Annotated in this window: 54 protein-coding genes and 3 tRNA genes (1 of these 57 running past the window's edge); 23 read left to right on the top strand and 34 right to left on the bottom strand. The window is 28.3% G+C overall.

The features are described 5' to 3' along the window. Both AC5SLO_RS00285 and AC5SLO_RS00280 read left to right on the top strand, forming a co-directional pair. Positions 1-79, top strand: the 3' portion of a protein-coding gene (locus AC5SLO_RS00285; RefSeq protein ID WP_494573230.1) for a histone deacetylase family protein. The gene continues 851 nt to the left of window position 1, outside the view; only the last 79 of its 930 coding nucleotides appear in the window; its start codon lies off the left edge, out of view; the stop codon is at positions 77-79. 31 nt (positions 80-110) lie between these two features. After that, positions 111-590 carry an SET domain-containing protein gene (locus AC5SLO_RS00280; protein WP_494573229.1) on the top strand — a complete coding sequence of 160 codons (480 nt, stop codon included), beginning with the start codon at positions 111-113 and terminating at the stop codon, positions 588-590. Here AC5SLO_RS00280 and truA read toward each other — a convergent pair. Genes truA through AC5SLO_RS00255 form a run of 5 tightly spaced genes read right to left on the bottom strand, consistent with a single transcriptional unit; the run spans position 580 to position 4,728 of the window. Beyond that, positions 580-1,320 carry a tRNA pseudouridine(38-40) synthase TruA gene (gene truA, locus AC5SLO_RS00275; RefSeq protein ID WP_494573228.1) on the bottom strand — a complete coding sequence of 247 codons (741 nt, stop codon included), beginning with the start codon at positions 1,318-1,320 and terminating at the stop codon, positions 580-582. The genes AC5SLO_RS00280 and truA overlap by 11 nt on opposite strands. Beyond that, a complete protein-coding gene (gene fmt, locus AC5SLO_RS00270; protein ID WP_494573227.1) occupies positions 1,313-2,245 on the bottom strand; it encodes a methionyl-tRNA formyltransferase in 933 nt (310 codons plus the stop codon). The genes truA and fmt overlap by 8 nt, the downstream gene beginning before the upstream one ends. 2 nt (positions 2,246-2,247) lie before the next feature. Next, a complete protein-coding gene (gene def / locus AC5SLO_RS00265; RefSeq protein ID WP_494573226.1) occupies positions 2,248-2,766 on the bottom strand; it encodes a peptide deformylase in 519 nt (172 codons plus the stop codon). Positions 2,767-2,792: 26 nt separating this feature from the next. Continuing rightward, the gene (locus tag AC5SLO_RS00260; protein ID WP_494573225.1) at positions 2,793-4,556 is read right to left on the bottom strand and encodes a hypothetical protein; all 1,764 of its coding nucleotides are present in this window, start codon (positions 4,554-4,556) and stop codon (positions 2,793-2,795) included. Beyond that, positions 4,531-4,728, bottom strand: a complete 198-nt coding sequence (locus tag AC5SLO_RS00255; protein WP_494573224.1) for a hypothetical protein — start codon at positions 4,726-4,728, stop codon at positions 4,531-4,533. Before AC5SLO_RS00255 ends, AC5SLO_RS00260 begins: the two co-directional genes overlap by 26 nt. Positions 4,729-4,766: 38 nt before the next feature. Here AC5SLO_RS00255 and AC5SLO_RS00250 point away from each other — a divergent pair, with 38 nt between their 5' ends. Then, on the top strand, positions 4,767-5,279 hold the full coding sequence (locus AC5SLO_RS00250) for a shikimate kinase (protein ID WP_494573223.1): 513 nt from the start codon (positions 4,767-4,769) through the stop codon (positions 5,277-5,279). Beyond that, positions 5,266-6,372 carry a 3-dehydroquinate synthase gene (gene aroB, locus AC5SLO_RS00245; protein ID WP_494573222.1) on the top strand — a complete coding sequence of 369 codons (1,107 nt, stop codon included), beginning with the start codon at positions 5,266-5,268 and terminating at the stop codon, positions 6,370-6,372. The genes AC5SLO_RS00250 and aroB overlap by 14 nt, the downstream gene beginning before the upstream one ends. On the opposite strand, the gene AC5SLO_RS00240 is transcribed toward aroB, so the two are convergent. Then, positions 6,361-6,621 carry a BolA/IbaG family iron-sulfur metabolism protein gene (locus AC5SLO_RS00240; protein ID WP_494573221.1) on the bottom strand — a complete coding sequence of 87 codons (261 nt, stop codon included), beginning with the start codon at positions 6,619-6,621 and terminating at the stop codon, positions 6,361-6,363. The two genes, aroB and AC5SLO_RS00240, sit on opposite strands and share 12 nt — an antisense overlap. 25 nt (positions 6,622-6,646) lie before the next feature. Between AC5SLO_RS00240 and AC5SLO_RS00235 the strand changes: the two genes are divergently transcribed. The 3 genes from AC5SLO_RS00235 to AC5SLO_RS00225 are packed head-to-tail and all read left to right on the top strand — an operon-like array spanning position 6,647 to position 9,947. Next, complete coding sequence (locus AC5SLO_RS00235; protein ID WP_494573220.1) at positions 6,647-7,174, top strand: J domain-containing protein; 528 nt, start codon at positions 6,647-6,649, stop codon at positions 7,172-7,174. Continuing rightward, the gene (gene cobS / locus AC5SLO_RS00230) at positions 7,164-8,138 is read left to right on the top strand and encodes a cobaltochelatase subunit CobS (RefSeq protein ID WP_494573219.1); all 975 of its coding nucleotides are present in this window, start codon (positions 7,164-7,166) and stop codon (positions 8,136-8,138) included. Before AC5SLO_RS00235 ends, cobS begins: the two co-directional genes overlap by 11 nt. Next, a complete protein-coding gene (locus AC5SLO_RS00225; RefSeq protein ID WP_494573218.1) occupies positions 8,139-9,947 on the top strand; it encodes a cobaltochelatase CobT-related protein in 1,809 nt (602 codons plus the stop codon). It begins immediately after the preceding gene. On the opposite strand, the gene AC5SLO_RS00220 is transcribed toward AC5SLO_RS00225, so the two are convergent. From AC5SLO_RS00220 to AC5SLO_RS00200, 5 genes are all read right to left on the bottom strand, one after another. Further along, the gene (locus AC5SLO_RS00220) at positions 9,944-11,224 is read right to left on the bottom strand and encodes an ActS/PrrB/RegB family redox-sensitive histidine kinase (protein WP_494573217.1); all 1,281 of its coding nucleotides are present in this window, start codon (positions 11,222-11,224) and stop codon (positions 9,944-9,946) included. The two genes, AC5SLO_RS00225 and AC5SLO_RS00220, sit on opposite strands and share 4 nt — an antisense overlap. 2 nt (positions 11,225-11,226) lie before the next feature. Then, complete coding sequence (locus AC5SLO_RS00215) at positions 11,227-13,284, bottom strand: DNA gyrase subunit B (protein WP_494573216.1); 2,058 nt, start codon at positions 13,282-13,284, stop codon at positions 11,227-11,229. A 118-nt stretch (positions 13,285-13,402) separates the two neighbouring features. After that, positions 13,403-13,492 (bottom strand) — tRNA-Ser (locus AC5SLO_RS00210). A gap of 301 nt (positions 13,493-13,793) precedes the next feature. Further along, positions 13,794-14,045 (bottom strand): hypothetical protein, encoded by a 252-nt coding sequence (locus tag AC5SLO_RS00205; protein WP_494573215.1) that lies wholly within the window; start codon positions 14,043-14,045, stop codon positions 13,794-13,796. Between the two features lie 257 nt (positions 14,046-14,302). Further along, positions 14,303-14,641, bottom strand: a complete 339-nt coding sequence (locus tag AC5SLO_RS00200) for a hypothetical protein (protein ID WP_494573214.1) — start codon at positions 14,639-14,641, stop codon at positions 14,303-14,305. Positions 14,642-14,712: 71 nt separating this feature from the next. On the opposite strand from AC5SLO_RS00200, the gene AC5SLO_RS00195 reads away from it, so the two are divergent. Further along, entirely contained in the window at positions 14,713-15,468 is a 756-nt protein-coding gene (locus tag AC5SLO_RS00195; RefSeq protein ID WP_494573213.1) for an FkbM family methyltransferase, read from the top strand. Here AC5SLO_RS00195 and AC5SLO_RS00190 read toward each other — a convergent pair. From AC5SLO_RS00190 to AC5SLO_RS00150, 9 genes are read right to left on the bottom strand one after another with little or no spacing between them, the layout of a single operon-like run. Then, a complete protein-coding gene (locus AC5SLO_RS00190) occupies positions 15,461-16,276 on the bottom strand; it encodes a glycosyltransferase family 17 protein (RefSeq protein WP_494573212.1) in 816 nt (271 codons plus the stop codon). The two genes, AC5SLO_RS00195 and AC5SLO_RS00190, sit on opposite strands and share 8 nt — an antisense overlap. Then, positions 16,273-18,084, bottom strand: a complete 1,812-nt coding sequence (gene lepA / locus AC5SLO_RS00185) for a translation elongation factor 4 (protein ID WP_494573211.1) — start codon at positions 18,082-18,084, stop codon at positions 16,273-16,275. Before lepA ends, AC5SLO_RS00190 begins: the two co-directional genes overlap by 4 nt. Positions 18,085-18,086: 2 nt before the next feature. Continuing rightward, positions 18,087-20,495, bottom strand: a complete 2,409-nt coding sequence (pheT, locus tag AC5SLO_RS00180; protein WP_494573210.1) for a phenylalanine--tRNA ligase subunit beta — start codon at positions 20,493-20,495, stop codon at positions 18,087-18,089. Further along, positions 20,492-21,559 carry a phenylalanine--tRNA ligase subunit alpha gene (gene pheS / locus AC5SLO_RS00175; RefSeq protein WP_494573209.1) on the bottom strand — a complete coding sequence of 356 codons (1,068 nt, stop codon included), beginning with the start codon at positions 21,557-21,559 and terminating at the stop codon, positions 20,492-20,494. Before pheS ends, pheT begins: the two co-directional genes overlap by 4 nt. A gap of 43 nt (positions 21,560-21,602) precedes the next feature. Beyond that, complete coding sequence (gene rplT / locus AC5SLO_RS00170) at positions 21,603-21,959, bottom strand: 50S ribosomal protein L20 (protein ID WP_271516858.1); 357 nt, start codon at positions 21,957-21,959, stop codon at positions 21,603-21,605. A 1-nt stretch (position 21,960) separates the two neighbouring features. Continuing rightward, the gene (gene rpmI / locus AC5SLO_RS00165; protein ID WP_168606837.1) at positions 21,961-22,167 is read right to left on the bottom strand and encodes a 50S ribosomal protein L35; all 207 of its coding nucleotides are present in this window, start codon (positions 22,165-22,167) and stop codon (positions 21,961-21,963) included. 53 nt (positions 22,168-22,220) lie between these two features. Continuing rightward, a complete protein-coding gene (gene infC / locus AC5SLO_RS00160) occupies positions 22,221-22,766 on the bottom strand; it encodes a translation initiation factor IF-3 (protein WP_494573208.1) in 546 nt (181 codons plus the stop codon). Beyond that, positions 22,767-24,683, bottom strand: coding sequence for a threonine--tRNA ligase (gene thrS / locus AC5SLO_RS00155; protein WP_494573207.1), 1,917 nt, complete (start codon positions 24,681-24,683; stop codon positions 22,767-22,769). Continuing rightward, positions 24,684-25,838 carry a glycosyltransferase family 4 protein gene (locus tag AC5SLO_RS00150; protein ID WP_494573206.1) on the bottom strand — a complete coding sequence of 385 codons (1,155 nt, stop codon included), beginning with the start codon at positions 25,836-25,838 and terminating at the stop codon, positions 24,684-24,686. Positions 25,839-25,880: 42 nt separating this feature from the next. Here AC5SLO_RS00150 and AC5SLO_RS00145 point away from each other — a divergent pair, with 42 nt between their 5' ends. Further along, positions 25,881-26,636 (top strand): alpha/beta hydrolase, encoded by a 756-nt coding sequence (locus tag AC5SLO_RS00145; RefSeq protein ID WP_494573205.1) that lies wholly within the window; start codon positions 25,881-25,883, stop codon positions 26,634-26,636. Here the strand turns inward: AC5SLO_RS00145 and AC5SLO_RS00140 are convergent. From AC5SLO_RS00140 to AC5SLO_RS00130, 3 genes are read right to left on the bottom strand one after another with little or no spacing between them, the layout of a single operon-like run. Next, positions 26,601-27,482, bottom strand: a complete 882-nt coding sequence (locus AC5SLO_RS00140) for an NAD-dependent epimerase/dehydratase family protein (RefSeq protein ID WP_494573204.1) — start codon at positions 27,480-27,482, stop codon at positions 26,601-26,603. The genes AC5SLO_RS00145 and AC5SLO_RS00140 overlap by 36 nt on opposite strands. Before the next feature lies 1 nt (position 27,483). Beyond that, the gene (gltB, locus tag AC5SLO_RS00135; protein WP_494573203.1) at positions 27,484-31,989 is read right to left on the bottom strand and encodes a glutamate synthase large subunit; all 4,506 of its coding nucleotides are present in this window, start codon (positions 31,987-31,989) and stop codon (positions 27,484-27,486) included. Continuing rightward, positions 31,989-33,428: an NAD(P)-dependent oxidoreductase gene (locus AC5SLO_RS00130; RefSeq protein ID WP_494573202.1), complete on the bottom strand. Its 1,440-nt coding sequence runs from the start codon at positions 33,426-33,428 to the stop codon at positions 31,989-31,991. Before AC5SLO_RS00130 ends, gltB begins: the two co-directional genes overlap by 1 nt. A 183-nt stretch (positions 33,429-33,611) precedes the next feature. Between AC5SLO_RS00130 and AC5SLO_RS00125 the strand changes: the two genes are divergently transcribed. After that, the gene (locus AC5SLO_RS00125) at positions 33,612-34,379 is read left to right on the top strand and encodes an undecaprenyl-diphosphate phosphatase (RefSeq protein ID WP_494573201.1); all 768 of its coding nucleotides are present in this window, start codon (positions 33,612-33,614) and stop codon (positions 34,377-34,379) included. Here the strand turns inward: AC5SLO_RS00125 and AC5SLO_RS00120 are convergent. The 4 genes from AC5SLO_RS00120 to AC5SLO_RS00105 form a co-directional block, all read right to left on the bottom strand. Continuing rightward, positions 34,376-35,263: a DMT family transporter gene (locus tag AC5SLO_RS00120; RefSeq protein WP_494573200.1), complete on the bottom strand. Its 888-nt coding sequence runs from the start codon at positions 35,261-35,263 to the stop codon at positions 34,376-34,378. The two genes, AC5SLO_RS00125 and AC5SLO_RS00120, sit on opposite strands and share 4 nt — an antisense overlap. 6 nt (positions 35,264-35,269) lie before the next feature. Beyond that, positions 35,270-36,541, bottom strand: a complete 1,272-nt coding sequence (locus AC5SLO_RS00115) for a 2-oxo acid dehydrogenase subunit E2 (RefSeq protein ID WP_494573199.1) — start codon at positions 36,539-36,541, stop codon at positions 35,270-35,272. A gap of 1 nt (position 36,542) precedes the next feature. After that, entirely contained in the window at positions 36,543-39,578 is a 3,036-nt protein-coding gene (aceE, locus tag AC5SLO_RS00110) for a pyruvate dehydrogenase (acetyl-transferring), homodimeric type (protein ID WP_494573198.1), read from the bottom strand. Positions 39,579-39,707: 129 nt separating this feature from the next. Then, complete coding sequence (locus AC5SLO_RS00105) at positions 39,708-40,895, bottom strand: acetyl-CoA C-acetyltransferase (RefSeq protein ID WP_271516826.1); 1,188 nt, start codon at positions 40,893-40,895, stop codon at positions 39,708-39,710. Positions 40,896-40,969: 74 nt separating this feature from the next. Between AC5SLO_RS00105 and AC5SLO_RS00100 the strand changes: the two genes are divergently transcribed. From AC5SLO_RS00100 to AC5SLO_RS00075, 6 genes are all read left to right on the top strand, one after another. Further along, positions 40,970-41,046: transfer RNA gene (locus AC5SLO_RS00100), tRNA-Arg, on the top strand. 121 nt (positions 41,047-41,167) lie between these two features. Then, positions 41,168-41,593 carry a PaaI family thioesterase gene (locus tag AC5SLO_RS00095; RefSeq protein WP_494573197.1) on the top strand — a complete coding sequence of 142 codons (426 nt, stop codon included), beginning with the start codon at positions 41,168-41,170 and terminating at the stop codon, positions 41,591-41,593. A gap of 134 nt (positions 41,594-41,727) precedes the next feature. After that, positions 41,728-44,208, top strand: a complete 2,481-nt coding sequence (locus AC5SLO_RS00090; protein ID WP_494573196.1) for a helicase-related protein — start codon at positions 41,728-41,730, stop codon at positions 44,206-44,208. Then, on the top strand, positions 44,208-44,636 hold the full coding sequence (locus AC5SLO_RS00085; RefSeq protein WP_494573195.1) for a tellurite resistance TerB family protein: 429 nt from the start codon (positions 44,208-44,210) through the stop codon (positions 44,634-44,636). The genes AC5SLO_RS00090 and AC5SLO_RS00085 overlap by 1 nt, the downstream gene beginning before the upstream one ends. After that, on the top strand, positions 44,633-44,959 hold the full coding sequence (fdxA, locus tag AC5SLO_RS00080; protein WP_494573194.1) for a ferredoxin FdxA: 327 nt from the start codon (positions 44,633-44,635) through the stop codon (positions 44,957-44,959). Before AC5SLO_RS00085 ends, fdxA begins: the two co-directional genes overlap by 4 nt. Beyond that, complete coding sequence (locus AC5SLO_RS00075; RefSeq protein ID WP_494573193.1) at positions 44,901-45,809, top strand: CarD family transcriptional regulator; 909 nt, start codon at positions 44,901-44,903, stop codon at positions 45,807-45,809. Before fdxA ends, AC5SLO_RS00075 begins: the two co-directional genes overlap by 59 nt. 354 nt (positions 45,810-46,163) lie before the next feature. Here AC5SLO_RS00075 and AC5SLO_RS00070 read toward each other — a convergent pair whose 3' ends face one another. Together AC5SLO_RS00070 and AC5SLO_RS00065 are read right to left on the bottom strand one after the other, a co-directional pair. Continuing rightward, entirely contained in the window at positions 46,164-47,867 is a 1,704-nt protein-coding gene (locus tag AC5SLO_RS00070; protein ID WP_494573192.1) for an AMP-dependent synthetase/ligase, read from the bottom strand. A 7-nt stretch (positions 47,868-47,874) separates the two neighbouring features. Next, positions 47,875-47,959 (bottom strand) — tRNA-Leu (locus AC5SLO_RS00065). 67 nt (positions 47,960-48,026) lie between these two features. On the opposite strand from AC5SLO_RS00065, the gene AC5SLO_RS00060 reads away from it, so the two are divergent. From AC5SLO_RS00060 to AC5SLO_RS00050, 3 genes are read left to right on the top strand one after another with little or no spacing between them, the layout of a single operon-like run. Next, on the top strand, positions 48,027-48,623 hold the full coding sequence (locus AC5SLO_RS00060; RefSeq protein ID WP_494573191.1) for a YqaA family protein: 597 nt from the start codon (positions 48,027-48,029) through the stop codon (positions 48,621-48,623). After that, positions 48,624-49,109, top strand: coding sequence for a disulfide bond formation protein B (locus tag AC5SLO_RS00055; protein WP_494573190.1), 486 nt, complete (start codon positions 48,624-48,626; stop codon positions 49,107-49,109). Next, positions 49,093-49,626, top strand: a complete 534-nt coding sequence (locus AC5SLO_RS00050; RefSeq protein ID WP_494573189.1) for a demethoxyubiquinone hydroxylase family protein — start codon at positions 49,093-49,095, stop codon at positions 49,624-49,626. Before AC5SLO_RS00055 ends, AC5SLO_RS00050 begins: the two co-directional genes overlap by 17 nt. Here the strand turns inward: AC5SLO_RS00050 and AC5SLO_RS00045 are convergent, their stop codons facing one another. Together AC5SLO_RS00045 and AC5SLO_RS00040 are read right to left on the bottom strand one after the other, a co-directional pair. After that, on the bottom strand, positions 49,627-50,193 hold the full coding sequence (locus tag AC5SLO_RS00045) for an HNH endonuclease (RefSeq protein ID WP_494573188.1): 567 nt from the start codon (positions 50,191-50,193) through the stop codon (positions 49,627-49,629). It abuts the gene before it with no gap. A 47-nt stretch (positions 50,194-50,240) separates the two neighbouring features. Continuing rightward, complete coding sequence (locus AC5SLO_RS00040; protein ID WP_494573187.1) at positions 50,241-50,897, bottom strand: alpha/beta hydrolase; 657 nt, start codon at positions 50,895-50,897, stop codon at positions 50,241-50,243. Positions 50,898-50,946: 49 nt separating this feature from the next. Between AC5SLO_RS00040 and AC5SLO_RS00035 the strand changes: the two genes are divergently transcribed. Further along, positions 50,947-51,150 (top strand): twin transmembrane helix small protein, encoded by a 204-nt coding sequence (locus tag AC5SLO_RS00035; protein WP_271517065.1) that lies wholly within the window; start codon positions 50,947-50,949, stop codon positions 51,148-51,150. Here the strand turns inward: AC5SLO_RS00035 and AC5SLO_RS00030 are convergent. Then, a complete protein-coding gene (locus AC5SLO_RS00030; RefSeq protein ID WP_494573186.1) occupies positions 51,147-51,662 on the bottom strand; it encodes a TlpA family protein disulfide reductase in 516 nt (171 codons plus the stop codon). The two genes, AC5SLO_RS00035 and AC5SLO_RS00030, sit on opposite strands and share 4 nt — an antisense overlap. Positions 51,663-51,686: 24 nt before the next feature. Between AC5SLO_RS00030 and argH the strand changes: the two genes are divergently transcribed. The 3 genes from argH (at position 51,687) to AC5SLO_RS00015 (ending at position 55,121) form a co-directional block, all read left to right on the top strand. Continuing rightward, entirely contained in the window at positions 51,687-53,075 is a 1,389-nt protein-coding gene (gene argH, locus AC5SLO_RS00025; protein WP_494573185.1) for an argininosuccinate lyase, read from the top strand. A 117-nt stretch (positions 53,076-53,192) separates the two neighbouring features. Further along, positions 53,193-54,407: a diaminopimelate decarboxylase gene (gene lysA, locus AC5SLO_RS00020; protein WP_494573184.1), complete on the top strand. Its 1,215-nt coding sequence runs from the start codon at positions 53,193-53,195 to the stop codon at positions 54,405-54,407. Positions 54,408-54,419: 12 nt separating this feature from the next. Beyond that, entirely contained in the window at positions 54,420-55,121 is a 702-nt protein-coding gene (locus AC5SLO_RS00015; RefSeq protein ID WP_271517077.1) for a lysophospholipid acyltransferase family protein, read from the top strand. Here the strand turns inward: AC5SLO_RS00015 and dnaN are convergent. Both dnaN and dnaA read right to left on the bottom strand, forming a co-directional pair. Then, positions 55,118-56,230, bottom strand: a complete 1,113-nt coding sequence (dnaN, locus tag AC5SLO_RS00010; protein WP_494573183.1) for a DNA polymerase III subunit beta — start codon at positions 56,228-56,230, stop codon at positions 55,118-55,120. The genes AC5SLO_RS00015 and dnaN overlap by 4 nt on opposite strands. Then, positions 56,220-57,632 carry a chromosomal replication initiator protein DnaA gene (gene dnaA / locus AC5SLO_RS00005; protein ID WP_494573182.1) on the bottom strand — a complete coding sequence of 471 codons (1,413 nt, stop codon included), beginning with the start codon at positions 57,630-57,632 and terminating at the stop codon, positions 56,220-56,222. The genes dnaN and dnaA overlap by 11 nt, the downstream gene beginning before the upstream one ends. Between the last annotated feature and the right edge of the window lie 39 nt (positions 57,633-57,671).

Genomic DNA, 57,671 nt, shown 5'->3' with positions numbered 1-57,671 from the left:
TTTAGAAGGTGGATACGATCTACTAGCACTTCAAGAAAGTACTGAGATGCATGTAAAAGCTTTACTAGAATTTAATTGATAATTTCTTAATACACATTAAAGAACTCACAATGAAACTTTACAAAATTAAAAAATCTAACATCGATAAAAAAGGTCGTGGGCTATATGCTACAAAAGACATCAAAGAAGGCACTAGAATTATTGATTATGTTGGCAAAATTATTACTAAGAAACAAACAGAAGAATCACAAAAGTTTGATAATGCAAAGCCCATCTATTTGTTTAATTTAAATAAAAAATACGACTTGGATGGAGATGTTTCTTGGAATATCGCACGTTTAATAAATCACTCTTGCTCTAATAATTGTGATTATAACGGGACAGGTTTAAAGTTATGGGTAGTTGCTATAAGAGATATTAAAAAAGGTGAAGAAATTACAGCTGATTATGGTTTTGGCTATGATGAAGATTACAAACAATTTCCATGCAAATGTAAGTCAAAAAATTGTTGTGGCTATATTGTTCGAGCAGAGTCTAGATGGAGAATTAATAAAAAATTTAGCATTGGTCGACAAAAAACTAGTAAATAACTTTTTCTAAGAATAATCCCTCAGCAGGTGCTGGTGGTGCACAAAGAATTCTTTTTTTTGATTTAATAACAAATTCAAATTTTTTTAAATTCCATTTATTTTCAGCTAAGTATTTTAAACTACCTACCATTGAACGTACTTGTTGTTGTAAAAATGATTGTGATTTAAATTGTATTTCAATTCTTCCACCATTTGATTTAATCAAAACAGATTCCATAGTTTTAATAGGACTTTTTGCATTACAGCTTGATGCTCTAAAAGTAGAAAAGTCTTTAGTACCTAAAAGTTTTTTTGCTCCTTTTTTCATTAACTCAATATCTAATTTTTTTATTATGTGCCAACCTCTTTCTTTTTCAAGAGAAGGCTTACTTAATCTATTAAAAATTATATATTTATAAATTCTTTGTTTGGCTGAATGTCTTGCATGAAATTTTACACTTCTTTTTTTAATTTTTAAAATAGAAATACCTTTATTATTTATAAAATGATTAATTGATTTTAATAACTTATCTAAATTTTGAATTTCTTTTTTGCAGTCAAAATGAGCTGACTGCTCTATCGCATGAACGCCTGCGTCTGTTCTTCCAGATCCTATCAAAACCACTTTTTCTTTTAAAAGTTTTGATAATTTGATTTGTATTTCTTTTTGAATTGATTTTCCTTTAGATTGTATTTGCCAACCAACAAAACTTGTTCCTATATACTCTATCAAAATTTGATATCTAAACATTTGTTAATCTTGAGCCTTTTATTATTTGAGAACCAAGAACAAATTCATTAATATTTTGAGGCTTTTTTCCTTGTCTTTGAATTTCAATAACTTTTATAGATTTTTGATCTCCACAGCTAATTTCTAAGTCACTAGTCATTACTTCACCTATTTCACCACTTTTAGTGCCTAATTCTGCTTTTAAAATTTTATATCTTTCTTCTTTAAAAATAAAAAAAGCCCCAGGGCTTGGGTATAATCCGTTTATTTTACCAATTATATTTTCTGCATTATCACTCCATTTTATTTCACCCTCAGATTTTTTAATTTTAGATGCATAGGTTGCATTGTTATGATCTTGCTCTTTAAATCTTACAGTATCATCAAGTATACCATCAATATTTTCTGATATTTTTTCTGAGGCTAAAATTGAAAGTTTTGCTGATATTGTTTCTGCATTGTCATTTTCTTTAATATCTATTTTATATGAATTACAAACAGGTCCAGTATCAAGTTTTTCTCCAATTTTCATAATACTAATACCTGTTTCTTTTTCTAAATTTATAATTGACCTTTGAATAGGGGCAGCTCCTCTCCACTTTGGTAATAATGATGCATGTATATTAATAAAACCTTTTTTGGATAAATCTAAAAAATCATTAGGAATAATTTGTCCATATGCAACTACTATAACTATATCAACATCTAATTTTTTAAAAAAATTAAATTCTTCATTATTACCTTTTAAAATTCTAGGGGTCCTACATTCAATATTTAATTCCTCTGAAATAACATGTATGGGTGATTTATTGTATCTTTGCCCTCTTTGTGATTTTTGTGGTGGTTGCGTATAAGTTGCAGATATCAAATATTTTTTTTTATGAAGTGCTTTTAGTATAGGTACAGCAAAAGATGGTGTACCCATAAAGACAATCTTCCTTGTCATTACTAAACAATAATTCTTTTAGATTTAAATTTAGAAAGTTTTTTTATAATCATTGATTTTTTGAGTTTTGATAAATAGTCTATGAATAAAATACCCTCTAAATGATCAATTTCGTGTTGAATACATGTTGCTAATAAACCCTCTGCTTTTAATATTTGTTTTTTTCCATAATAATCTAAATATTCAACCTCACACGTTTTTGGTCTTTCTATTTCTGCAAATTGATCTGGTACTGATAAGCATCCCTCTTCATATCTAGATTTATTTTCATTTTTATTTTTTATAACTGGGTTTACAAAATACAGTGGCTCTTTTTTATTTTCATCTCTACTAATATCCATAACAATAATTCTTTTAGGAATACCAATTTGAATAGCCGCCAAGCCTATTCCGGGTGCTGCATACATTGTATCTAGCATATCATCCATTAGCTTTCTTTCTTCATCACCTACCCTTTCAACAGGCTTTGAAATTTGCCTCAAAAATTTATTTGGTTCTGTCAAGATTTGTTTAACTGCCATAATTATCTATTATTTTAGTATAATTTTTAAACTTTTAAAGGAAGAACTTTAAGCAGAATCTTATTTCTTATTGGATCAATATCTAGCTGGTTAAGAGCACTAATTATAAAATATAATGTATCATCATCAATATTTTTTAGTTCATCTCGTCCAATAACTTCAATAACTCTAAGTATTGTTGCTGCCATATCTCCACTATTTATAAATATTTGAATGTCTGATGGCATTTCATAGTCATTGGGTTCATATAAAGTATTAAATTTATCAAGAACTTTTACTCCATCAGACTTTAAAGACTCAATTAAAATAATATCTTTTTTTGAGAAAAAATATTTTTTATCTTTTTTAATTTTTTTTAATAAATTATTTACGTCTTTGTTAATATCACTTAAGCCATTTTCTAATATAAAATGATTAATCAATTTTGATTGATGTAAAATTTTATTATTTATTTTAATATTAGTTAATTTATTTTCTTTTTTATCAATATAATTTTGATAAAAAGTTGTGTAATTAGATGGGACTTCTTGTTCATCAATATCACTTAAAAGGTTTCTTAATTCATCAGAAAATGCCTCTTCCATTTCATCAATTTTAAACGAGTTTTTTAGTGCATTCATTAGCTCAAGTTTTTTTTCTATATTTGTTGTAATCAAAATTCCTTGATAAATTAAAGCCCTAGCCTCAATAGCAGGTATTACTTTTGTAGATTCTTTAATGTTAAGTAGTTGATTTATGGTGAATTGGAATCTCTTATAAAGTTCAAATAATTCCTTTTCTGAATAATTGCCATCATGAGTGGCCTTTTCAATATTTGCAATTTTATCTAATTCATTAATTTCAATATCATTGATTTTATATAAAAGGTTTGATGTCGACAAATATCGCCATATTTCTTTTGCTGTTGAGTTTTTAGGTTCAAATTTAAAATCTGGGTTAGTTATATGAGATAAATGAAAATTTAAAATTGTATTTTCTGATATTTCTGTATCAGGTTCGTTGGTATAACCCATCAAATGATTAATTTTTTTTTCAAAAAACTTATCATTAAAATCATTAAGTTCTTTTTTTAAATCTATCAGTAGTTGAGCTTCTTCCTTTTTGTTATTATGAATAAGGCAATAAATATTAAATTTAGATAAATAAACATCTTCTATGGAATCTTTAATTTCAGAAAATATTTCACAAGCTTTTTTAACATTTGATTCAGACAAATAATAATCAACCAAATATTTAGTTAATTTTGGATTCTCATTGATAATTTGATTTTTTAATAGATAACTTTCAATTAATTGATAATTTGATTTTTTAATAAGCCAGTTAGACTTTATTTCTAAAAACTGTTCTTCTGTAATATTTTGTTTGGGATAATATGCATTGGTCAAAAGTAAAATATCCATTATTTCTGAAGCATCTTGAGATAAATTGAGCTTATCTATGCGCTTAAAAATATTTAAAATTTGATCACCATTAGAATTAGACCACATATTTATATCTAGCCCATTTTCTTCTGGATCATATAAGCCTACTAATTTTACCTCTTTTGAGACTAAAGTTTGTGATTGCTCTATACTTAACTCACTATTACTTTGAGATTGCATTTCATAAATACTGTTCTGAGGAATTTCTTTGTCATCATCATTTTTGGTATTTAAGACTTTATTCGTATTGCTCTTTTCTTCTATACTCCAGATATCAATAGGTTCTTGTGATTGAACATTAAGACTTATAAAAAAGAAAAACAGAAAAATTATAAAACATTTTCTATTTAACAATTTTAAGTTTTTCATTTGAGATAATTTTTTCAACATCTTTGTTGGGGTATGGGACTTCTATTTTTCCTAAAAACATTGTGGCAACTACAACAACAACTAAAATCAATAATACTTTAATTAATAGACCTCTAGTTCTGCTGCTACTTGTATTTTTTGTAAATTGCATATAATCTTTTATTAATTTCAAATTAAGACATATTTGTGTTTTTTCAATAAAGAAAGCTTATGGATTCAAATAAAAACATCATTTTTTTAGGAATGATGGGATCTGGAAAATCCTCTATAGGAAGTTTAGTGTCAAAAAAACTAAAACTTCCATTCATCGATATTGATAATTTAATTGAGGAGTCTTTAAGGATGTCAATTACAGAAATATTTGAAAATAAAGGAGAAGATTATTTCAGAAAATTAGAAGAAAAAATCACACTTAAATCCTTAAACAATAAAAAAAATGTGATTGCTCTGGGTGGAGGTGGTTTTATAAATGATAATATTAGAAAAGAGGTTTTGTCAAATCATATCAGTTTTTGGCTTGATTGGGATGAATCAATTTTGCTTCAAAGAATAAGAAATAGTAAAAAAAGACCATTAGTTTTTAAATCAACCGATAAGGAAATTAAAGAAATTATTAAAAAAAGAATTAAGGTATATTCTAAAGCACAATTTAAGATAAACTGTAATAAACTTACAAAAACTGAAATACAAAAAAAAATAATAAAAATTTATGAGCTTAATTAAAATACAAGTGAATACTACCAATCAAAAATACCCTATTTATATAGGAAATAATATTTTAAATAAATTAAATAAATTTTTAAAGATCACTTCTATAAATTTAAATAGTTGTCTTGTTGTGGCAGACAAAAATGTCCCCAAAAAATTGATTAAAGAAATACTTAAATCTTTACCAAGATACTCAACCATAATTCACTATTTCAATGCGAGTGAAAAAAATAAAAACCAAAATAGTGTACAAAAAATTTTATCAATTCTTTTAAAAAAAAACTTTAACAGAAACGATTGTTTAATTTCTATTGGAGGGGGCATAACAGGGGATGTCTCAGGGTTTGCAGCAAGTATATATAAAAGAGGTTTAAAATTTATTAATATTCCAACTACTTTACTCTCACAGGTAGACTCATCAATTGGCGGTAAGACTGGCGTAAATACTCCATATGGTAAAAATTTAATTGGATCATTTTACCAACCAAGTTTAGTTATTTCTGATATAAATTTTTTAAAGTCTTTGCCAAAAAGAGAAATCGTTTGTGGTTATGGAGAGGTACTTAAACACTCTCTGATTAAAGATAAGAAATTCTTTTTATTTTTGAATAAAAATGGAACTAACATTTTAAGATTAAAAAGCCCATTCATTGAAAAAGCTATTTATCAAAGCTGTTTAATAAAAAAAAGAGTGGTTGAGGAAGATGAAAAAGAGATGGGGATAAGAAAAATATTAAACCTCGGACATACTTTTGCTCATGCATTTGAAGCAACACTTGGATACTCAAAAAGATTAAATCACGGTGAGGCTGTTATACTGGGAGTAAAAACAGCAGCAAAGTTCAGTCTAATAAATAAAAATTTGAATATAAAAGATTTTCAAATAATTGAAAATCATCTTAATAAATTAAATCTTCCAAGTGATATTAATAAATTTTTTTCAATTAAGGATCTTAATAAGATTTTATCTTTTATGAAAAAGGATAAAAAAAACAATACAAAAAAAATTAATTTAATTTTATTAAAAAAAATTGGTACCCCTATTCATAAACTTGAATTCAATGAAAAAAGAATTGCTACTTTTTTACAAAAAGAATTAATTCAATAATATTTGTATTGAATGTATATAATTTCTAAGCTCTAAATCTAAGATATTATAAATTTTTTTTGTTGATTCTATTTTAGATAATTGAGTAAGCTCATTAGATTTAATGGTCAATTTTAAATGGTACCTTCCTTCTTGATTTTGCTTGTGGTTTTTATGTAGAAAACTTTTATCTTCAATTTTTAAATCCTGAATTATGATTTCCTTTTGAAGTTTATTTTTAACAATTGTAATTAATTCGTTTATATTCATAAATAATAACTTATTATTATATAGCATGAAAAATATTTGTGATTGGAATAATTGTTTTGAAATAGGTGAATATAAAGCACCAATTGAAAAAGATAATAGTAAAAAATACCGATTACTTTGTTTGGCACATGTCAAAGAATTCAATAAGAATTGGAATTATTTTAAAGGTATGGATGATGAGCAGGTCTTTGATTTTCTTAAATCTGATATGACATGGCATAAACCAACTCAAAGCTTTAGTTCTTCTGATAATTTTTTTAAAGTTTTGTGGAACACAACTTTAAAGGATGAATTTGATAAAACAAAGCTTAGGGGTGAATACAACCATATGAATCAATTTAAATTTGATGCTAATGATATTAAAGCTTTTAGTATTTTAGGAGTTTCTGTTGGATTAAAATGGGAACAAATACAAAACAAATTCAAAACTCTTGTCAAAAAATTTCACCCTGATATTAATTTAGGGAATAAAGAATACGAAGAAAAACTTAAATTAATTACTTTAGCTTACACCCAGCTAAAGAATACATATAGGGAAAAAATTGACACCTAATTTAAATATACAACCAGATATCAAAATATCTTTAAAACAATCTTTTGGAATTGACTCGGATATGGAAGTGGATGCTTTCTCAAAAAAAAGTGAGTATGTCCCAGAAATAGACAAAAATTACAAATTTGATAAAGACACCACTCTTGCAATAGTTTCGGGATTTGCATTTAATAAAAGAGTTTTAGTTCAGGGTTATCATGGAACTGGTAAATCAACTCACATAGAACAAATTGCTGCTAGATTAAATTGGCCCTGTATTAGAGTAAATTTAGACAGTCATGTAAGTAGAATTGATTTAATTGGTAAAGACGCAATAGTTGTAAAGGATGGAAAACAAGTTACTGAATTTAAAGAAGGTATTTTGCCTTGGTCAATACAAAACCCGGTTGCTCTCGTTTTTGATGAATATGATGCTGGTAGACCCGATGTTATGTTTGTTATTCAGAGAGTTCTAGAAGCTGAAGGTAATTTTACTCTTCTAGATAAAAATAAAGTAATAAAGCAAAATAAATTTTTTAGACTGTTTGCAACATCTAACACTGTAGGATTGGGGGATACTACTGGATTGTATCATGGAACTCAGCAGATTAACCAGGGTCAAATGGATAGATGGAATATTGTAACATCACTGAACTATCTTAGTCTTGATAAAGAAATGGAGATTGTTTTGGCAAAAAATAAAAATTTGAATAATTCAAAAGGTAAAGAAAAAATCGCAAACATGATTAAAGTAGCCTCTTTGACTAGAAAAGGATTTATAGCTGGAGATATATCTACCGTAATGAGTCCCAGAACAGTATTGCATTGGGCAGAAAATACTGAAATCTTTAAAGACACCGGCTATGCATTTAGAGTTACCTTCTTAAACAAGTGTGATGACATTGAAAAAAATACTATAGCTGAATATTATCAAAGATGTTTTGGTGAGGAACTGCCAGAGTCTATGGTTAATATTCAGATTTAAATGAGCAGCAAAGAAAATAATTTTAAAGAGCAATTTAAGCAAGCTTTAATTTCAACTGCAAAAGTAATTTCTGAAGACTATAAGTTGGATGTAAAAAAACTTGATCAAAATTTAAGTAATAAAAAGATTGATTTTTTTGATGTAACCAATTTATCAAGTAAAAATGATTTTATTAGATTGAGAGCAGAAACAGATTCAGGAGCTTTAAAGAAAAAATTTTCAAATAAAGATATATTTAATAAAAACCTACCAAATAATCCATCTTGTAAATCTTTATATAATATCGCAGAAAAAATTAGATATGAGGTTTTGGGTGGAAAAATGCTCAAAGGTGTTGGAAAAAATTTAAACGAAAACTATAAACAAAAGATTAATTCTAATCATAAAGATCAAATCAAAAACAAGGATGATGTTCCTGTTGCTGAGGCATTTGAGCTTTTTATGTTAAAAAAATTTTTTAATTTAAAACTTAACTCAACATCATCCAAAATGTTAAGTGTTTGGGAGAAAGATTTTTCAACATTTATTGATAAGCACATAGATTTTTTAAATGAAAACTTAGAAGATCAAGACAATTACAGTTTAAAATTTTCTGAAATTTTAGAAAATATGGATATTTTTAATTCAAATAATGAAGAAAATAATAAGAATGAAGATGAAAAAGATAATTATCAAGATAATAAATCTGAGAATAATGATGAAAATCAACCAGATGCTAAAGAAGATGAAAATAAACAGGATGAGGTAAAAGCTAGTCTTGATGCAGGGTTTGATCTTAGTGATCAACAAATGAATGAACAACTAGAGGACTCTGAATCATTAGAAGAAAGCTCAGAGAGTGTTCTTCAAAAATCTAATCTTAACAATATTGATCAAGAATATAAAATTTATACAAATGAATTTGATGAAATTGCAAAAGCAGAAATTTTAGAAGACTTAAAAGAAACTCAAAAGCTACGAAAAAATTTAGATCAACAGTTAATTGGTTTTCAAGATCTTATTACTAAGCTTGCTAATAAATTACAGAGACAACTTCTTGCTAAACAAAATCGATCCTGGGAATTTGATTTAGAGGAAGGTTTGTTGGATAGCTCAAAATTAACAAGAGTAATTATGGATCCATATAATTCTTTATCATTTATGAAAGAGAAAGATCTTGATTTTAAAGATACTATAGTAACACTTCTAATTGATAACTCAGGTTCAATGCGTGGACGTCCAATTACTATTGCTGCTCTTTGTGCGGATATATTATCTAGAACTTTAGAAAGGTGTTCTGTTAAAGTAGAGGTTTTAGGTTTTACCACTAAAAATTGGAAAGGTGGAAAAAGTAGAGAAGCTTGGGCAAAAAGAAATAAGCCAAAGAATCCTGGAAGACTAAATGATTTAAGACATATAATTTATAAAGGTGCTGATACTCAATGGCGACAGACTAAAAATAATATAGGTCTGATGCTTAAGGAAGGTCTTTTAAAAGAAAATATAGATGGTGAGGCTATATCGTGGGCCTACAATAGAATAAAAAAAAGAAAAGAGGAAAGAAAAATTTTGATGGTAATTTCAGATGGGGCTCCTGTGGATGACTCAACCTTATCTGTCAATTCTGGAGATTTTCTAGAAAAACATTTAAAAAAAATAGTTAAGTTCATAGAGATTAAAACTGATGTTGAAATTCTTGCAATTGGGATTGGTCATGATGTATCGAGATACTATGATAAGGCCATTAAAATAACAGATGTTCATGAACTTGGTGATGTTATGATATCCCAATTAAGTGGCTTATTTGAAACTAAAAATAAATTACATTAAAGTTTTAAAAGATCTTGATTTTTCCACTTTATATTAACTTCAGCACCTGTTCTTGTTTCTGAGTTTTTACATAAAATACTTGCATGATTTTTTTCAAGCAAAGTTTTTCCTATAAACATTCCAAGTCCTAATCCAGATTTTGACTTTATAGAAGACTTTAGAGATTTAACATAAGGTTCACCAATTTTACTTAGCACATCCTTAGGATACCCCTCACCATCATCCTCGATCATAATTTCAGAAAACTCACTATTTGTTTTAAGTGTTATAAAAACTTTTTTTCTTGAAAATTTATTTGCATTACCAATAAAATTTCTCAAGCCATAAATTACCTCTATGGACTTATTAAATCTTAATGGATTAGAATTTTGATCATAATTTACAATAAACTGTTTTTTGCTTATTTCTTGAAACGATTTAACAATCTCATCTATATATTTTGACAATGTAAGATTACTATCAATAAAATTATCCTCTATTATTGGGTTTAATGTAAGCTTTTTAAGTATCTCACTACACCTATCTATCTGACTGACTAACAATTCAACATCCTTTTTAACATCAATATCATCTTTAAATTGTTTTAATAAATCTGATGAAATAATTTTGATAGTTGAAAATGGAGTTCCAAGAGAATGTGCGGCAGCAGCGGCTTGTCCTCCTAAGGATAAAAGTTCATGCTCTTTTGACATGATTTCTTCCATTTTATTTAGTGCCTCTTTTCTTATTCTGGATTCTGATCCAAAGGTTGAAGCAAAATAATTCAAAAAAAGTAAAGCAATAATTAATGCTATTGGAATTGAATAGTAATAATAGCTGTCTACGTGAAAATGTTCTTTAATTGGATAGGGTAAAGGTTGATTAAAAAAAGTAAGAAAAATAATTATTAAAACTGTAAAGCAAACTAATAATAAATTACTTCTAAAACCTAAATTAGACGATGAAAATATAGCTGGGATAATCAAAAAAATTGAAAAAGGATTTATAATTCCTCCTGTTAAATAAATCAAACAACTCAGTTGTAAAATATCAATAAATAAAAAAAGAAATGCTATCTTATCACTTAGTTGAGTATTCTGATTAATATAGATTAAATAAAGATTACTTAGCACTCCTAATAGAATTGTTGAATTTGCTAAAATTAGACTAAATCTAAAATCAAAAACAAAATAAATAAGGTTTACTGTTATGAGTTGACCAATAATTGCAATCCATCTTAAATTTATGTAAGTAGATTTTTTTAATGAAAAATATTTTGAAGTTTCGAAAAACTTCATTATTAGATATCTAGATTTTGAACATTAATTGCATTTGACACAATAAAGTCTTTTCTTAAGGCAACATCATTGCCCATTAAAGTGTGAATTAAATCTTGGTCTTTTTTTAAGTCTTTTGAATATTGAACTTGTAATAAATTTCTAGTTTCAGGATCCAAAGTCGTGCTCCACAATTCTTCTGGATTCATCTCTCCTAATCCCTTAAACCTTTGGATACTCATTCTTGATTTTTCTTCCTCATAAGCTCTCATAAATTCTTTTGTTCCTTTTTTTATTTTTTGTAATTCTTTGTTATGTTTTAAAATATAGTCTTCTAATTCTTTTTCATCTTTAATGTAAATCCCTTTTGAACCTTTGTTTATTTTAAACAAAGGTGGTTGGGCTAGATAAACATGACCATTTTCAATCAATTTATTAAATGGCTTATTATTAAAAAATGTTAACAACAAAGCTCTAATATGAGATCCATCAACATCAGCATCAGTCATAATAATTATTTTACCGTACCTTAAATCCTTTAAATCAATATCTTGAACCTTTGGGTCTAAACCAAGTGCATTAATCAAAGTTACCACTTCATTTGATGACATCATTTTTGCTAATGACTTTGTTCTATGTTCGCTCCCATCTTTATTACTATTTTTTTTGAGAACAATTTCTTCAACATATGTATTAAGTATTTTTCCTCTTAATGGTAAAACAGCTTGATTAGATCTATTCCTGCCCTGCTTAGCTGAACCTCCCGCAGAATCTCCCTCTACTATAAATAATTCAGTGCCTTCTTGTTTACCTATTTGGCAATCAGCAAGTTTTCCTGGTAAACCACTTAGCTCTAGTGCACCTTTTCTTCTGACATTCTCCCTAGCTTTTCTAGCAACATCTCTTGCTAAAGCTGCTTGCATTACTTTTGCTAAAATAATTTTAGACGTTGATGGGTTTTGATCAAACCATATCGATAATTTTTCACTTATAATATTTTCTACAATCATTCTAACTTCTGATGAAACTAGCTTATCTTTTGTTTGTGATGAAAATTTAGGATCTGGTATTTTCGCTGAAATTACACAAGTTAATCCCTCTTTAATATCATCACCTGATATAGTTAATTTATTTTTTTTCAATAGATTATGCTCAGTAGCATATTTATTGATAACTCTTGTAAGTGCACTTCTAAATCCTAGTAAATGGGTTCCACCATCTTTTTGATATATATTATTTGTATAAGGATAAATATCTTCACCATAGCTTGCATTCCATTTTAGAGAGCATTCAATTTCTATATTGTCTTTTTTGCCTTCAATATAAATTGGTTTTTTAAACAAATCATTTCCTGTTTTATTTAAAAGTTTTTCTCTTTTTTCATCTAAAAAATCTACAAATTCTAAAACCCCACCATCAAATTTGAATTCAATTACCTTTTCTTTTTTTTGATTTAAATCATTAATTCTGATTTTTATTCCTTTATTTAAAAATGCAAGTTCTCGCATTCTTTTAATAATAATATTAGATGAAAATTTTATTGAAGAAAAAATCACTTTTGATGGTAAAAAAGTTATTTGTGTACCAGTATTTTTTGATTTTCCTACAATTTTAAGCGGTGCAACTGATACACCATCTTTAAATTCCATATAATATCTATTGCCATCTCTCTCAATCTCTAATTTTAATTTTTCTGATAACGCATTAACTACTGAAACTCCAACTCCATGAAGTCCCCCTGACACCTTGTATGAATCATGATCAAATTTTCCACCCGCATGAAGTTGTGTCATAATAACTTCTGCTGCAGACATTTTTTCACCTTTATGCATATCTACAGGAATTCCTCTACCATCATCTCTTACAGTAATTGTTCCATCAGAGTTAATTTTAACTTCTATATTTTTACAATGCCCTGCTAAAGCTTCATCAATTGAATTATCAACAACTTCATAAACCATATGATGCAAACCAGTGCCATCATCTGTGTCACCAATATACATTCCGGGTCTCTTTCTAACCGCCTCAAGACCTTTTAAAACTTTGATGGAGTCTGCTTGATATGTTGAATTATTTTTCATATTATTTAAATGGAAATTGATTAATTATAACATTTTTTAGAAAAAAATATGGAAATTTATCTTATAGCCACACATTATAATGCCTATTAAACCTTTATTTTAAAGGTTTTTTTGATATTGGAGGAGAGACAGGGATTCGAACCCTGGGTACCTTTAACAGTACACACACTTTCCAAGCGTGTGCTTTAAACCGCTCAGCCATCTCTCCTTAACTTTCAATAAATATCCATGGATGTTCTTTATAAGTTGTATATTTTTTAAACCAGAAAGAAAGGTATCTTTCAGCAAGGTAAGCATATATTCTTATAGTATCATAGCCAGCAAGATTTTTAAATCCTATTTTTTTTCACATCTTTCTAACCAAACAAACAATTTTCTAAACCACTTGTTAGCAATTTAAATAATCATTTTCCAAATGATTATTTCAAAACCAGAAATTTTATATTATGTTTTTTCAATATGTAGTATTATTTTGTTTGTTACACAAAATATTTCTAAGTTATTAATTTTCATTTTTTTTCAATAAAAACAATCTCATTAAATCTACCTTGAAATATATTAATTTCTTTTAGGTTATCTAAGAAATATTTTTTATCACTGTTATTAATATACTTGGAGTCAAAATCTTTGTTTTTTTTAATCAAATTAAGAATTTCTCTTAATGTTGGTTTTTCTTTTTCTAAATTCATATCTTTTCTTACATCTGGAAAATCAAGCTCCTCAACTATAAAAATTCCTTTTGGTTTTAATTTTCGAAACAAAATAAATAAACTTATAATTTGATCTTTAAGATAATGTCCAGCATCTTCAATGATAAAGTCAAAATTTTCATCTTTATTAATAATTTTATTTTTTAATTCTAATTCTGAACTTGTATCAATTAAAAAATTTTTTATTCTTTTAGATTTATAGGTAAATAAATCTGGAAAAATATCACCACACCAAATCTGAGCATTTTTAAAATAAAAAAATAATGCTGCTGCTGCGTTACCTCTAAAAGAACCTAATTCAAGTATATTTAAGTACTGTAATTTTTTTTTTTAAAATATTTATCATAAAAGTGATCATAACTGTGTCCAGGAATCAACTTACTCTCTCTCTTAGCTGGTTTTTGGTATTGATTAATATAAAAATCACCCTTATCGCTATTAAAATATTGAAATAAATAATTTAGATCTTTATGAAATAAATATTCATGATTTATTGAAAAATGATCTAAATTTTTAATTTTTGGATAATAAAATTTATTTAATAGATAAATGAATGGAAGAGTTAAGTTTAAATAAAATTTTTTAAACAAGCTTGCTTTTACTAATCTATGTGAATAATAAATTTGTATAAATGTTTTAAATTTCATATAAATAAATCAATTAATTAACTCAATTTGTTATCATCTTATTATATTTTTGATACAGTAAAGCTATTAAAATGCATAATAAATTATTAAAAAAAATTGCAGGTATGTTTGGTTATAAATTGATTGATAAAAATTATATCAAAAATAATAGAATCATTGAAAGCAATACATTTTTAACAATTGACAAGATATTAAACTTTTTATTTATTGAAAAAAAAATAAATTGTTTAATTCAAATCGGCGCAAATGACGGTTTAAGATTTGATATATTAAATAAATATATAAAAAAATATAAGGTAAAATCTATTTTAGTAGAGCCAATTAAAAATAGTTTTAATGATTTGGTCAAAAATTTTGAAAGTTATGAAAATGTTATATTTGAAAATGTTGCTATCTCAGTAAACAATCAAATTTCCCACTTATATAAAATTAATCCTAAGAAAGAGGGGAAATATTGTAGTGAACATTTCAAAGGCATCATGTCATTTGATAAAAAACATCTATTAAAACATGGGGTAAAAAAAAATGACATAGTAAAAGAAGAGGTTGTATCTACATCCATCAATAGTTTGATTAAAAAATATAATTTAGATTTTATAGATTTGATATTTATTGATGCTGAGGGTTATGATGTAGATATAGTTGAAGATTTTTTTAAAAATTCTTTAAAAAGACCTGTTATTATTTTTGAATATCTTCATGTTTCTAATAAAAAATTTGAAAATTTAATAACTGTTTTTAATGAAAAAAAATATCTTTTTTTTTCTTTGAATGAAAATATAGTTTGTTTTCCTGATGAAAAACAAAATTATATTAAATTCAATTAACTATCCAATCTTTATATTTATCTACATTTTTTAAGATGTAATTAGGAAAAGTTTTATCAATTTTACTCGCTTTATATTTTTCGTCTCTACCTATAATATCATCTCCTAAATCAATTTTTTTTTTAATTTCATCTATCTGTAAATATTTTAGATCTATCTTTTCTTTAAAATGATATGGATCATTTGTTTCACATAAATTTTGGTATTTATAAAGTAGTTGTTCTGCACTTTTTAAATTACAAAAATGCCAACCACCATTTTCAATAATATTGTTTAATCTAATTTTATCAATTCTCCAAAAGGGTCTTTTTTTAAATTTTAAATTTCTTAACCACTGTGGAGATTTCAAAAACTTTTGAATACATATTCTGCTTCCATACCAGTAAGGATTTTTTGTACTTTGTAAATTTATTTTGTAATAATAATGATTTTGCTTAAAAGCAGCATAACGCATTTCTTTTTTAAATTTTTGTATTGAATCTGGATTTGGTATTTCATCCAAATCTGAAATAATAACTAAATCGTTTTCTGACGAAGATATAAGTCCTCTTAATATAGCATTCCTTTGAAAATTTTCTCTTAGGTAAGGATCATCACCATCTGGCATATCTTCTACTGGAACATATATTATTTTTTTTTTAAAATTTGGAAATTTATCTATATTAAATCTCAATTTTTTAGGATTATTCTGCCATGTTTTATTTCCTTCAACTATTACAAAATAGTCTACATATTCATTTAGGATATTTAGTCTCAAATCTAACAATAAATCTTCATCCCAATATGAAAAACAATCGTAAATTTTCATAAGCTATCTTTATTAATCTTTAGAACTCCTATGAAGGCTTCCTGAGGGATTTCTACTTTACCAAATTGCTTCCCTCTGGCTTTTCCTTTTTTTTGTTTGTCTAATAATTTTCTTTTTCGATCTCTGGCACCCCCACCATGAATTTTAGTTAATACATCTTTTTTAAATCCTTTAATTGTCTCTCTTGCTATAATCTTTCCGCCAATAGCAGCCTGTACTGGAATCATAAAATTATGACGAGGAATTAAATCTTTTAATTTTTCACATACCTCTCTTCCAACAGTTTGTGCAAAATCTTTATGAACCATCATAGACAATGCATCAACTGGCTCAGCGTTAACTAAAATGCCCAGTTTTACTAAATCACCTTCTCTGTGACCTATAATTTCATAGTCAAAACTAGCATATCCACTGGTCATCGACTTAAGTCTATCATTAAAATCAAAAACAACTTCGTTTAAAGGTATTTCATAATTTAAAACAGCCCTATTACCAGAATAACTTAAATTTGTTTGTACACCTCTTTTATCTTGGCAAACTTTTATAATTGACCCCAAATATTGATCTGGAGTTATTATTGTTGCTTTAATCCAAGGCTCTTCAATAAACTTAATTAGTGTTGGATCTGGTAAACTAGAGGGGTTTTGAAGTTCTATAACCTCTCCTTTATTCATATGGACTTTGTAAACCACACCTGGTGTAGTTGTTAATAAATTTATATCAAATTCTCTTTCTAGTCTCTCTGTAATTATTTCTAAATGCAATAGACCTAAAAAACCACACCTGAAACCCAATCCTAAAGCTGACGAAGACTCTGCCTCAAAAGAAAAACTAGCATCGTTTAATTGTAACTTACCCAAACCATCTTTAAGTTTTTGATACTCAGAACTATCAACTGGAAACAGTCCACAAAAAACTACTGGTTTACTTCTCTTAAAACCTGGGAGCGCTTCTTGTAATGGTTTGGTTGCATCACATATAGTGTCTCCAACTTTTGTTTCAGACAAAACTTTTATTCCAGTTGTTATAAAACCAATTTCACCTGCATTTAACTCTTTCATATCAGTTGCTTTAGGAGTAAAGACACCAACTTTTTCAATAATATATTCTTGATTTGTTGACATCATTTTTATCTTCATATTTTTATAAATTTTTCCATCAATAACTCTGACTAAAATAACTACACCTAGATAAGTGTCATACCAACTATCAACTAATAAACACTTTAAATCTGCATCTTTTTCTCCCTCTGGTGCCGGCAATGATACAATAATTTGTTCTAAAATTTCATTAATACCTTCACCTGTTTTTCCTGAACAAGGAATAGCATTTTCAGTATCAATACCGATTACTTCCTCTATTTGTTTTTTTGTTTTTTCTAAATCTGAAGCTGGTAAATCAATTTTGTTTAGAACAGGTACTATCTCATGGTTTATATCTAGTGCTTGATAAACATTAGCTAGTGTTTGTGCTTCTACACCTTGTGTACTATCAACAATCAATATAGATCCTTCGCACGCATATAAAGATCTGCTAACCTCATAACTAAAATCAACATGACCTGGTGTATCAATTATATTCAAGATATAATCTTTACCATCTTTAGATTTATAATTTAGTTTTACTGTTTGAGCTTTAATTGTAATTCCTCTTTCCCTTTCTATGTCCATTGAATCTAATACTTGAGCCTTCATTTCTCTTTCAGTAAGCCCTCCACAACTATGTATTATTCTATCTGCAATGGTGGATTTACCATGATCAATATGTGCAATAATTGCAAAGTTTCTTATATGATCAATCTTTGCCATAACTATGATCTAATCTTTGCGTCAGTTTTTGTTTCTACAGCTGATATAATAAGTTGATTAATTTTATTAAGGTCTTCTTCATTTAATGTTTTTTCTAAAGATTGGATAGTTACATTAAGTGCAATTGATTTTTTATTTTCTGGAATATTTGAACCCTCATAAACATCAAAAACTTTAACTGATTTTATTAATTCTTTATCTACATTAGATATAATATCTATTAGTTCCTGTACTTTAAAATTTTTATCTAACACAAAAGCAAAGTCTCTTTCTGATTTTTGAAAATCTGAATATTTATATTGAGTTTTTTGATCTTTTAATGATTTTTTAGGATGTTTAATATTGTCTAAAAAAATTTCAAAACCAACTAAAGCTTCTGATTTAATATCTAATTTCTTTAAAATCTTTGGATGAATATCACCAAAAAAAGCTATTACCTTTTCTTTACCTTTGTTTAAGAAAACTCTTCCTGATTTTCCTGGGTGATAATAATTAGGTGTCTCATCATCTATATAAAATTTATCTTTATTAAATCCCGCTTCAACTAAACTTTGAATAACATCTCTTTTTACATCAAAAACATCAACTAACCTTTCTTTTTCAATCCAACTCTGTCTAGTCAATTTACCTGAACTTAAGCCACTAATTACTGTCTGTTGTTCACCTGGTTTACTTCCTTGAAAAGTAGGGCCAATCTCAAATATTGATAAATCCTTAAAACCTCTTCCTAAATTCTTGTCTAAATGAATAATCAAATTTGAAAAAATTGAAGATCTTAATACGTTTAAATCTGAACTAATGGGATTAACTATCTTAATTTCTTTATTTTTTTCTAGAAATAATTGATTAATTTTACTGTCTGTAAAAGACCAAGTTATTGCCTCTAGATACCCCTTTGAAGCTATAGATCTTTGTAAAAAATGAAATAGTTTTTGTTTTGAATTTAATGTGTCTTTAGCTCTATTCTTTTCAGGCTCAATCATTTTAATTTGATCATAGCCTTTAATTCTCACCAACTCTTCTACTACATCAACTTCTTGGGAAATATCAGGTCTCCATGGTGGAATTATCAAATCAAAAAAGTTTTTAGTTTTTTTAACTTCAAATCCTAAATTTTCTAAAATTTGTATCATTTCTTTTTTTGCAATATTAAATCCAGTAATTTTTTCAAATAAAACAGGATTAAATTTTATATTGCTTTTTTTTGTTTTTTCTGTTTTTTGGATATCGAATTCACTAATTTCTCCACCACAAATTTCTTTAATTAATCTAGCTGCTTTTTCAAGACCTTGCTCTATGGATAGCGGATCAATACCTCTTTCAAATCTAAATTTTGCATCAGTATCTATATTTAAAATTTTAGAAGACTTTCTAATTGATCTTGGACTAAAATACGCTGACTCAATTAATACATTTTTTGTATCAAACTCTGTTCCTGTTCTAGTTCCACCTATTATACCACCAAGACCTAATACGCCTGAACTATCAGAAATTACACACATATCACTTTCTAATTCGTACTCTTTATTATCTAGTGCTTCAAATTTTTCACCTTTTTTAGAATTTCTAACAATGATTTGTTTATCAATTTTATCAACATCATATGCGTGCAAAGGTCTATTTAAATCAATCATTACATAATTTGTAATATCAACTATTGCAGATATAGGTTTTTGACCGAGAGATATTATCTTTTCTTTTAACCAATCAGGACTTTCTGTATTTTTTACACCTTTAATTAAACAACTGCCAAATGATGTACAGGCCTGACCTTTTTCATTTAAAATTTTAACATTAACAGTTTGTTTTCCTTTTTTTTTTAATTTTTGCTCTTTTTTCTTTATTAGTTTGCCAGCTCCAGCTGCTGCTAAATCTCTTGCTATACCACTCACTCCTAAACAATCTGCTCTATTAGGGGTAATAGAAATATCAATTACATTTAAATCATTTTTTGGAAAATAATTTTTACCAATTTTTTTTTCATATTTTTTTGTTGAAAGCTCTGTAATGCCATCACTTTCTTCCGATAAATTTAACTCAGACTCTGAACAAAGCATCCCTGATGAGGTAACTCCTCTTATTTTGCTTACCACTAACTTCATTTGATTTTTTGGGATTACTGCACCTGGTGGAGCATAAATTGTTAACAATCCTTCTTTTGCATTTGGTGCACCACAGACTACTTTTACAGGATTACCCGAGCCTATATCAACATCGCATACTTTTAGTCTATCTGCATCTGGATGTTTTTCTGCCTTTAAAATTTTAGCTACTATGAATGCATCAAGCTCACCTGATTGCTTATCTACACTTTCTACTTCTAAACCAATATCTGTAAGTTTATCTATAATTTCGTTTTCATTTAATTTTGTGTCTAAATGTTCTTTGAGCCAGTTAGTTGTAATCTTCATCTACTTAGGCCTCTATAATTTGTTGGTACATCTATTGGATCAAATCCAAAGTGATTTAACCATCTATAGTCACAATCAAAAAAGGCTCTTAAGTCATTTATGCCATACTTAAGCATTGCCAATCTATCTATACCTATTCCAAATGCATAGCCTTGAAACTCATCAGGATTTACCTTCACATTTCTTAAAACATTTGGGTGAACCATTCCACATCCCAAAACTTCAAGCCATTTGTCACCTTCTCCAATAACTATTTTTCCATCTTTAATTTCATAACCAATATCAACTTCAGCTGAAGGTTCTGTAAATGGAAAATGACTAGGTCTAAATCTCATTTTTATCTTATCAACTTCAAAAAACTCTTTAATAAAATAATTTAAGCATCCTTTTAGATGACCCATGTTAATATCTTTATCAATATGTAGTCCTTCTACTTGATGGAACATAGGTGCATGAGTTTGATCACTATCAGACCTATACGTTCTACCAGGTGCAATTATTTTAAAAGGCGGTTTATCATTTAACATTGTTCTAATTTGTACTGGAGAAGTATGGGTCCTTAACAATAATTCTTTTTTATCATCTAAATAGAAAGTGTCATGCATATCTCTTGCTGGATGATTGTCAGGCGTATTTAATGCTGTAAAATTATTATATTCATTTTCAATATCTGGTCCTTCTTCAACACTAAATCCAATTTCTGAAAAGATTGAGGAAATTTCATCTATAACCTGTGACACTGGGTGTATCTTTCCCTGTGTGAAGGGTCTCTCTGGTAAAGTTATATCTACTTTTTCTTTTTCAAGTTTTTGATTAATTTCTTTTGTTTCAATATCATCAATTTTTTCGGATATTAAATTTTGCAGTTCATCTTTTACCTGATTTAAGTCTGATGCAAATTTCTTTCTTTCTTCTTCAGCTACCTTTCCCAACATTTTAAATTGAGAACTAATTAGACCAGCTTTACCAAATAAATCTGTCTTGATTTGATTAACTTGATTAAGGTCTAAATTACCTTTTAGCTTTAAAAGAAAATCATCTTTTATTTTTTTAATATCAGACATATTGAGAGATTATTTCTTCACCGAAGAAAAACAATAGTGAAGATTAATTTAGTGCTGATTGAGCCTTTTGAACAATAGTTTTAAAGGCTTCTGGACTATCGTATGCTATTTCAGCTAATATTTTTCTATCTAGCTTAATGCCACATTTTGTTAAACCATTAATAAATTTTGAATATGTTAAGCCCTCAGATCTAACACCTGCATTAATCCTTTGAATCCATAATGATTTAAATTCTCTCTTTTTTGTTCTACGGTCTCTGTATGCATACTGCATAGCTTTTTCCATAGCTTGCTTTGCAACTCTTATTGTACTTTTTCTTCTGCCCCACTGACCTTTTACAGCTTTTAAAACTTTTTTATGTTTCGCGTGACTTGTGACACCTCTTTTAACTCTTGCCATATTATCCTCTTAAACTGTAAGGCATATATGATTTAACTATTTTGCCATCCTGTTTTGACATAGTAGTTGTGCCTCTTAATTTTCTAATTTGTGAATTTGTTCTTTTGATCATGCCATGTCTTTTTCCAGCCTGAGCCATCATAACTTTACCTGTGGCAGAGATTTTAAATCTTTTTTTTGCTGAACTTTTTGTTTTTAATTTTGGCATAATTCTGCGGTCTTATACAAATATTGTAATAGATTTACAACCTCTATTAAGGCCTATAAAGGCTGAATAACCATAATCATTTGCTTCCCATCAAATTTTGGGTGTAGCTCTACTTTGCCAATATCTTGCATATCGGTTTTTATCTTGTCCATTAGTTCTCTACCTAGATGTGAGTGCTGCAGCTCTCTACCTTTAAATCTTATTGTAAATTTTACTTTATCACCTTTTCCAATAAATTTTTTGGCATTTTTAACTTTAAAATCGTAATCATGAGTTTCTGTAACAGGTCTCATTTTGATCTCTTTCAACAAAACAATTTTTTGTTTTTTCTTAGCAACGTTAGCTTTTTTTTGAGCATCATACTTGAATTTACCCATGTCAATAATTTTACATACAGGTGGTTTAGCATTTGGAGCTATCTCGATTAGATCTAAGCCTTGTTCTTTGGCCATTGAAATGGCTTCGTTAGTATTTATTATTCCAATATTTTCTCCGTCACTGCCAATTACTTGTACTTCTGGAGCCGTAATTCTATTATTAGACCTAGGTCCTTTATCTTTAGTTCTTCTTTGAAAATAATTTTGTTTAAAATCTGCCACTTAGTTTGAAGATGCTTTGTTTAAAGCCGAGAAAGTTTTTAAAAATAAGTTTAATTCCATATTTTCTTGTTTATTAGTATCCAACTTTCTAATCGTTACTGAGTTACTGTCAACTTCTTTTTTACCACAAATCAATAAAAGTGGTATTTTTGATAAAGAATGTTCTCTAATTTTATAATTTAAATTATGATTTTTTAAATCAACTTCAGAGCTCATGCCAGCTTCTCTAATTTTTTCATTTACTTCTTTTGCATAGTTATCAAACTCCTCTGAGATTGGAATTACAACAACTTGTAAAGGAGCTATCCAAAAAGGAAATTTTCCAGCATAATTTTCTATTAGAATTCCTATAAATCTTTCTAAAGAACCAAACAAAGCTCTATGTAACATTACAGGTATTTTTTTTGATCCATCTTTATCAACAAAGGAGGCATCTAATCTTCCAGGTAAATTAAGATCAACCTGCAATGTTCCACATTGCCAATCTCTACCAATTGCATCTCTTAGAACAAATTCAATTTTTGGACCATAAAATGCTCCCTCACCTTTGTTAATTGTATATTCAAGTTTTGATGCTTTAACAGCATCTAATAAAGCCTTCTCTGCTTTATCCCAAACATTGTCATCGCCAACTCTTAAATCAGGCCTATCTGAATATTTTAATATTACATTTTTAAATCCGAGATCTTTGTAAATATCTAAAATTAAATTAGTAACTATTAGACATTCTTCAGTAATTTGATCCTCGGTACAAAATATATGTGCATCATCCTGAGTAAAAGCTCTAACTCTTAATAGACCATGTAAGGCTCCTGAAGGTTCATATCTATGCACCTTTCCAAATTCTGAAATCCTTAATGGAAGATCTCTATAGCTTTTTAAACCTTGATTAAAAACCTGTACATGACCTGGACAATTCATTGGTTTAATAGCAAATACTTTTTTATCTGGTGTCTCAGATGTATACATGTGCTCACCATACTTTTCCCAATGACCAGATTTTTCCCAAAGAGCTCTGTCTAAAACTTCTGGAGTATTTACTTCCTTGTAGCCAGCTTTCTCTTGTCTCCCCCTCATATAAGCGACTAATTTTTGAAATAATTTCCAACCTTTTTCATGCCAAAAAACTACTCCTGGACTCTCTTCTCTAAAATGAAATAAGTCCATTTCCTTTCCTAGCTTTCGGTGATCTCTTTTTTCTGCTTCTTCTATTCTTTTTAAATATTCATCTAAATCTTTTTGTGAAGCCCAACTTGTTCCATAAATCCTTTGTAACATTTCATTATTGGAGTCTCCTCTCCAATAAGCTCCTGATACTTTAGTTAATTTAAAATATTTTCCAATTTTTCCTGTTGAAGATAAATGTGGACCCCTACATAAATCATGCCAATCACCATGAAAATATATAGAAACATCTTCTCCCTTGGGAATACTTTCAATAATTTCAGCTTTATACACCTCTCCAATCTCTTTAAAATGAGATATTGCTTTATCTCTATTCCAAACCTCTCTTGTCGTTGGAATATCTCTATCAACAATCTCTTTCATTTTATTTTCAATTTTTTTTAAATCTTCTTCTGTAAAAGGTTCTTTTCTGGAAAAATCATAATAAAAACCATTTTCAATAATTGGTCCTATGGTCACTTGTGTTCCTGGAAAAAGTTCCTGAACTGCCATTGCTGTTATATGAGCTGTATCATGCCTAATGGTTTCTAGGCCTTCTTTATCTTTGGATGTAAAAATTTTAATTGTACAATCTTTATCTATAACGTGACTTAAATCTTTAAGCTCATCATTTACACTAATTACACTTGCTTGCTTAGATAAAGACTTGCTAATCTTTTCTGCAACCTCAAGACCTGTTACTTTATTTGGAAAGTCTAAAGTGTTTCCGTCTGGTAATGTAATTAATGGCATTTAATTTAATAATTTTTTGTATTCTGAATATGTAGAAAAACACATTTTTTCAACATTAAATTTCTTAATTATATTTTTTCTACCTTCTATACCAATAGATTTCAATCTAGATTCATCTAGTTGTAAAACTTCTACTATTTTTTCAGATAAAGATTCTGGATCACTAGATTTAAATAAAAAACCTGTTTTTTTATCAATGATTGTTTCATTAGATCCACCTATATCGCTCGCTATTATTGGCTTTTCCATTGATTGAGCCTCAACTGCAACCCTACCAAAGGCCTCTGGCTCTATAGAAGCTGAAACAACTAAACTAGATATTTTATATGCAAGTGGCATATTTTTACAATGTTCTATAAATTTTAATTGGCCTGTTAGTCTATGTTGCTCTGCTAATCTTTTTATTTTTTTTGTATAAATATCTCTTCCCTGGTCACTTCCAAGAATGACGGCATAAAATGATTGAAAGCCTAATTTTTTGTTAGCAAGGTTTAATGCTTCAATAAAAATCTCATGTCCCTTCCATGAGGTTAAACGACCAGGCATTAATATTATTTTTTTACCTCTAGTTAATTCCCATTGAGAAATAAGTTTGTTTTCCTGGTCTTCTAAAGTTGTAGAAGGATCAAAGTAATCTACATTAATTCCTCTAAATATTACTAAAAATTTTTTTTTTACATTAAGATACTTTTTATAATTATGACTGATGTGTGAAAAAATAAAATTAGAACCTGCTATAATTAAATCTGATCTAACCATTACTGAATTGTAAAATTTTTTAATTGAATTATTAAAATTATATGTTCCATGAAATGTGGTAACAAATTTTCTTCTAGTTATTTTGGTTGCAATTAAGCATGACCACGCTGGTGCACGGCTTCTTGCGTGCACTATCGAAATATTATTTAACAAAATAATAAAGATTAAAGCTATAGAATTAAAAATTATTAATAATGGATTCTTACTATGTACAGGAAGTTTAATTAATTTAACTTTATTTTTATCTATGAATTTTAATAACTCCCCTCCACTAGTAACTATATAAGACGAGCAATTATTTTCTGGTAGGTAATGTGCAAGATCATAACAACCTGTTTCTGCCCCACCATATCCAAGCTTTGGTATTACTTGCAAAACTTTTAATTTTGAAGACATTTGATAGAACTATATATTAAGAATGAACTCTAATAAACTGATATGAATAAATTTAAATATCTCAAAATTTCAAATAACAAACAAGTAAGATATCTTACCAATAATTATAGGAAAAACTTATACATTGTTTTTCTACACGGTTTTATGTCAAATATTGAGGGTGAAAAACCAAATGCTATTTTAAAATATACCAAAAATAACAAACTGGGTTTTCTTGCACTTGAATACTCAGGTCATGGAAAATCAACTGGTAAATTTACAGATGGCAATATCAGCAAGTGGACTAGAGAAGTAAAAATAACTATAAAAAAAATAGTAGGTAAAAATTCATTTATCTTAGTAGGTTCAAGTATGGGTGCATGGCTTTCACTTAACCAATTTAAATTTTTTGGAAATCAAATTAAAGGTTTTTTAGGCATTGGTTCAGCTCCAGAATTTTTACAAAACCTAATGTGGAAAAAGTTCTCCAAACCAATGAAAAAAGAAATAATTAAAAATGGAATTTATCATTTAAAACATGGCAATTATGAATATCCAATTACTTATCAGTTAATAAAAGATGGAAGAAAAAATAGAATTTTAAATAAAAAAATAAAATCTTTTATAGATGTTGTGATGATCCACGGAAGTAAAGATGAGGTTGTTCCAAAAGTATATTCAAAAAAAGTTTTAAAAATATTTACCAATGCAAAAAAGAAATTAGTAATAATTAAAGATGGTGATCACAGCCTTTCAACAAAAAAGGGGCTGAAAAAAATAATTTTAGAACTTAATAAAATTGTCTCTAATATAGCTTAAACCTTCTATGTAACTTGGAAACTTTAATTTGTAATTAAAATAATTTTTAATTTTTTTGTTACTCACTTTTTTTGACTCTTTGTAAAAATTTTTTAATATTTCACTTTTTATTTCATCTATTTCAATTTTTTTAACATTTTTAATTCCTAACAATTTTGCTGCATATAATATTATTTCCTCAGAGGATGAAGGTTTATCATCTGCTAGATTATATATTTCTCCTGATTTAAATTTAAAAATTGAAGCAAATAAAAAGTTTGCAATATCTACTACATGAATTCTTGAAAAGTAGTGGTCTGTTTTATTAATTATATTTACTTCACCTGATTTTAAGCGTGAAAGAGTATTTTTTTCATTAGAATAAATTCCTGACAACCTAAAGATTTGAAACGGCAATTCATTATTTTTAGCAAATGAGATCCAAGAATTTTCTGATTCAAGTCTTGCCAAACCCTTATCGGAAAGTGGATTTGTTTCACTATTTTCATTTACCCATTCTCCTTTATGATCACCATAAACACTAGTTGAAGATAAATAGGTTATCCATTTTACTTTTGAACTTTTAATGAATTCGGAAAAATTTTTTAAAACAATATCTTCTTTATTAATTGGAGGTATAGAAATTAAGATATGAGTTGCTTGATTTAATTTAATTAATAAATCTCTATCAAATTTTTTATTATCAAAAAGATAATTATTATATTCAATACCATTAGAGGTTTTTTTTGATGACTCTGACCTAGAAGTTACTGATAAATTAAGCTTGTAGTTCTCTGTACTTAATTTCTTAATAAAATTTTTTGCTACTTGGCCAAAACCAAAACAAAAAATATTTATTTCCTTCACTTTAACTTACTTCTTTTATAATGGATTTTATGTTTAAAGGGTTTTCAAGTTTATCAATCATTTCTTTTGGACAAATTTGAACAAAGTTAGAAATTTCTTGATCAAAATTTTCAATTATCTTTTTAGATAAATTTGAATTTGTCTCAATATGATGCTCTTTGACTAATCCTTTTAAATAATTAATCCAGTATTCTGTTTCTGGCGTTTGCCAAATTATACTTTCTGGATTAGCTTTTTTATCAAATTCATTATTAATATTATAAACGAAAGCCATACCTCCCGTCATACCTGCTCCGAAGTTATCTCCGACATCACCTAAAACAACTACTGTTCCCCCTGTCATATATTCACATGCATTGGAATCGCAACCCTCAATAACTGATACTGAGCCTGAATTTCTAACAGCATATCTCTCTCCTGCTTGACCAGCTGCAAAAAGCTTACCTGAAGTTGCTCCATATAAAACCGTATTTCCAATTATTGTATTTTCATATGAAACAAGATTACTTTCATCTGGAAGTTTAACAACTATTGTTGCTCCTGAAAGCCCTTTACCAACATAATCATTTGCATCTCCTTTCAAAATGAGTTTCAGTCCTTTTATACCGAAGGCTCCAAAAGATTGTCCTGCTGTTCCCTTAAAATTTAAAGTTAAAAAATTTTCCTCTAAAGCTTCTGATCCATATTTTTCGTATAAGTGATTGGAAATTCTAGTTCCAACAGTTCTGTGTATATTTTTAATAATAAATTCTTTTTCTAAAACTTTTACTTTTCCTATCTTATCTTTTATTTCAGGCAAAATCTCTTGATCCAAAGTATCTGGAACTACATTTATTTCTGGTGTCGTACAATATTTTGTATTATCTCCAGCATCTGTTTGAACAAAAAGTGGATTTAAATCTAAATCATCAAGATTGGGTGATGCTTTACTGATCTGACGCAATAAGTCAGTTCTGCCAATTACCTCATTTAAAGATTTAAACCCTAATTCAGCTAAAATTTCTCTTACTTCTTCACCAATAAATCTAAATAAATTCACTACTTTATCAGGAGTGCCTGTAAATTTTTCTCTTAGTTTTTCATCCTGAGTACAAACTCCAACTGGGCATGTATTTGAATGACATTGTCTAACCATTATACATCCCATTGCCACAAGCGCTGTAGTTGCTACTCCATACTCTTCTGCACCCATCATGGCTGCAATAACTATATCTCTTCCAGTTTTAATTCCCCCATCTGTTCTTAATGTAACTTTATGTCTTAAATTATTTAAAGTTAAAACCTGATTGGCTTCTGTCAATCCCATTTCCCAAGGTATGCCTACATATTTAACACTTGTTTGAGGCGTTGCACCTGTGCCACCATTGTGTCCTGAGATTAAAATTATATCGGCTTTAGCTTTTGCAACACCAGCTGCTATTGTTCCAATTCCTGAAGATGCTACTAATTTTACTCCAACTCTTGCTTTGGGATTTGCTTGCTTTAAATCATAAATTAGCTGTGCTAAATCCTCTATTGAATAAATATCATGATGAGGGGGAGGTGATATTAATGTTACTCCAGGTGTTGAATGTCTTAATTTAGCTATCTCTTTTGTAACTTTAAATCCAGGTAATTGTCCTCCCTCTCCAGGCTTTGCTCCTTGTGCAATTTTAATTTCTATTTCATTACAGTTATTTAAATATTTTAAAGTTACTCCAAATCTAGCTGATGCAATTTGTTTTACTCTTGAATTTGCACTATCTCCATTTTGCATTTTTACAAATCTTTTTTCATCTTCTCCGCCTTCTCCACTACATGATGCACCTTTAATTCTATTCATTCCTATAGCTAAAGTTTCGTGAGCCTCTTTTGATAATGCTCCATGAGACATACTCCCACTTCCAAATCTAGTTAATATATTTTCAATTGGCTCAACTTCTGAGACTTGAATAGGCGATTTTAAATTTTTAGTTTTAAAACCAATTAAATCTCTAAGATGAATAGGTGGTAGATTATAAATTCCTTCTGCATATTTTTTATATGCCTCATATGAATTAGATGAGACAGCACTTTGTAATAAATGTATTAGCTTGCCTTGATATTGATGCACTTCACCATTTTTTCTATACCTGTATATGCCACCAATAGGTAATACGGAATCTGTGCTTTCAAAAGCTTCTTTATGAATTGTTCTTAATTTTTTTTCTATTCCGATTAAACCTATGCCTGAAATTTTTGATAGAACACCAGGAAAATATGCTGATGCCACTGTCCTGCTCAAACCAACTGTCTCAAAATTACATCCCCCTCGATAAGAACTAATAACTGAAATTCCCATCTTTGACATAATCTTCAAGAGTCCATAATTTACTGATTGCACATATCTTTCTATGCATTCATCATATCCATATTTACCAAATAATTTTTTTTCAAATCTTTGGTATAGACTATCTAATGCTAGATATGGGTTAACTGTGGTAGCTCCTACTCCTATAAGAGTTGCAAATGAATGTGTATCTAGGGCCTCTCCTGTTTGAGCATTAATAGATACATAACCTCTTAATTTTTTTTTAATAAGATGTGTATTAACTGCTCCAACGCTTAAAAGCATTGGAATTGGCAACCTTTCATTTGAAATATCTTTATCACTTAGCACCAGTTGAGTTAGGCCCTGCCTAGCAGATATTTCAGACTCCCTTTGAATTCTTTCAATGGCACTATCTAGATTTTCATCTTTTGAAAAAGTACAGTCAATGGTTTTAGAGTTTTGACCAAAAAAATTTATAAACTTATCTAATTGTGAATTAGATAAAATAGGACTATCTAAAACATATATATTTTCTTTAATTAAGTTAGTAAAATCCAATATATTTCCAAGGTTACCAAAACGAGTTTTTAAACTCATAACTTTATTTTCTCTAAGAGAGTCAATTGGTGGATTTGTTACTTGACTAAAATTTTGTCTAAAAAAATGATAAAGAGGTCTATACCTATCAGATAATACCGCTAAAGGCGTATCATCACCCATTGAACCAATGGCCTCTTTGCCATCTTCGGCCATGGGGTGTAGAATAAGTTCTAAATCCTCTAAACTATATCCAAAAGCATGCTGTCTTTTTCTAAGTTCGTCTCCTGAAAAGATAGATTTTTCATTCTTAATTGGAAATTTTTTATCTAAATCAATAATTTGATTATTAAAATGTTTAAATTCTTTAGCTAAATAATCTTTAATATCAATATTGGTAAATACTTTACCTTTAGCAATTCTAACACCAATTATTTCACCAGGTCCTAATCTACCCTTTTTAACTATTTTTTTCTCATCGATCTCAACCATTCCTGTTTCAGACCCGGCACACAATATTCTATCTTTAGTAATTGTGTATCTCATTGGCCGTAAACCATTTCTATCGGTAGCTACTATGGCCCATTCATTGTCTGTTGCTGCAATTGCTGCAGGTCCATCCCATGGCTCCATTGTACTATTTAAGAAGTTAAATAATTGTAAATGATCCTTTGGAAGTGTTTTGCTTTTTTTAGACCAAGCATCAGGAATTAACATTAATTTTGCAAGTGGTGCTGATTGACCTGAAATATTTAATAATTCAAATACACTATCAAGAGAAGCTGAGTCTGATGACCCTGGTGGAATAACAGGCTTTAAGTTTTCCATATCATCAAATAATGGGCTATCCATTTCTTGCTCATGGACTTTCATCCAATTAAAGTTTCCTTTAAGTGTATTAATCTCACCATTATGAGCTATTGCTCTAAAAGGTTGAGCCAGATCCCAACTTGGTGCTGTGTTTGTAGAAAATCTTTGATGAAATATTGCAAATCTAGAAATAAATCTTTCATCTTTTAAATCTTCATAAAAGTCTGCAATTGACTCTGCTAAAAACATTCCTTTATAGATAATTGATTTTGAGCTTAACGAGCAAATATAAAAATCTTTAATTGCATTTTTAATTGCTTCCTTTTCAATTTTTCTTCTAGTTTCGTAAATTTTTCTCTCTAATTCTTTTTCAGTTAAATTTTTATCATTATGTTTAAATAAAACCTGCGTGATTTCTGGCCTAGTAAGGTTTGCTTTTTCTCCTAGAACTTTTGGATTTACAGGTACTTGTCTCCATCCGTAGATACTAAAGTTACTTTTTGTTAATTCGCTTTCAACGACTGTTCTTGCATTTTCTTGAGCTTCATAATTATTTCTTGGTAAAAATATCATTCCAACACAAATTTCAGATCCATCATGATCGTGGCCTGTAATTTCAATTTTTTCAGCAAAAAAATCAGATGGAATTTCTATATGTATCCCAGCTCCATCTCCTGTCTTGCCATCGGCATCGACTGCGCCTCTATGCCAAACAGCTTTTAAAGCATTAATTCCATATTCAACTACTTTTCTTGATTTTTTTCCTTCTGTGGAAGCAATTAAACCTACTCCACAAGCATCATGCTCCATCTCTTTTGAATAAACATGTCCTTCTTCAAGTATTTTGAGGTTTTTTTTATAATTTTTCACTAAGCAACCATTTCTTTTTTGATTTCTTTGCTTTCAAGAAATTTTTTTATGGATGCTGCAGCATCTCTTCCATCCTTGATTGCCCATACAACAAGAGAGGCTCCTCTTACTATATCTCCAGCAGCAAAAACACCTGGCAAACTAGTTTCCATTGTATCAAAATCAGTTTTTAATGTTCCCCATTTAGTAACTTGCAAATCATCTGAGCCAAAAAGTTTGGGTAAGTCTTCTGGATCAAACCCCAATGCCTTAATAACAATATCTGCTTTAATATTAAAATTTGAATCTTTTTGTATTTCTGGCTTTCTTCTTCCACTTTCATCTGCTTCACCAAGTTTAATTTTATTTACAACTAATTCTTCAACTTTATTTGTACCTAAAAATTTTTTTGGACTTGATAGCCAAACAAATTCAACACCTTCCTCCTCTGCATTAGCTACTTCTCTAGCTGATCCAGGCATGTTTTCTTTGTCTCTTCTATACAAACATTTTACTGATTTAGCTTTTTGTCTAATTGAAGTTCTTACACAATCCATTGCTGTATCGCCTCCACCAATTACAACAACATCTTTTCCTTCAGCATTTAAAGTTCCATTATCAAATAATTCTACCTTATCACCTAATCCTTTTTTATTTGAAGCTGTTAAAAATTCCATTGCAGGAAAAATATTTCCTAAATCATTTCCTGGTAATTCAATCTCACGAGCTTTATAAACACCAGTAGCAATTAATAATGCATCGTGTTTTTTTCTTAGTTGATCTAAACTTGCATCTTTACCAACTTCAAAATTTTGGATAAAATTAATTCCACCTTCTTCTAATAATTTAGTTCGTCTTTCCACTACGAATTTTTCTAATTTAAAATTTGGTATACCATAAATCAATAATCCACCTGCCCTATCGTATCTGTCATATACAGTAATCTGATAGCCTAGTTTACGAAGTTGTTCTGCCGCTGCTAAACCAGCTGGTCCTGCTCCTATAATTCCGACACTTTGATTTTTTTCATTATTAACTTTTATCGGATGTACCCATCCTTGCTCCCATGCATTATCTGTTATATATTTTTCAATTGATCCAATAGTTACCGTGCCATGACCTGATTGCTCAATTACACAGTTTCCTTCACATAGTCTGTCTTGTGGACAAATTCTTCCACAAACTTCTGGCATATTATTTGTACTTTGAGATAGTTCATATGCTTCTTTTAATCTTCCTTCTGCTGTCAGTTTTAACCAATCTGGAATATTATTACTTAATGGACAATGTACTTGGCAAAATGGAACCCCACATTGAGAGCACCTGCTTGATTGTTCACTAGCTTTTTCATTGATAAATTCTTTATAAATTTCATTAAAATCTTTTTTTCTATTATCAACTTCTCTTTTAGGTGGCGTTTGTTGACCTATATCTACAAATTTTAGCATTTTATCTGACATATCTTTTATTCCAAAATATATACTATATCACGATTTTCTTTTAAAAAAGACTAATAAGGTCATATATACTGACTTATAATTTTTATTATATATTGATTAACAGACTTATTATACTTTTTGCATATCTAATATGTTTAAATCGAATTGTTTTATTTAAAGATTATTTAAGCTACGAATCTTTTAATGCTCACAAATTTAATTGAAATTATAATTTTATCTTTAATTCAAGGTGTTTCAGAGTTTTTGCCAATTAGTTCTTCTGCACACTTAATTGTTGTTTCTACTTTATATGATTTTAAATCGAGCTCTTTGCTAATAGATGTAAGTTTACATCTTGGCTCTCTAATGGCAATTGTCTTTTTTTTTAGAGAAGAATTATTTAACATTAAACATAATCAAAAATTATTATTATTAATAGTTTTTGGGTCTATGCCACTAATAATAGTTGGTTATGTTTTGTATAAAACAGGTCTAATTTATTTTTTACGGGATATTAAAATAATTGCCTGGACTACTTTAATATTTGGAATTATTTTATATTTTGCTGATAAATGTAAATTTGATAAAAAGATGTCTTCTAATCTTAATTTAAAAATAGTTTTATATATTGGTTGTTTTCAAATTTTAGCATTAATTCCAGGAGTGAGCAGAGCAGGAATTACAATAACAGCTTCAAGGTTCTTAAGATTTAATAGGTTTGATTCTAGTAAAATTTCTTTTTTACTAGCTATGCCCGCATTAGCTGGAGCAAGCGTTTTAAATTTAAAAGATATCATTGGACAAAGTTTTGAAATTAATTATCTAGTCTTTATAGCAATAACATTGTCTTTTCTATTTTCTTATTTTACAGTAAAGTTTTTTTTAAAGTACATTAATAAATTTTCTTTAAATATTTTTATAATTTATAGAGTTATAGTTGGAATAATTTTACTTTTAATAATTTATAATTAATTCTTTTTAATTATTGGGGCTAGTTGTGAAAATAAAACTCCAAATAAAATGAATAAACATCCAAAAAGATTATTGATATCTAAAATTTGATCTAATAAGATCCATGCAGCTATTGTTGCAAAAACACCTTCAAGAGAAAAGATTATAGCAGATGGTGCAGGAGAAATATTTTTTTGTGCATAAATCTGCAAAACAAATGCAAGTCCACCTGATAAAATACCTGCATATAAAATTTGAAATTTTTCTTTTAAAATATTTGACCAAATAAAATCTTCAAAATATAATCCTATAATTAAAGATAAAAACGCAACAATTAAAGTTTGTATTGCCCCAATCGTTAAAGGTAAATTATAATTTTCTATAATCTTTCCAGTAAATATAATGTGAGTACTCCAGAAAAAAGCACCCAATATTACTAATGTGTCACCAATTCTGACTGTCGCACTATAAAAATTAGTTAATAAATATCCTCCTACTACACAAAGAATGACTGAGGGCCAAATACTCCAATGAATTGGTTTTTTGTATATCAAAAAAACTATAACTGGGACCAATGGTACATAAAAAATCGTAAAAAAAGCAGCATTTGCTACATCAGTATACATCAATGCCACTTGTTGAAGAGCCGAACCTAAAAATAATGAAAATCCTATTAATACTGCTAAATTGATAAATTGTTTTTTATCTTTTTTTAGAGATTTTGAAATATTTTTTCTTTCAAAAATAAAGGCTAAAGGTGTTACTGCTAAAAATCCGACAAAAAATCTTACTGCATTAAATGTAAAGGGACCAATATCGTCCATTCCTGTATCTTGGGCAATAAAAGTTGTTCCCCATATCAATGTGCAAAGTAATGCACTAAATAATGAGGCTGTTTTTGACATGAAGGTTTATACAGCTAACTTATAAGCAAAATTTTTACCCAGATTTTCTTTAAGGTCATTATTAAACCTGGCTGCTTCTGCTCCATCAATTATTCTATGATCATACGACAAAGAAATAGGAAGCATTGTTCTTGTTTTAAACTTACCATCAATAAAAATTTGTTTTTTTTGTGCTTTACCTACACCTAATATTGCAACTTCAGGAAAATTGATTATTGGAGTAAAAAATGAACCTCCAATACCTCCTAAGCTAGTAATGGTCATAGAACCACCAAAAAATTCTTTTTTATCTATTCTTAAATTTTTACATTGTTCACTAACTTTTTTTAACTCGTTACTTATTAAAGAAATATTTTTATTATCTACATTTCTAATCTTTGGAACCATTAAGCCATGAATGGTATCTACTGCAATGCCAACATGAAAGTATTTTTTCATCGTTATTTTTCCATTCTCAATATCATCAATTGAAGAGTTAAAACTAGGAAATTTCTTTAATGATGCCACTAAAGCTTTTACAATAAATGCTAATGGAGTAATTTTTTTTCTTTCACCAGTATACATATCTGTAAGCGAAGCTCTAAAATCTTCCATCTCAGTTATATCTACTTCATCATGATTGGTTACATGTGGTATCGTTGTCCAAGAATTTACTAAATAAGTAGAAGCTAGTTTTTTTACTCTTGGTATATCTTTAATTTCAACTTCACCAAAATCAGTATGAGAAAACTCGCTTATAATTTTTTTAGGTTGGGTTTCAATTTTTAACTGATCACTATTAATTTTAGTTGCTATAAAATTTTTAACATCGTTCTCTATAACTCGTCCTTGTCTCTCACTACCTACTATTTCATTAATATTAACACCAAGTTCTCTAGCAAATTTACGAACCTTCGGACTTGCAGAGGAATGTTCTCCAATATTATTCTTAATTAAAGAATGTACTGGATTTATTTGTTCAACTTTTTTTTCATCTTTTTGATTAACAGTAGGTTCTTCTTTGTTTATAACTTTCTTTTCTACAACCTTTTTTTCTTCTTTAGATTCTTCTAAAGTTAAAATTAAATCACCTTCTGAAACTTTGTCTCCTACTTTAATTTTAACTGACTTAATTTTACCATCAACAGAAGATGGTATTTCAACACTAGATTTGTCACTTTCAATTGTAATTAATGGGTCATTTTTAGATAATGACTGACCGTTTGAAACTAATACTTCTATAACCTCAACATTTTTAAATTCACCAATATTTGGTACTTTAATTTCTTTATCCGTCATCTTACAGTTTTGTTGGCATCGGCTTATTGCCATCAATATTATATTTTTTTATAGCTTCTTTTGCATATTTTGAAGCAATTAACTGTTCTTTTGCTAAGACACTTAACCCATAAGTAACTATATGATCTTTGTCTACTTCAAAAAATTTTCTTAAATTTTTTCTAGTATCACTTCTGCCATATCCATCAGTTCCTAATGAATAAAAGCTTTTATTTGTGTAAGGTCTAATTTGATCTGAATTCATTCGCATATAGTCTGATGCAGCTAAAATGGGACCCTCACTTTTACCTAGACATTTTTCAACAAATGAAACTTTTTGTTCTTTATCAGGATTTAAAAGATTATATCTTTCAACTTCCATTCCGTCTTTTCTAAGTTCATTAAAGCTAGTAACGCTCCAAATTTCACTATCTATTTGGTATTCATTTTGGAGAATTTCAGCAGCAATCATCATCTCTCTTAAAATTGTACCAGAGCCTAAAAGTTGTATTTTTGTTTTTTTATATTTTGTAAATTCTTTAATTTTATACATTCCTTTAAGAATTCCCTCTTCACAATTTTTATCTTTTGGCATTTCTGGATGTGAATAATTCTCATTCATAGTTGTAATATAATAAAAAACATTCTCATTTTTTTCATGCATTCTTCTTAGGCCTTCTCTAAAAATTACTGCTAATTCATAATGAAATGTTGGATCATATGTTACACAATTCGGTATTGTTGAAGCTATTAAGTGGCTATGACCATCTTGATGCTGTAATCCTTCACCTGCTAAGGTTGTTCTTCCTGCTGTTGCCCCAATTAAAAATCCTCTAGCCTGACTATCTCCAGCAGCCCAAGCAAGATCGCCTATTCTTTGAAAACCAAACATCGAATAAAAAATATAGATTGGTATCATTTCAATATCATGATTTGTATATGCTGTAGCAGCTGCAATCCATGAAGACATTGCACCCGCCTCATTAATTCCCTCTTCTAATACCTGGCCACTTTTATCTTCTCGGTAAGAACTCAATTGAGCTGAATCTTCTGGTTCATATTTTTGACCTTCATGAGCATATATCCCAATTTTTTGAAAAAAACCTTCCATTCCAAATGTACGTGCTTCATCAGGAATTATTGGAACTAATCTTGGCGAAACATTTTTGTCTCTTAATAAATTTGTGAACATTCTTACCATTGCCATGGTTGTCGACATTTCTTTTTCACCAGTTGACACTTTCATAAAATCAAAAATATCTTTTGGAGGTGCTTTAATCGGTTTTGCATAACTGGTTCTTTCTGGAAGGTATCCACCAAGACCTAGTCTTCTCTCTTTGATGTATTTAATCTCCAGAGACTTCTCATCTGGTTTGTAGTATTCAATATTTTTTACCTGTTCGTCTGTTAAAGGAACATCAAAACGATCTCTGTAATATAGTAAATCATCTACATCCAGTTTCTTTGTTTGGTGAGTAGTGTTAACACTTTCCCCTGTTTTACCCATTCCATAGCCTTTAATCGTTTTCGCTATTATAACTGTTGGGCTACCTACATTTTTTGATGCTTTGTCATAAGCTGCATAAACTTTATGTGGATCATGACCTCCTCTATTAAGTCTCCAAATATCTTTATCGGATAAACTAGAAACCATTTCTTTAGTTTCAGGAAATTTTCCAAAAAATTTTTTCCTAACATAGGCACCATCACGAGCTTTCATTGCTTGATACTCACCATCAACAGTTTCATTCATAAGTTTAACTAAGTGACCAGTTTTATCGTTAGCAATTAAAGAATCCCAATATGAGCCCCAGATTACTTTTATTACATTCCATCCAGCGCCTCTAAAACTTCCCTCTAATTCTTGAATAATTTTTCCATTACCTCTTACTGGCCCATCTAATCTTTGAAGATTACAGTTTACTACAAAGATTAAGTTGTCTAGTTTTTCCCTTGCTGCCAATCCTATAGCACCTAAAGATTCGGGCTCGTCCATTTCTCCATCACCAAGAAATGCCCAAACTTTTCTACCTTCATCTTTAATTAAACCCCGATTAATTAGATATTTCATATATCTTGCTTGGTAAATCGCAAGCATTGGTCCTAGACCCATTGAGACAGTTGGAAACTGCCAAAATTTTGGCATCAACCAGGGATGTGGGTATGATGAAAGTCCACCTGGCTTTACTTCTTGCCTAAAGCGATCAAGCTGCTTTTCATTCAATCTACCTTCCAAAAATGCTCTAGCATACATGCCAGGTGCACTATGGCCTTGAAAATATATTAAGTCCCCACCAAATTTATTATTTTTTGCTCTCCAAAAATGATTCATTCCAACATCGTATAAAGTAGCTGCAGATGCGAAGGTACCTATATGTCCTCCCAATTCTGGAAATTTTTTATTTGCTCTAACAACCATTGCAGCTGCATTCCATCTAATTAATGATCTTATTCTTCTCTCTATATTTTGATCACCATTTGATTTACTTTCAGCTTCAGGTGGGATTGTATTAATATAAGGTGTATTTTGAGTGTAAGGAATATTGGCCCCTTTTTGATATGCTTTATTGATTAATTCTTTAATTAAAAAATGAGCTCTTTGATTTCCATCTTTTTCAACAACGGCAGATAAAGATTCTATCCAATCTTGAGTTTCTAAAGGATCGATATCATTTTCACTAATAACTTGAATTGAAGATTGTTTTTTTTCTTTAATTGGCTCTGGTGATAACGTTTTTTCTTTTTCAGTAACTAAAGTAGACTCCGCATCTTTAATAATACTTTCAGTGTCTTTAGGTATAATCTTTTCAACTGGTGCATCATTTGTAGATTTAATATTAAGTATTAAATCTCCCTTGGATACTTTGTCACCAACTTTAACATTTAAAAATTCTACTTTTCCAGAAACTGTTGCTGGAATTTCAACACTAGATTTATCACTCTCTATAGTAATTATTGGATCATTAACTTTAATTTCATCTCCAACTTTTACTAAAAGTTCTATAATTTCAACTTTTTCAAAATCTCCAATATCTGGGACAAGCAGCTTTTCACTCATATATTAAAATGACTTATACACTGAATATAACCTAACATTGGTATTATTTTATGGAAATAAATAGGCTTTTTTGTAACAACTTTATTTAAAAAATTAATAAATCTTATCAATTTATATAAAAATAAAGTTTTAAGTTCTTTCAATGCACATAGCTATGCCCATTCCACCACCAATACAAAGAGAGGCACAGCCCTTACTTTTGTTCTCTCTAATCATTTCATGAATTAAGGTTACCATTATTCTAGCTCCAGATGCGCCAATTGGATGACCTAATGCGATTGCACCACCATTAACGTTAACAATTTTTTTTGGTATTTTAAGTTCCCTTATAACTGCAATACATTGTGCTGCAAAAGCCTCATTAATTTCAAATAGATCAATATCTTCAATATTCCAGCCAGCCTTTTTTAATGCCATATTAATAGCCTGAATTGGACCCAGTCCCATTAATGCTGGATCGACCCCACAAGTTGCCCAAGATGTTATCTTCGCTAATGGTTCAATGCCTCGTAGTTCTGCTTCTTCTCTTGACATCAATACAGTTGCTGCTGCACCATCATTTATTCCTGATGAATTTCCTGCTGTGACTGTTCCATTATTTTTAAATACAGTTTTTAATTTTTTTAAATCTTCTATATTTAAATTATCTCTTGGATGTTCATCTTTCCCCAGAATTAATTTATGATTATCAATATTAAATTCTAATTTGATTATTTCATTATCAAATTTATTTTTACTTATTGCTTTCTGAGTTTTTTCTTGAGAATTTAAAGCAAAAATATCTTGTTCATCCCTAGAAATTTTATATTTTTCAGCAATATTTTCAGCAGTAACTCCCATGTGATAATTGTTAAATGAGTCTATTAATCCATCTTTTAGCATTGTATCTAATAGTTTTTTTTCATCTAATCTTTTATCTTCTCTAAAGAATATAGAGTGAGGTGCCCTAGACATGTTTTCCTGACCACCTGCAATAATAATATTATTTTCTCCTAATTTGATTGATTGATATCCTGAAACTATTGCTCTTAATCCAGATCCACATACTTGATTAATAATATGGGCAGGTTTTGAAATTGGAACTCCAGCATATATTGATGCCTGTCTTGCCGGATTTTGTCCAAGTCCAGCAGTAAGAACGTGACCCATGATTATCTCATCAATTTCGTTAGGTTTTAAATCTGATCTAATGATTGCCTCTTTAATAGTTGATGCACCTAATTTTTCAGCACTAATATCTTTTAGCGATCCCTTATATGAGCCTATTGGTGTCCTCAATGCAGCTGTAATAACCACATCGTTTGATTTTTTGGTCATTGCTAATACATCATAATATTTTATAAGTTAATTTACATTAAAAACTTTGATATGTTGGGTAAATTATTTAATAAGGACCGCTGGCCAAATTGGATAAGGCGCTCGGCTACGAACCGGGAGATTCCAGATTCGAGTTCTGGGCGGTCCACCAAAAAGGATAAAATAAAATGTTAGATTGGTTATTAAAATCATCACTACAAAAATCAGTAATATATTTTTTTATTATAGTTTTTATAATTTTATTAATTTTAACTTTCACATTATAAATAACCATGAGCAACAAATTTGAACAGATAAGTATTAAACCTGGCTTTATGCAGCACAACGGTGGTGTTTTATTCCGAACTATTTCTGATACTGAATATGAATTTAAAACTACAATTAATAAAAATCATTTAAATGCTGCTGGAATTACCCATGGAGGTTTTCTTTCAGCTTTAATCGATGCAGGAGCAGGCACAGCAGCACACAGGGCTGCTGGAAATGCACCGTGTGTAACTATTTCTTTAGATTTAAAATTTATTGGTTCTTCAAAAGTAGGTGATGAAATAATTGGTTTTACAAAAATATTAAAAAAAACAAATACACTAGTATTTTTATTTTGTGAGCTAAAGTGTAACGATAAAATTATAACTTCGGCATCAGGTTTGTGGAAAATTCTAAAAATAAAACCATCTAATTTAGGTCCTGGTGGTTAAGTTTTAACAAATCTAATATTAAACAAAAAAATGAGAACTTTTTCCCTAACGATTCGGTCATGTTTTAACCTATTTTTGTTCTTTATCACTAACAACATATGGTGGGGTATAAATTAAAGATACCATAAATAGAAATGAGTAAAAATAAAATTACTGCTGTTCTCGGTCCAACTAACACTGGCAAAACCTATTTAGCGATTGAAACAATGCTATCATTTGATTCGGGAATGATTGGTTTTCCATTAAGACTGCTTGCACGAGAGGTATATGACAAGATAATAAAAAAAATTAGCCTAGATAAAGTTGCACTAATTACTGGTGAAGAAAAAATTATTCCAGCAAATGCAAAATATTTTCTTTGTACGGTAGAGTCAATGCCAGTTAACAAACATTTAGATTTCGTTGGAATTGACGAAATACAAATGTGTGCAGATCATGAAAGAGGTCATATTTTTACTGACAGACTATTAAACCTTCGTGGAGAAAAGCTAACTATGTTTATGGGGTCTAGCACTATTAAAAATATCATAAACAAATTAGATGAAGATACCGAATTCATTAATAGAGAAAGACTTTCTAAACTTTCATATGTGGGCCATAAAAAGATTTCAAGAATAAATAGAAAAACAGCTATAATAGCTTTTTCTACTGAAGAAGTTTATGCAATCGCAGAGCTTGTAAGGAGACAAAAGGGTGGAGCAGCAATAGTTATGGGTTCTTTAAGTCCAAAAACTAGAAACGCACAAGTAGAACTTTATCAATCAGGTGATGTTGATTTTTTAGTTGCAACTGATGCGATAGGAATGGGTATTAATATGGATTTAGAAAATGTCTATTTCTCAAATTTAAAAAAATTTGATGGGAAAAAACAAAGACGCCTCAATATGTCTGAGATTGGTCAAATAGCTGGAAGAGCAGGCAGATATTTAAATGATGGAAATTTTGGTATTACTGGAGATTGCAAAGAAATTGCTGCGGAAGAAGTTGAATTACTTGAAGGTCATAAATTTGAAGAGATTAGAATGTTGTTTTGGAGAAATTCAAATTTAAATTTTAATAATGCTTTAAGTTTAATTAAATCACTAGAAGAAAAACCAAATACACATTGGTTAAGAAAAATACATGAGTGTGGAGATGAAAAGGTTTTAAGATATTTTTTAAAAGATTTAAAAAGATTTAATATTGAAAACAATAAAGAGACCCTAGAATTGCTGTGGGAATGCTGTCAAATACCTGACTTTGTAAAAAAGACGTATGGCAATCATATAGAGGTTGTGAGTAAAGTTTTTGGTTTTTTAAATAGTAAAGAAGGCAGAATTACTAATGATTTTATGCGTCTACAACTGATGAAATTAGATAAATTAGAAGGAAATGTAGATTCTTTATCAAATAGAATTGCAAATGTTAGAACTTGGTCATATGTTTCTAATAAAATTAACTGGGTTGAAAATCAAGGGTATTGGATTGAAAAAACAAAATTATTAGAAGATAGATTGTCTGATAGATTACATGAGGAGCTTACCAAAACTTTTATCGACAAAAGAGCCAGTGTGCTAGCAAGAGGATTAAAACAAGATATAGAATTTAAAACTGAGATAATGGAAGATAATAAAGTAATAATTGATGATCAATTTATTGGGAGCTTAAAAGGCTTGAAATTTGAAATGGATTTAAAAGTTGGAGCCTTGGAAACTGATATTAAGTCACTAAAAAAAGCAGCCAGACAAACAGTAGGTCCAGAATTACAAAAACGGATCGGATCGATCATAGAAACTGGATTAATAGAAATAAAAGATGATTTTAAAATTTATTGGAAAGATTTTCCTATTGCAAAATTAACTACTGGTAAGGATTATCTCAATCCAGATTTACTTTTAATTGTAGATGATATTTTAGAAAATAATGATAAGCAAAAACTATCTGATTTTCTTGAAAAATGGATTAAAGAAAAAATTAATTACATACTAAAAAGTCTGATTGATTTAAGAAATCTAAAAGAAAGTAATTCATCAATAAAAGCTTTGGCTTATCAGCTATATGAAAATAATGGCGTTATAAAAAGAGAGATTGTTTCTGACTATTTAAAAAAACTTGGCCAGGATGAAAGAAAGATTTTAAGAGATATGGGTGTTAAATTTGGGAGATATCATGTTTTCTTATTTAGATTACTAAAACCAGAAGCTGTCTCCTTAAGAACTTTATTGTGGAAAAACTTTAATCAAAAATACTTTGATCTAACACCTCCAACATTTGGCTTAAATTTTTTAGAAGATAAAGATATTAAGAATAAAAATTTTATGCTTCTTTGTGGATTTGAAAATTTTGATAATTATTATGTTAGGATCGATATTTTAGAAAGGTTATTTGTTCAGATAATAAACTCAAATAATGATAAAGATAAAGATATAAAACTAGTTCCTGAAATGCTAAATTTATTGGGATGCAGCAAGGATAACTTTAAAAACTTAATTAAGAAAATGAATTATAAAATAATAGAAAAAGATAAGGAGATATATTTTAGATATAATCCAAAAAGACAAATTAAAAAAGCTTTTAAAAAGAAAGAAACTTCAAATAGTCCTTTTAAAGTTCTAAAAAATTTTAATTTTAATTAATGATTAATTTTTTTAAAAATAAAGAAAAAACCATTTCAGGATATAATGACTCATTATGTAAGATTACAGCTCTACTTATACATGCTGCAAAAATTGATGAAAATTACGAAGAGACTGAAAAAGATATAATTAAAAAAACTTTAATTGAACTAGGAGCGGAAAAATCAAGCATAGATGACATTATTTCAAAAGCAACTACTATTGAAGAAAATTCCAATCAAATACTTGATTTTACTAGAGAAATAAAAAATTCACCAGAGTCTGATAAAATTAAAATTATTGAATCATTGTGGAAAATTATTTATTCAAATAATAATGCGGATATGTATGAAGCAAACTTAATGCGAAGACTTGCTGGTTTGTTATATATAAATCCTAAAATAATGGGTGATTTAAAAGAAAAAATAAAACAAGAATTAAAAAAATGACATACCTAGTAAATGAAAAATGTATTAAATGTAAATTAATGGACTGTGTTGAGGTTTGCCCTGTCGATTGTTTTTATGAAGGAAAAAATATGCTTGTAATTAAACCGGAGGAGTGTATAGATTGTGGCGTTTGCGAGCCAGAATGCCCTGTTGACGCTATAGTAGCTGACACTGAGTCTGGTAGCGAAAAATGGCTTGAAGTAAATACTAAGTATTCAGAAATCTGGCCGAATATAACAGTTAAAAAAAATCCTCCTGAGGATAATGAAAAATATAAAAATGAAGAAAAAAAGTACGACAAATATTTTGGCGAAAATCTTTAAAAAATCTACTAAGAAAAAAACTAAAAAGAAAACTGCTGTGAAGGTGGTAAAAAAAGTCTCAAAGCCAAAAATAAAAAAAGTTAAAAAAGTAGTTACTTCAAAAAAAACTAAAGTTGTTAAAAAGACTACAGTAAAAATAAAAAAAAATTTAAAAACAATTTCAGTAAAAACTGCACCTCAAAATATTGAAATTAAGACTGATAATTTAAGAATTTCAAAAAGTAATGAAATTAAACCTGAAATTATAAAGGTAAAAAAACAAGAAACTGAAAAAAAAGAATACAAAGTAAAAGACTATGTTGTGTATCCAAAACATGGCGTTGGTCAAATTACTGAATTTAAAAAAATCAACATTGGTGGAATAGATGTTGAAACTTATGTCCTTAAATTTGAAAAAGATAAAGCTAATGGAATGGTGCCAGTAAATAAACAGTCTCACCTTAGACCACTTGCAACCATCAACCAAGTTAACAAATGTATATCCATTTTAAAAAGTAAACCAAAAGTCAAAAGATCAATGTGGAGTAGAAGAGCCCAAGAGTATGAAGCAAAAATATCTTCTGGTAAAATCTATGAACTTGCTGAGGTTGTAAGAGATTTAAATAAAGGTGATGATTTGATGGTTGATCAATCTTATAGCGAAAGACAACTTTTTGAAAAAGCATACGAAAGAATTTTATCTGAATTTCAAATAGTAATGGGTGTATCACTAGAGGATACGCAGAAAAAACTAGATAAGGCACTTAAGAGAAATCTTGAAGGACAAGTCAAGGCTGCTGTAGCAGCTCCTACTAAGGCTGTAGAACCTGATGAGCCTGAGGCTGATCCAATTACCAATACTGAGGATTAAAAATTAGGGCAAAAAAAAACGCCTCTCACACATAACGTAATGAGAAGCGTTTTTTGAAAAGATTAAGATACTATCTTTTTCTTCTCTTAGCTTTTTTAGCTTTTTTAGCTTTTTTCTTAGTTTTCTTTTTAGCTTTTTTAGCTTTTCTTCTTGTAGCCATCTTTAGCTCCCTGTTTAAGTTAAACGAATCAAATTGATTCGTTGATTACCTATTTTTATTTTTTTATGTAAGTGATGTCAATTCTTTAATTCAATAACAATTTTAAATTTTTTCTAAAAAAATTTTTATTTCTTTAAATTTTTTTAAGTAAAAAAAGTTATAGTTTATGCGATTAATAATCAATTTATAAAAAATTAAAAAAGTTTTTCAATTTCATTTTTATAAGTTTCTATAATTTTATATCTTTTTAATTTTAATGTTGGAGTCATCATGTTGTTTTCAATTGTAAATTGCTTTTTTACTATTAAAAATTTTTTTATTTTTTCTATTCTTGATAAATTAATATTTATTTTTTCTAATTCAATTTGAACTTCATCTATACTAATGTCATTGTATTCTGGACTTAGTACTAATAAAGCAACTAAAAAAGGTTTGTTGTCACCAAACACTAAACTTTGTTCAATATATTTAGATTTATTTAAATCATTTTCAATTTTTATTGGTGAAATATTATCTCCCCCAGGTGTAATAATTATATCTTTTTTTCGATCTGTTATTTTTAAAAACTCTCCATCAAATTCTCCAATATCTCCAGTAGATAACCATCCATCTTTTAAAACTTTATTGGTCTCTTCTTCATTTTTCCAATAACCTAGCATCACATTTTCACCCTTAATCAATATTTCTCCATCGTTTGCTAATTTTACTGAATTTCCCATAAATGGTTTTCCAACCGTATCAACTCGAATATCTTTTATAGAATTACAGCTAACTACTGGTGATGTTTCTGTTAAACCATAACCTTGTAAAGTTGGTAAACCAATTGCGTTTAAGAACGAACCAACTTCATAGTCTAAAGCTCCACCTCCTGAAATAAAGGCTTTTAAATTTCCTCCAAATTGTCTCTTAATTTTTTTTCTTACTAAAGCCTCACAAATAAAATTAATAATACTTTCGCTGAATAATAATTTTTCTTTATTTAATTTTTTCCTACCCAATATGACAGTCTGGTTTACTAGCAGTTTTTTTAAACCCTTTGATTTTGCAAATGTTGAATTAATTTTCTGATATAAATTTTGATAAAATCTTGGAACAGCTGTCATTATTTCTGGAGAACAATCACCCATATTTTTTATAAGTTTATCTATGCTTTCTGCATAAAAAACTTGTGCACCAACCACTATCTGTACAAATTGAACTGTATGCTCATATGAATGTGAAAGTGGCAGCCAAGTTAAAAATTTTGGAATTTTAGAAATAAACTCTTTTAATAATAGATTCGCACCCTCACAATTATTAAGAATACCTCCATGACTTAACATTACACCTTTTGGGTTTCCTTGTGTTCCAGAAGTATAAATTATGCACGCTATATCTTTTCTTTGAATATCTAAATTAAAGAAATCTTTACTACTACTAATTTTTTTTTCAAAAATTTCATCTATGTTTAAATGAAATGTACTATCAAAATCATCTATACTTTCAAAAAAAATAATTTTTTTTATAAATTTTTTTTTAGGAATTATCGTTTTAATCTTTGAATATAAAGTTTTATCAGAAATAATTAGAATGCTTGGAGTACAATCATTAATAATATAATCATAATCTCTTTCAGTATAAGTAGTGTATGCTGGTACAGTTATTCCACCTGAAAGCATAATTGAAAGGTCGGATATCAACCACTCAGGTCTATTTTCTGATACTAACAAACATCTATCGCCCTTATTGATGTATTTATTTATTTCTTCAGATAATTTTATAATATTCAAGTAAACACTTTCCCAAGAATATTCTTTTTGGGGTCGTTTTAATAATTTTAAAAAAATATCTTCTTTATTTTTTTTTTGGTATTGGTGTTGAAATAATTCTAATAAATTTTTAATGTTGTCTATCTTCATAAAAAAATGGTGGGCGAAGAGAGAATCGAACTCTCACTTCTTGCGAAACACGATTTTGAGTCGTGCGCGTCTACCAGTTCCGCCATTCGCCCTTAATTATCATTATTATAACTATAAAATTAAATAGTATAAGAACTTAATTTATACTAAAACGAAAAAATGTTTAATGAATTGTATCAGAAATCTTTAAAACTTGCTGCTCATAAGAGTTCTAAAACATTTCTTGCATTTGTATCTTTTATTGAAAGTTCTTTTTTTCCTATTCCTCCAGATGTTATGATTGTGCCAATGGTCATTGCAAAAAAAAATGATTATTTAAAAATTTTTTTGATAGCAACAATATTTTCCACACTTGGTGGAATACTGGGATATTTTATTGGTTTTTATTTCTTAGAAATTGCAATGAGTGTTGTGGAATTCTATGGCTATGAAGAAAAACTTTTTAATTTGAAAGAAAACTTAACAAAGGGTAGTGGTCTCTATATATGGCTTGCCACCCTATTTCTTGCTGGCTTTACACCTCTGCCATTTAAAGTTTTTACCATTACAAGTGGCATGATTAGTTTTAACTTATTTATATTTATTTTTATTTGTTTAATTTCTAGAGGATTAAGATTTTTTATTGTTGCTTATTTTTCTTATAAATTAGGTGATGCTTTTAGTAATTTTATGAAAACTGATGCGGCTAAATGGTTTATGTTTTTAGGTATTCTAATTGTAATAATTTTTGCTGTAATATATTTTTTTATTAAATAAATGAATAATATAAAACGAGAAACAATTCTTAAACTAATATTAATATTTAGTATTATTGCAATTTTATCTGCTTATTTTATTCAGTATGTGCTGGGACACCAACCATGTAGCCTTTGTTTAATAGAAAGAATTCCTTATATCTCTTCTATAATAATTATTTCTGCTATCTTCATTTTTAAAAAAATTGAAAAAATACTTTTGATAGTTTTGATAATAATATTTATAAGTGCATTTATCATATCTCTTTATCATTTTGGAATAGAACAGGGATTTATTAAAGAGTCTTTAGTTTGTGATTTAAACTCAACAAATACAAATTTAACAAAAGAAACTATCCTGAATGAATTAAAGCAAAAAACAATAAGCTGTAAAGATGTAACTTTTAAAATTTTTGGCTTATCTCTTGCGACTTTTAATATTTTCATCTCGTTAATAATTAGTGTTATTGTTATAAAACTTTTTTTGAATTATGAAAAAAACAAATAAAAATAGAGTTAAAGAATTTATTAGAGTAGATCATGCTGGTGAGCGAGGTGCAATAAAAATTTATGAAGGTCAATTACTAGCACTTAATACATTTATAAAAAACGATGATTTAAAAAAAAAAATTGAACAAATGAAAGTCCATGAAAAAGAACACTGTGATTATTTTGAAAATGAAATAAGAAAAAGAAATATTCAGCCTACTAAGTTTCTACCTTTATGGGATATTCTTGGTGTTGGACTTGGCTTTGGCACAGCTATTTTAGGAAAAAAAGCAGCTATGCTATGTACAGCATCTGTTGAAGAAGTTATTGATGAACATTACTCGAATCAGATTTATGAACTAGAGAATGATGAAAAAGAACTTAAGAAAAAAATAATCAAATTTAGAGAAGATGAATTACATCATAAAGATATTGCATACGAAGAAGGTGCTACAAAACAAGGCGCTTATTCTATTTTAGATAAAATAATAAAAACAGGATCAAAGATTGCAATTTCTATATCTGAAAAAGTATAATTAAGCTTCAAGCTCAACATCCCAGTATAAATAATCCATCCAACTTTTATGAAGAAAGTTTGGAGGAAAATGTTTACCATTTTTATGCAAATCTTCAGTTGTTGGCTGATATGGGGCTTGATTAAGAGTCATGTCAGAATTTTTTAACAACCTACCACCTTTTTTTACATTACAAGACGAGCATGCAGTTACAACATTGTCCCAATTAGTCTGACCTCCTTTAGACCTTGGAAGTAAATGATCAAAAGTTAGCTCTTCAGCACTTCCACAATATTGACAAGAGAATCTATCTCTCAAGAATACATTAAATCTCGTAAAGCTTGGATTTGCCTGAGGTTTTATAAAACTCTTTAAAGCAATTACACTTGGCAATCGCATGTTAAAAGATGGACTTCTAACTATTTTATCATAATTGCTAACGATAGAAACTCTATCTAAAAAAACTGACTTAATAGAATCTTGCCAACTCCATAGTGACAACGGATAATAACTTAGAGGTCTATAATCAGCATTTAAAACTAAAGCTGGACACTTTTCTAAAGATAAATTTTGATCACCAAAAATCATAAATAAAACTTTAACTGAAAATTATTACTTTATCAATGAATAGAATTTTAAATATTAAAACTATTTTTTATATAGTTTAATGCAACACTTGAGGCTTCGATTGGAATATGATGTTCGCAATTCTCAATCATTTTTGTTTCTACCTCTACATTATTTCTAATTAAAAAATCTTTTGCCTCTAATAAATGAGTAGGGGATACAACAGCATCTTTGTCTCCATGTATTAAAAACATTTTTGTTAAAGATTTTTTTCTTTTTTTTAAATCATCTTGATTGATTATTTTACCTGAAAATCCAACTACACAATTATAATTCTCATTACTTGTTAAACCTAAATTTATGGACATCATGCAGCCTTGGCTAAAACCAGATAAACAAATTTGTGAATTTTCTAAATTGTATTTTTCTTTAATTTCTTCAATAAATTCATGCAGTTTAGTTTCTGCTTTTTTAGATTGTTCTAAAATATATTCTGGATCATCTTTTGTTAAATCAAACCATTGGTAGCCACCTGGATTAATTTCACATTTTTCATGTCCATTTGGACATAAAAAAATAGCATTGGGTAAAAACCTCTTCCAGTTTAGTGTTAGCATGCTTATATCTTTTCCATCACCACCATATCCATGAAGCAAAATAACCGCATATTTAATTGGAATATCTTTTTCAGGGTTTACAATTGTTGTTGATAGGCAAAATGTCATAGATATTTTATTATGTTTTAATATAAAAAAAACACTCTACAATATAATTATGATTTCAGGAACATTAGTTAAAATACTTGGTATAGTTCTCTTGATAGTGGTGGCCGTTGTTTTGATTCTAGGAATTGGCACTTTATTTAAAGGTGGCGAAACAAGTAAAAAATATTCCAATAAGCTAATGCAACTTAGAGTATTGTTGCAATTTTTAGCTATAGTAGCATTAGTTTGTTTTGCCTACTTCTTTAAAAATTAATTATAATTTTTTAACCATTTAATAAATCCTTCATCATTAAAATCGATTGATCCTATTAAACGAGCAAATTCTTCACCTTTTTTATTAAAAAAAATTGTTGTTGGAACTCCTCTTAAGGAAAATTTTTTTGCCAAAGTAATTGGTGAATCAAAATAAATATCTAAATTTTTAATATTTAACTCTTTAAAAAAAGACTCAGATTTTGAAATATCCTCTCGGCCGATATTAATTGGAAAAATCTTTAGATTATTAAGCTCTAAATTTACCTGAAGATTATCGAGTGATGGCATTTCCTCTCGACAAGGAGCGCACCAGGTAGCCCAAAAATTTAGTATTAGTAATTTTCCCTTAAAATCACTTAAATTAACACTATTCTGATTTGCATCGTTGAAAATTACATTTTCATACGTTTTAGGTTTTTTAGTTAAAACCAAATTTTTTATATCTAGCTTTTCTTCTGCATGGCTAAAGGTGCTAGCCACTAAATAAATAAATATTATTAATAATTTCATACTAAATATGTATAATTAATTATCATGCTAAAAAATAAAAACAATACCGCAATATGGGGAACAAGAATAAAAAAAGATGCTTCCACCTTATTTCAAAAAGTTGGTAACTCAATCGATGTTGATAAAAAACTTTTTAGGGAGGATATTTTAGGTTCTATTGCACACGTTGAGATGCTTTTTAGACAAAAAATTATTAGTTTTAAAATTAAAAATAAAATAATTTATGGACTAAACAAAATTGATAAAGAAATTTTAAAAAATAAATTTGAATTTAACAAAAAGTATGAAGATATTCACATGAATATTGAAAAAAGATTATTTCAAATTATAGGAGAAGAAGCTGGCTATGTTCATACTGCTAGATCAAGAAATGATCAGGTAATTACTGATTTTAAAATGTGGACAACATCTGCTACTAAAGAAATTAATAAAAATTTAGATAGTCTTATAAAAACAATTCTCAAAATTTCTGAAAAAAATATTGAAACTATAATGCCAGGATTTACTCATTTGAAAAATGCTCAAGCAGTTTCATTTGCTCATTATTTAATGGCTTATGTAGAGATGTTTAGTAGAGATAAAAAAAGATTTTCATATAACCTGGAAAGTTTATCAGAATGTCCATTAGGTGTAGCAGCATTAACAGGAACCTCTTTTAATATTGATAGAAATTTTACGTCAAAAAAATTAGGATTTAAAAAGCCAACTAATAACTCTATTGATACAGTGGCGGATAGAGATTTTGTTTTAGATTTTTTGTATAGTGCTTCTGTTTGTTCAATGCACATCTCAAGAATTGCTGAAGAACTTATTATTTGGAACTCTGATGCTTTCAATTTAATTGTTCTATCGGACAAAGTTGTTACTGGTTCTTCAATAATGCCACAAAAGAAGAATCCTGATCTATTAGAATATTTAAGAGGAAAAACAGGATCAACTTATGGAAACTTATTTTCGATGCTAACAATATTAAAAGGTCTTCCAATATCCTATTTTAAAGATCTTCAGGATGATAAGGAAATATTATTCAAATCTAATGAGATATTAAATAATTGCATAGCAATTTTAAATGAAGTTTTGAAAAATTTAAAACCGAACAAGCAAAAAATGCTAGACCTTGCAAATTCAGGCTACATCACGGCTACCGATTTAGCTGACTATCTTGTTAAAAATCATTCAATGCCATTTAGAAAAGCTTATCAAACAACTGCATCGATTGTTAATTTTGCAGAGAAAAAAAATAAAAAATTAAATGAATTAAGCATTGAAGAATTAAAGAAAATAGAACCAAAGCTTACAACTGAAGTCTTAAAGGTATTTAATGTAAAATACTCTGTAAATTCAAAAAAATCCTATGGTGGAACATCTTTTGATAATATTAAAAAAATGATAATGAAATATAAGAAATTATAAAATGATGAAAAAATTAATCTTAATCTGTATATTTTCTTCTTTGTTATTTGCCTGTGGAAAAAAAGGAGACCCTAAATATGTTGGGAACGAAATGGTTTTTCCTAAGTCTATTAATTAATGAAATATATAAATAAAAAACTTTCTATAGAAAAAATTAAAGTTGAGGATATTGCCAAAAAATTTGGGACACCTACATACTGCTATTCTTATAAAAGACTAAAAGATAATATAAATAATTTTAAAAATAATTTTAAATCATTTTCTCCGCTGGTCTGTTTTGCAATAAAATCAAATACTAATGTAAATTTAATTAAAGAAATTAGAAAATTAGGCTTGGGCGCAGATGTTGTTTCAATGGGAGAGTTGATGATGGCCCTTAAAGCTGGGGTAAACCCAAAAAAAATTGTTTTTTCTGGGGTTGGTAAAACGGCTAAGGAAATAAACTATGCTATTGATAAAAAAATTTTATTAATAAATGCAGAGTCAAAAAGTGAAATTATTGAAATAGAAAGAATTGCAAAAAATAAAAGGAAAGTAGTTGATATAGGAATTAGACTAAATCCAAATACAGATGCTAAAACTTTAAAACAAATTTCCACAGGTAAAAAAGAAAATAAATTTGGAGTAGATGAAAAAATATTTTTTGAACTAATTAATTACACAAAACTATCCAAAAATATAAAATTAAAATGTCTAAGTGTTCATATTGGTAGTCAGATTTTAGATCATCAGCCATATGAAAAAATGCTTAATGTGATCGATAAAATTATTAAAAAAAGTAATCATAATTTTGAGTTTATTGATCTTGGTGGGGGAATGGGAATATCTTACGAAGAAAATACCAAAAAACTAAATTATAAAAAATACAATTTGGCTATAAATAAATTTTTAAAAAAACATAAATCTAAAATTATATTTGAACCAGGTAGATCTATAGTTGGTGATATTGGATCACTAATTTCTCAAGTAATTTATATAAAACAAAATGATAAAAAAGATTTTATAATACTTGATGCTGCAATGAATGATCTAATGAGACCAGCTTTATATGGTGCAAACCATAAAACTTTACCTGCAACAAAACACGGCAGGCTTTCAAAGAAAACTTATGAATTTGTTGGTCCAATTTGTGAAAGTACAGATAAATTTACAACTTTAAAAAAGTTTCAAAAATTAAAAGAGAAAGACCTTGTTGTAATGTGTGATACTGGGGCGTATGGAATGTCTTTAAGTTCAAACTATAACCTCAGACCAAAAGCTGCAGAAATACTAATCAAAGGAACTAAAATTAATGTTATTAAAAAAAGACAAAAACTTGATCAATTAATCTAGTTTTTGATTAAAATGATAAGAAATTTTTTATTCTCTCTATTTTTTTATATTGGAATTATTTTTATTTCTTTATTATTTCTGCCATCACTTTTTCTTCCCAAAAAAATTGTTTTATTTGGTGGTAAGATTATGGGATATTGGACCTCTTTTTGCTTAAAAACTTTTTTATCAACAAAAATTATAATTAAAGGAGAGGAAAATATTATCAATAATAGAAAGTTTTTTATTGCTGCCTCTCATCAATCAATGTTTGAAACTTTTTATTTACAAACAATTTTTAAATCTCCAGTTTTTATTCTTAAGAAGGAATTATTAATGATACCCATATTTGGCTGGTATTTAAAAAAAATTGGTTCAATATCAATAAAAAGAAATAAAGTAACTAAAGATAATCTTGGCTTCTTTAATGATATATCAAAACAAATAAATGCATCTGATAGACCATTAATAATTTTTCCACAAGGTACACGGTTGTCTCCGGAGGAACGCACACCTTTTAAAAAAGGTTCAGGCAGAATTTATGAGGAACTTAAAATATCTTGCCAACCTATAGCTATTAATTCTGGAAATACTTGGCCAAAAAAAGGACCTAAAAAAATTGATAAAATTATAACTATTTCAATTTTAGAACCAATTGAACCTGGATTAGAAAAAAATGTTTTTTTACACAAGCTTGAAAATGTAATTTATAGCGAGCTCGATGCTATTAATTAGCCTTTCATAGGCATTATTACAAATATACTATCAAAGTCACCCGGATCTTTAATTAATGCTGGTGAGCCAGTGTCATTAAAGAAAATCTCTATTTTATCTCCATCAAGCTGTGAAGCAACGTCAATTAAATATCTTGAGTTAAAGCTTATCTCTAAATCATGATCGAATTTTACATTTAAGCTTTCTTTTCCATCTCCGCTATTTGTATTGTTTACAGATAAATTTAAAACATCTTTTGATAAATTAAATTTCACGCCATCTTTTTTATCTAATGACACCGATGCAACTCTATCAACTGAATCTAGAAAAAGTTTTAAATCTATATCCAATTTTTTTTGATTATTTTTTGGTATTACTTGAATATAATTTGGAAATTTTCCATCAATTAACTTGGAAATCAAAATACTATTATTTAGTTCAAACTTAATTTTAGATTTAACATTTGAAATCTTAACATCTCCATCATAGCTCTCTAACAATGAGCATAATTGAAAGATTGTTTTCTTTGGAAGAATTATTGGCTCAAAATCAATCTTTTGATCTAATCTTATTTTAGATATAGACATTCTGTGACTATCAGTGGCAGCTGCTGTTAGAAAGTTTTTATCTTCTATTTGTGTTTGATGAAAAAAAATTCCACTTAAATAATGTCTTGTTTCATCATTAGAGACTGAAAATTTACATTTATTTAATAGTTTTAATAACTGTTTTGATTTTATTATAAACTCATTTTGATTGAAATTTTCATCAGTCAAAGGAAACTCAGATGCACTAATACAATTTAAATTAAAAATTGATTTTTCAGACTCTACTTGAAGCTTACTAACATCGGTTAAAGATAAATTGATTTTTTTTCCAGAGGAAAATTTTCTTATAATATCATACATAATAGATGAAGTGGTGGTCGTATTTCCCTCTTCTAACACTTCAACATTATTAATTTGATGAATAAAAATTAAATCTAAATCTGTCGCTGTAATAGTTAAGTTTGAGTTACTGGCATTTAACAAAACATTAGATAAAATTGGAAGTGTACTTCTTTTTTCTATCACACCCTGACAATAATTAAGGGCTTGTTGCAGATCTTGTTGATTAACGTTAAATTTCATTTTCTTTATTATACAATATCTGATTTTTTAAGTTATTAATATTGTTAGTCATTTCTGGATCTTTTTCTTTTAATTTTTCAATGGTTTTAACAGAATGAATAATTGTTGTATGATCTCTATTTGAAAACTCTCTACCTATTTCTGGTAAGGATTTTGAGGTTAATATTTTAGTTAAATAGATCGCTGTTTGTCTCGGCCTGACTAAATATCTTGATCTCCTTGAGGACAACATCTCATTTTTACTAATTTTGAAAAACTTACATACAGTTGATTGTATTAAATCTATTGTTACTTTGTTTTCTCCAATATTTAATAGATCTTTTAAAACTACTTTAACTTCTGATAAATTTGGAACTTTGTTGTAAATTCTTGAAAAGGAAACAACTCTATTAATTGCTCCTACTAACTCTCTAATACTGGTAGTTATTTCTGTGCTTATAAATTTTTGTATTTCTTCTGAAATATTTACTTGATTTGAATAAAAAATGTTTAATTCTTCTGTTTTTTGCTTAACAATTTTACTTCTAAGTTCATAATCTGGTTTTTGTATATCAACAACAAGACCTCCAGCAAATCTTGATTTAATTCTATCTTGGATTCTTGATAATTTGTTTGGAGCTCTGTCGGCAGAGATTATTACTTGTGAGCCTTTATCTAATAGTGCATTAAACGTATGAAAAAACTCCTCTTGCATTGCTTCTTTACCATTCATGAATTGAATATCATCTATCAATAATATGTCAGTATTTCTAAAATACTCTTTAAACTTTACCATATCATTAGATTTAATTGATTTTACAAACTGATACATAAATCTCTCAGCAGAAATAAACATGACTTTGTTTTTTTCTTTTAATGAAAGACCAATTGAATTTAATAAATGTGTTTTTCCCATTCCAACTCCTCCATAAATATAAAGCGGATTATAATGAGAAATATTTTCTGAAACTTTCATAGATGCCTCGTAGGCAAGTTTATTGCTTGTTCCTGTAATAAAACTATCAAATCTTTTATTTGGGTCTATTCTATTGTATTGCAAGTATGTATCTTTAATGAAGGATATGTTTTCATTATTTTGATTTTTAGTAATATTATTTTCTATTTCATTTTCAGAATTTTTTTCAATAATCTTAAACTCTATTCTTGTTAAATCTTTCTTATAAGCTTTTATTATTTGCAAAATTTGATCTAAATATCTTGAGGTAATCCAGTCTCGGATAAATCTGGTAGAAACCGAAAGTAAGACATAGCTATTCATCTCTTCAACAAAGTCTATCTTTCTAAGCCAGCTTTCATATATATCGCTACCTAGCTTATTTTTCATATCCTTTTGAATTACAACCCAGTCTAAAGCTTCAGAAGATACATCTTTTGTACTTTGTGTTGATTTGTTACTTGTCATAAAATTTGTAGGAATAAAGTTAGTTAGAAGCAAAATCAT

This window comes from Candidatus Pelagibacter sp. PS_44, assembly GCF_059417735.1.
The sequence above is the reverse complement of the archived record's forward strand: the minus strand, read 5'-3'. Positions and strand labels throughout refer to the sequence as shown.

Excerpts from the sequence above, each read along its gene's own strand:
- AC5SLO_RS00280 (WP_494573229.1), top strand. The coding sequence starts at position 111 with ATGAAACTTTACAAAATTAAAAAATCTAACATCGATAAAAAAGGTCGT.
- truA (WP_494573228.1), bottom strand. The coding sequence starts at position 1,320 with ATGTTTAGATATCAAATTTTGATAGAGTATATAGGAACAAGTTTTGTT.
- fmt (WP_494573227.1), bottom strand. The coding sequence starts at position 2,245 with ATGACAAGGAAGATTGTCTTTATGGGTACACCATCTTTTGCTGTACCT.
- def (WP_494573226.1), bottom strand. The coding sequence starts at position 2,766 with ATGGCAGTTAAACAAATCTTGACAGAACCAAATAAATTTTTGAGGCAA.
- AC5SLO_RS00260 (WP_494573225.1), bottom strand. The coding sequence starts at position 4,556 with ATGAAAAACTTAAAATTGTTAAATAGAAAATGTTTTATAATTTTTCTG.
- AC5SLO_RS00250 (WP_494573223.1), top strand. The coding sequence starts at position 4,767 with ATGGATTCAAATAAAAACATCATTTTTTTAGGAATGATGGGATCTGGA.
- aroB (WP_494573222.1), top strand. The coding sequence starts at position 5,266 with ATGAGCTTAATTAAAATACAAGTGAATACTACCAATCAAAAATACCCT.
- AC5SLO_RS00240 (WP_494573221.1), bottom strand. The coding sequence starts at position 6,621 with ATGAATATAAACGAATTAATTACAATTGTTAAAAATAAACTTCAAAAG.
- AC5SLO_RS00235 (WP_494573220.1), top strand. The coding sequence starts at position 6,647 with ATGAAAAATATTTGTGATTGGAATAATTGTTTTGAAATAGGTGAATAT.
- AC5SLO_RS00225 (WP_494573218.1), top strand. The coding sequence starts at position 8,139 with ATGAGCAGCAAAGAAAATAATTTTAAAGAGCAATTTAAGCAAGCTTTA.
- AC5SLO_RS00220 (WP_494573217.1), bottom strand. The coding sequence starts at position 11,224 with ATGAAGTTTTTCGAAACTTCAAAATATTTTTCATTAAAAAAATCTACT.
- AC5SLO_RS00215 (WP_494573216.1), bottom strand. The coding sequence starts at position 13,284 with ATGAAAAATAATTCAACATATCAAGCAGACTCCATCAAAGTTTTAAAA.
- AC5SLO_RS00200 (WP_494573214.1), bottom strand. The coding sequence starts at position 14,641 with ATGAAATTTAAAACATTTATACAAATTTATTATTCACATAGATTAGTA.
- AC5SLO_RS00195 (WP_494573213.1), top strand. The coding sequence starts at position 14,713 with ATGCATAATAAATTATTAAAAAAAATTGCAGGTATGTTTGGTTATAAA.
- AC5SLO_RS00190 (WP_494573212.1), bottom strand. The coding sequence starts at position 16,276 with ATGAAAATTTACGATTGTTTTTCATATTGGGATGAAGATTTATTGTTA.
- lepA (WP_494573211.1), bottom strand. The coding sequence starts at position 18,084 with ATGGCAAAGATTGATCATATAAGAAACTTTGCAATTATTGCACATATT.
- pheT (WP_494573210.1), bottom strand. The coding sequence starts at position 20,495 with ATGAAGATTACAACTAACTGGCTCAAAGAACATTTAGACACAAAATTA.
- pheS (WP_494573209.1), bottom strand. The coding sequence starts at position 21,559 with ATGTCTGATATTAAAAAAATAAAAGATGATTTTCTTTTAAAGCTAAAA.
- rplT (WP_271516858.1), bottom strand. The coding sequence starts at position 21,959 with ATGGCAAGAGTTAAAAGAGGTGTCACAAGTCACGCGAAACATAAAAAA.
- rpmI (WP_168606837.1), bottom strand. The coding sequence starts at position 22,167 with ATGCCAAAATTAAAAACAAAAAGTTCAGCAAAAAAAAGATTTAAAATC.
- thrS (WP_494573207.1), bottom strand. The coding sequence starts at position 24,683 with ATGCCATTAATTACATTACCAGACGGAAACACTTTAGACTTTCCAAAT.
- AC5SLO_RS00150 (WP_494573206.1), bottom strand. The coding sequence starts at position 25,838 with ATGTCTTCAAAATTAAAAGTTTTGCAAGTAATACCAAAGCTTGGATAT.
- AC5SLO_RS00145 (WP_494573205.1), top strand. The coding sequence starts at position 25,881 with ATGAATAAATTTAAATATCTCAAAATTTCAAATAACAAACAAGTAAGA.
- AC5SLO_RS00130 (WP_494573202.1), bottom strand. The coding sequence starts at position 33,428 with ATGTCAGATAAAATGCTAAAATTTGTAGATATAGGTCAACAAACGCCA.
- AC5SLO_RS00125 (WP_494573201.1), top strand. The coding sequence starts at position 33,612 with ATGCTCACAAATTTAATTGAAATTATAATTTTATCTTTAATTCAAGGT.
- AC5SLO_RS00120 (WP_494573200.1), bottom strand. The coding sequence starts at position 35,263 with ATGTCAAAAACAGCCTCATTATTTAGTGCATTACTTTGCACATTGATA.
- AC5SLO_RS00115 (WP_494573199.1), bottom strand. The coding sequence starts at position 36,541 with ATGACGGATAAAGAAATTAAAGTACCAAATATTGGTGAATTTAAAAAT.
- aceE (WP_494573198.1), bottom strand. The coding sequence starts at position 39,578 with ATGAGTGAAAAGCTGCTTGTCCCAGATATTGGAGATTTTGAAAAAGTT.
- AC5SLO_RS00105 (WP_271516826.1), bottom strand. The coding sequence starts at position 40,895 with ATGACCAAAAAATCAAACGATGTGGTTATTACAGCTGCATTGAGGACA.
- AC5SLO_RS00095 (WP_494573197.1), top strand. The coding sequence starts at position 41,168 with ATGAGCAACAAATTTGAACAGATAAGTATTAAACCTGGCTTTATGCAG.
- AC5SLO_RS00090 (WP_494573196.1), top strand. The coding sequence starts at position 41,728 with ATGAGTAAAAATAAAATTACTGCTGTTCTCGGTCCAACTAACACTGGC.
- AC5SLO_RS00085 (WP_494573195.1), top strand. The coding sequence starts at position 44,208 with ATGATTAATTTTTTTAAAAATAAAGAAAAAACCATTTCAGGATATAAT.
- fdxA (WP_494573194.1), top strand. The coding sequence starts at position 44,633 with ATGACATACCTAGTAAATGAAAAATGTATTAAATGTAAATTAATGGAC.
- AC5SLO_RS00075 (WP_494573193.1), top strand. The coding sequence starts at position 44,901 with ATGAAAAATATAAAAATGAAGAAAAAAAGTACGACAAATATTTTGGCG.
- AC5SLO_RS00070 (WP_494573192.1), bottom strand. The coding sequence starts at position 47,867 with ATGAAGATAGACAACATTAAAAATTTATTAGAATTATTTCAACACCAA.
- AC5SLO_RS00060 (WP_494573191.1), top strand. The coding sequence starts at position 48,027 with ATGTTTAATGAATTGTATCAGAAATCTTTAAAACTTGCTGCTCATAAG.
- AC5SLO_RS00055 (WP_494573190.1), top strand. The coding sequence starts at position 48,624 with ATGAATAATATAAAACGAGAAACAATTCTTAAACTAATATTAATATTT.
- AC5SLO_RS00050 (WP_494573189.1), top strand. The coding sequence starts at position 49,093 with ATGAAAAAAACAAATAAAAATAGAGTTAAAGAATTTATTAGAGTAGAT.
- AC5SLO_RS00045 (WP_494573188.1), bottom strand. The coding sequence starts at position 50,193 with ATGATTTTTGGTGATCAAAATTTATCTTTAGAAAAGTGTCCAGCTTTA.
- AC5SLO_RS00040 (WP_494573187.1), bottom strand. The coding sequence starts at position 50,897 with ATGACATTTTGCCTATCAACAACAATTGTAAACCCTGAAAAAGATATT.
- AC5SLO_RS00035 (WP_271517065.1), top strand. The coding sequence starts at position 50,947 with ATGATTTCAGGAACATTAGTTAAAATACTTGGTATAGTTCTCTTGATA.
- AC5SLO_RS00030 (WP_494573186.1), bottom strand. The coding sequence starts at position 51,662 with ATGAAATTATTAATAATATTTATTTATTTAGTGGCTAGCACCTTTAGC.
- argH (WP_494573185.1), top strand. The coding sequence starts at position 51,687 with ATGCTAAAAAATAAAAACAATACCGCAATATGGGGAACAAGAATAAAA.
- lysA (WP_494573184.1), top strand. The coding sequence starts at position 53,193 with ATGAAATATATAAATAAAAAACTTTCTATAGAAAAAATTAAAGTTGAG.
- AC5SLO_RS00015 (WP_271517077.1), top strand. The coding sequence starts at position 54,420 with ATGATAAGAAATTTTTTATTCTCTCTATTTTTTTATATTGGAATTATT.
- dnaN (WP_494573183.1), bottom strand. The coding sequence starts at position 56,230 with ATGAAATTTAACGTTAATCAACAAGATCTGCAACAAGCCCTTAATTAT.
- dnaA (WP_494573182.1), bottom strand. The coding sequence starts at position 57,632 with ATGACAAGTAACAAATCAACACAAAGTACAAAAGATGTATCTTCTGAA.